The following is a 56,446-nucleotide window of genomic DNA, read 5'->3' on the forward strand; positions in this document are numbered from 1 at the left end:
CTTGACGCCGCCCGCGGCCGCCCCCTTGCCCGTGGTGGGCGAGCCGCCGGTGCCACCGCCCCCGGAGCCGCCCGAGCCGCCCGTCGTACCGGTGCCGGAGCCGGAGCCCGAGGTCCCGCCGTCGCCGCCGGCGGCGGCCGGGTCGCCCGCCGTACCGCCCCCGTCGCCGGCGACCGGGGCACCGGCCGCGCCCCCGCCGTCGCCGGAGCCACCCGGCCCGTCGTTGACGCGGGCCACCGTGCCCGGGTCGAGCTGGGAGCCGCAGGCGCTCAGCGCGAGCACCAGGACGGTCACACCGAAGTACCGGCGCGTGCGGAGACTCATGGGCATGCGGACCTCTCGCATCGGGAGCACAGCAAGGTCCCGGTCCCGGGGACCTCACCCCTCCAACGACGCCGGTGTGACCCGGGTCACGCACGAAATGCAACGTGTTTCAGTTTTCGTCGCGGCACGGCGCTGACGCGACGCCCGGGGGAACGTCTCGGCCGCGCCGCACGTCCCAGGCATCATGAGAGCCATGTCGCCGCGTCTCCGCCTGCTCGCCGCCCTCCCCCTCCTGCTGCTCCCCCTGAGCGCCTGCGGGAGCGACGACGGCGACCGGGCCGCCGACTCCGCCTCGGACACCCCGAGCGGCACCCCGAGCACGACCGGCACCCCGACGGGCAGCCCGGGCGCCACGGACACCCCGAGCAGCACCGGCAAGTACCCCGAGTTCGAGCCGGCCGACTACGTCTACCGGCTCCGGGTGCTCTGCTTCTGCCCGCAGGTCGGCACGGTCGAGGTGACCGTGGCCGACGGCGCGGTCACCGACGCGGTCATCGCGGGCGGCCCGCGGAAGGGACAGGCCGCCCCGGAGTTCACCCGGCTGACCATCAACGAGGTCATCGCGAAGGCCAACGACCCTGCCGCGGCCAAGGTCCAGGTGGAGTGGCCCGACGGCCAGGACCACCCCACGTCGGTGCAGATCGACCGGATCGCCAACGCCGTCGACGACGAGGTGACCTACGCGATCAAGGACGTCCGGGTCGCCCCGTGACGCCTCAGCGCGGGACGAGCACCCAGTAGTCGAGGTCGAGCAGCACGCCGGCGGCGTACTTGCCGTCGTCGCCGCGCAGCGTCATCGACTCGTCGCGGCCCTTGGTGGCGACCAGGCGCAGCCGCAGCGCGCCCACGCCCGGGGCGGACGTCTCGGCCTTGTCGAGCACCTCGGACCAGGCGTAGACCGTGTCGCCGGCGAAGGCCGGTGCGGTGTGCGCGCCCGCGTTGATCGCGGCGACGAGCTGGGCGTTGGCCAGGCCGTTGAACGACAGCGCGCGGGCCATCGAGATCACGTGGCCGCCGTAGATCAGCCGGTTGCCGTCGGGGCGGGCCTCGACGTTGAAGTGCACCTTGGCGGTGTTCTGCCACAGCCGGGTGGCCTGCTGGTGCTCGGACTCGGTCAGCGTCACGCCGTCGACGTGGTCGATCTTCTCGCCGACCTCGTAGTCGCCGAAGCGGTGCGGCTCGCCGGCCGCGGCGAAGTCGTAGTCCGAGAAGTCGAGGCCGGCCGGGATCACCAGGTCGGCGGCGGCCACCGTCGGCGCCAGCTCCGGGACGACGGTCTCGGGCGCGGGCGCCGCGGCATCGCGCTTGTGGACCATCACCCAGCGGGCCCAGTCGAGGGCGACCTCGCCGCGCTGGTTGGTCGCGGTGGAGCGGACGTAGACCACGCCGCTCTTGCCGTTGGAGTTCTGCTTGAGCCCGATCACCTCGGAGGTCGTGCTCAGCGTGTCACCGGGGACGACGGGCTGGTGGAACCGGCACTCGGCGTACCCCAGGTTGGCGACCGCGTTGAGCGAGACGTCCGGGACGGTCTTGCCGAACGCGATGTGGAAGGCGACCAGCTCCTCGACCGGGTGCGGGTCGAGACCGACCGACGCCGCGAAGACTGCGGACGACGGCACGGCGAAGCGAGTCGGGTAGAGCGACCCGTAGACGGCCCGGTCCCCCTCGGTCACCGTGCGCGGCGTCGCGTGCCGGATGACCTGGCCGACCGTGAAGTCCTCGAAGAAGTTGCCCGGGTTCGTCTTGCTCATGGGCCGTCATCCTGCCAGGTCGGCCAGGAGCCTCCGCCAGACCTCCGCGACGTGATCGATGTCGTATTGACGGGAGTCGCGCAGCGCCTGCTCCCCCAGCTCGTCGCGCAGCTCCTTGCTCTGCATGAGCTCGCGCAGGGCGGCGGTGAGCGCCGGGACGTCGCCGTCGGGCACCAGCCGGCCGTTCGCGTCGTTCACGAGCTCGCCGGGGCCGCGCGGGCAGTCGAAGGTCACCACCGGCGTGCCCTGGCTCAGCGCCTCGATGATGGTCATCGGCAGCCCCTCGAGGTGCGAGGACATCGCGAAGATCTCGGCCGCGCGCAGCTCGGCGGGCATGTCGTCGGAGTTGCCGGCCAGCTCGATCGTGCGCACCCCGGTGGCGTCGATGCGCGCCTGGAGCTCGTCCTGCTGGGGCCCGAGGCCGAGGATCCGGCACCGCCAGTCGGGGAACTCCGGGGCCAGCACCGCCCAGGCGTCGATGAGCCGGTCGAAGCCCTTGACCGGAGCAAGCCGGCCCGCGGCGACGACCGTCCGGCTGTCGCGCGCGACCCGCTCGGGCACCGTCGGCCACGGGATCGCGTTGCGGATCACCTCGATCCGGGCCTCCGGGAAGTCGCGCAGGTAGTCGCGCCGGTCGGCCTCGGTGAGGACGACGAACGCCGCGAGCGCCGCCATCGCCTGCCGGATCACGCCCATCCCCCCACCCCGCCGCTGCCGCCCGGGGTAGTTGAAGTGGTCCCACGCCACCCGGACGACCTCCGGCGCCGTCAGCGCGGTGGCGAGCCGGTGCAGCGAGGGCCGGGTCGAGATCAGCACGTCGCCGGCCCCGAGCCGGCCCAGCTCCCGGGCCAGCGCGGCGTCGGTGAGCCGGGAGAAGTAGGGGTCGCCGACGTACGCGCTCTTCGTGCGGGCCTCCTCGCGCTGGCCGCGCGGCAGCTCGTCGATGCGCCGGTGCGCCACCGGCACCAGGTGCCGCACCGGGATCCGCGGGTCGATGGCGAAGGCGTGCCGCCCGCCGTCGTACACGCTGACGATCTCGATGCGGTGCGTCGCGACCAGGGCCCCGGCGATGTTGACCACCGCTCGGGCCACGCCGCTGCGCCCGTGGACGGCGGCGACCAGGAAGACCACCCGGGCCCGCTCGTCCGTCTCGTGGCCGTGGCCCTGCAGGACAGACCGCAGGCGCCTCAGCGCGCGACGACTCATGCGCACAGTGAACCCGATAAGGTTCGGCCCGTGGCGGATGCGAGCAAGACTTTTCCTGCGTTGCTCTCCGTGGTCGTGCCTTGCTACAACGAGGAGGCCGTGGTCGACGCTCTCGTCGCGGTGCTCAAGGACGTTCTCCCCGAGGTCGCCGCGTCGTTCGAGGTGCTCCTCGTGGACGACGGGAGCAGCGACGGCACGCTCGACCGGCTGCGGGCGATCAACGCCGACGACCCCCGCTTCCGCTACCTCGCGCTGAGCCGCAACTTCGGCAAGGAGTCGGCGATGCTGGCCGGGCTCAGCCTGGCCAAGGGCGACGCCGTCGCCATCCTCGACGCCGACCTGCAGCACCCGCCCACGCTCCTCGCGCAGATGCTCCCGCTGCTGGCCGAGGGCAACGACCAGGTGGTCGCACGGCGTACCCGCACCGGGGACAAGCCGGTGCGCACCCTGTTCTCCAAGGCGTACTACCGGATCTTCAACCGGCTCATCGACGTCACCCTCGAGGACGGCGAGGGCGACTTCCGCGTGCTCACCCGCCGCGCGGTGCGGGCCTTGCTCGCGGTCGGCGAGTACAACCGGTTCTCCAAGGGCCTGTTCTCGTGGATCGGCTTCCAGACCGCCGTGGTCGACTACGAGAACGTCGCCCGGGCCGGCGGCGAGACCAAGTGGAGCATGCGCAGCCTGGTCAACTACGGCATCGACGGCGTCGTCTCCTTCAACTCCCGGCCACTGCGGCTGGCGATCTACTTCGGCGCGTTCATCTCGCTGGTCGCCTTCCTCTACGCCATCTGGGTGCTGGGCGACGCGATCATCAACGGCAACCAGGCGGCCGGCTACGTCACCACCATCTGCACGGTGGTCGGCTTCGGCGGCGTCCAGATGATCCTGCTGGGGGTGATCGGCGAGTACCTCGGCCGGATCTACCTCGAGACCAAGCAACGGCCCCACTTCCTGCTCAAGGAGAGCAGCGACGGACCGGAGCGCACACCGGTCGCCGTCCTGCTCGGCCAGGAGCACGAGCAGTTCATCAACCTCCCCCTGAACGAGGATCGCGCGTGATCAAGCGGCTGACCTGGCCCCTCGCAGTCGTCGTGGTGACGGGCCTCTACGGCCTGCTGCCGCTCCTCGGCAGCCGCGAGGTCTACCTGCGCGGCGACTCGGCGGCCCAGTTCGCCCCCACGTGGTGGTACCTCGGCCAGACGGTGCGCGAGCACGGCCTGCCGATCGGCCTCGACCCGAGCTCGTTCGCCGGCGGCAACTTCGCCGCCGAGGCGCTCTTCGGCATCTGGAACCCGATCAACCTGCTCATCTGGCTGTTCGTCTCCGGCTCCGGCGACCTGCTCTTCGCCGTCGCCGCGGTCAAGATCGCGATCCTCGCCGCCCTCGCCCTCGGCACCTACCTCGTCGCCCGCGAGTACGACGCCGAGCCGTGGGCCGCCGCGGCGGTCGCGATCGCGCTCCCCTTCTCCGGCTTCACCCTCTGGTGGGACGCCGGCTCGTGGCCGGCCGGCCTCGCCGCCTTCGCCTACGCCCCCTGGGTGTGGTGGGCCTTCCGCCGCACTCTGCGCGGTGCGATGAACCCCTTCTGGGCGTTCCTGGTCGGTGCGCTCGGCGTCACCCAGGGCAACCCCTACGGCACGCTCGCGGTGGTCGTCGTCGGCCTCGGGCTCGTGATCGAGGGGCTGGTCACCCGCAACCGGGTGGGCGCCGTACGGCTGCTGCTGACCGGAGGCTGCGTCGCCGCGCTGCTCCCCCTGATCTACCTCCCGCTGCTGCGCGCCTCCGAGCTGGCCGCGCGCTCCGACGGGCCGGTGTTCGGCAACAACGGCAAGCTGCGCCCCGAGCTCGGCGACCTGCTCGGCATGAGCAACCCGACGTTCGTCCCGTCGATCATCTCGATCACCGGCCCCACCCAGGTGCCCGTCGCCTACTTCTGCTGGTTCATCCTGCCGCTGCTGCCCTGGCTGCGGTTCGGCGTCCTGCGCGAGCGCTGGCGGGCGCTGACCGGCCTCGGCGTGATCGGCGTGCTCTACCTGGCGCTCACCCTCGGCCCCTCGAACCTGTGGCTGTTCCGCTGGCCGCTGCGCCTCATCGAGTACTTCTACCTCGCCCTCGGCGTCGCCCTCTCGATCGTCCTCAGCAAGGGCCTGGCCCGCGACCGCTGGCGGGCCCGCGTCGGCGGCTCGGCCGCGATCGTCGTCGTCCTCGCGTTCCAGGCGTGGGCCCAGCACCCCACCTGGCTCACCTCGACCCTCGCCGGCGCCCTCGTCCTCGCCGCCCTGACCGCCGCGGCCCTCCTCGTGCACCACTACCGCGCGGGCGCGACCAGCCTGCTCGCCGTCGTCCTGATCGGGGGGACGGCCGTGACCATCGGCCTCCAGGCGAAGGTCTACCAGGAGAACGACGGCGCCCGGATCTACCACATCCCCACCGACGTCTCCGCCCTCCAGGACCGCTTCGGCGACCTCGACGGCCGGGTCATGCAGTTCGCCGACTTCCGCAAGGCGCAGAAGAAGGCCCAGCAGACCGGCGACGACCGCAAGCTGCGCCGCGCCTGGAAGAACTTCCTGCCCGGCAGCATGTACCACGTCGCCGGCGTCGACGCCGTCAACAACTACACCGGCATGGGCTTCCGGCCGTTCGAGAAGCGCCTGTGCCTCCACTACGAGGGCTTCACCACCCCCTGCGGCTACAAGCGCGTCTGGAAGCCCCTCACCAAGGGCAAGGACCAGCCCCCGCTCGCCGACCTCCTCAAGCTCGAGACCGTCGTCGCCCAACCGGACCAGACCGTCGGCGTCACCCCGCCGTCCAACTGGAAGTACGCCGAGCACGGCGACCGCATCGTCCTGGTCCGCGCCGACACCCTCCCCTGGCCCGACAGCGAGCTCAGCTGGGCGTCGTCCGGCGTCGAAGTCACGAGCGCCCGCCGCTCCGGCCTGTCCGAGTCGGTCGAGCTCTCCGCCCCCCGCGGCGGCCAGCTCACCTTCGCCCTGCTCGAGTGGCCCGGCTACACCGCCACCCTCGACGGCAAGGAGCTGGAGGTCGACCACAACAAGGCCGGACTGCTCACCGTCGACCTCCCCCAGGGCGCCTCCGGAACCCTCGAGCTCACCTACGACCGCCCCGGCAAGGCGGTCGCCAACCTCGGCATCGCCGTGGGCCTCCTCGGCGCCCTCGCCCTCGGCGGGTACGACCTGCTCACCCGCCGCCGCCGGCGCGGGGAGCGCGAGGACGAGCCCGACGGCGCCACCCCGGGCAAGCACGCCGCCGACGCCTGACGGAAAGGCGCCGAATACGGCCCGCCGGACCGAACGACCCACCGTTCGCCCCGGAAGAGGCCCGCACGACCGCGATCCGGCCGAACGGTGGATAGTTCGGCGCGAGCGAAGCGAAGCGGTAGAGGTGGCGGCCGCATAGCGGCGGCGCGGACGAAGTCCGTGCCGGCACCCCGCGCCGCCAAGCCGGCCGTCCGGGCCCCGCAGTCAAGGCCGGGCGAAGCCCGCCGCGCAGCGGCCGAGCGCAGCGAGGGCCTTGACGGCGGGAGACGGCCGGCTAAGCGCGGCCGCCACCGCAACCCCGCTCACCAGCACCCGCGCCCCAGCCCCAGCCCCACCGCGAGGTAACACGCCGTCCACCGCACTTCCCGCCGCTTCTCGTCCCTTCCACGCCGTTGCAACGGCCGTACAGCGACGACAACCGCCGACCAGCACCGCGGACAGCGTGTTACCCCACCTAGGAAAACGGCGACCGGCGGCTCCCCGAAGGAAGCCGCCGGCCGGAGTGCAGGCTGAGGAGGACCGGGTCAGCCCTTGAGGGCGTAGTCCTTGAGCAGCGAGCGCCCGATGATCATCTTCTGGATGTCCGAGGTGCCCTCGCCGATCAGCATGAACTTGACCTCGCGCATGAGGCGCTCGATCTCGTACTCCTTGGAGTAGCCGTAGCCGCCGTGGATCCGGAAGGAGTCCTCGACGACCTCGTTGGCGTACTCGGAGGCGACCATCTTGGCCATGCCGGCCTCGACGTCCATCCGCTTGCCGGTGTCCTTGAGGCGGGCGGCGCGGACCATCATGTTGTGGGCGGTCTCGACCTTGGTGGCCATCTCGGCGATCCGGAAGAGGACGGCCTGGTGCTCGGCGATGAGCTTGCCGAAGGTCTTGCGCTGCTGGGCGTAGGCGACGCCGAGCTCGAAGCCGCGCCAGGCCAGGCCACAGGCGCGGGCGGCGACGTTGACGCGGCCGACCTCGACGCCGTCCATCATCTGGAAGAAGCCCTTGCCGGGCTCCCCGCCCAGGATCTGGTCGGCGGCGATCTGGTGGCCCTCGAGGATGAGCTCGGTCGTCTCGACGCCCTTGTAGCCCATCTTGTCGATCTTGCCGGGCACGGTGACGCCCTGGGCGGTCTCACCGAAGCCGGCCTCCTTCTCGACGAGGAAGGTGGTCATGTTCTTGTAGACGCTCTCGGCGCCCTCGTCGGTCTTGACGAGCAGCGCGACGAGGGTGGACGACGCACCGTTGGTCAGCCACATCTTCTGGCCGGTGATGGAGTACGAGCCGTCGTCCTGCTTGGTCGCCTTGGTCGAGACGGCGGAGACGTCGGAGCCGAGGCCCGGCTCGGACATCGAGAACGCGCCGCGGACCTCGCCGGTCGCCATGCGGGGCAGGTACTTCTGCTTCTGCTCGTCGGTGCCGTGCTGCATGAGCAGGTAGGCGACGATGAAGTGGGTGTTGATGACGCCGGAGACGCTCATCCAGCCGCGTGCGATCTCCTCCACCACGAGGGCGTACGTCAGCAGGGACTCGCCCAGGCCGCCGAACTCCTCGGGGATGGTCAGGCCGAACACGCCGAGCTCCTTGAGCCCGTCGACGATCTCCTGGGGGTAGGTGTCGGAGTGCTCGAGCTCCTGCGCCACCGGGATGATCTGCTCGTCCACGAAGGTCCGTACGGCCTTCAGGATCTCGGTCTGGTCCTCGGTGAGTCCTTCGGTCTGACAGAGCTTCGGCATCGGTTCCCTTTCGCTGGTGCTACCGCAGCGCACTGTACCGGCGAGTAGGGGGTCCTGGATCGCCTGAGCTCGTGACGTATCGCACGTCCCCGGCGTCCGTCCGCGGCCACCGCGCCGCGCCTAGCCTGGCCCCATGACCAGCGACAGCTCCCTCGACCCGACGGCCGCCGCGCGGCTCGACGCCACCCTCGACGCCCTCGGTGCCGTGGTCAGCGACCTGGCGGACGCCGTCCAGGAGTTCCGGACGGCGGTGGCCGGCTTCGACGGCACCGTGGAGCGTGCCGACGGCCTGCTCGCCCGCGCCGACAAGCTCCTCGCCCCGCTCGCCGCCACCCAGCAGGTGGGCGACCAGCTCAAGGTGGCCGGCGCGCTCGCCGGGCAGGTCGCCTCGGCGGCGGTGAAGAAGGGCGTGGCGGCGGCCAAGGGCGCGCGCCCCTAGCCACCGCCACAGCCGCGCTCACCTCTCAGAGCGGGCGACCCGCCGCCTTGAAGAACGGCACGAACAGGCTGTCGTAGCTGGTCTTGTCGATCGTCACCACGGCCCGCGTGGCGACCTTGTGAGCGTCCTTGACCAGCGGCCGGTTCGAGTCGATGCGCAGGGCGCGGGTGCCGCCGCTGGCGCTGACCAGCGAGCTGGCGGCCGGGAGGTGGTAGCGGGTCCAGTTGCGCTGGTGGGCGACCCACGACTTCTTGCGGACGTTGGTGCCGAGCAGCTTGATCAGGGTCCGCTCGCCGGCGCTGACCTTCTTGCCGGAGGTCAGCAGCTGGACGTGGACGCCGCGCTTGCGCGCCTGCTGGATCGCCTTGACGACGGCCGCCATCTTCAGGTCGCGCGTGGCGAGGTGGACGACGGCACCCTTGGGGGCGAGGTTGATCGAGCGCACCATCAGGGCGGTGACCGCGCGCGGTGAGGTGCGCGGGTCGGTGAGGACGGTGCCGGGTGAGAAGGCCGAGGCGCTGGAGCCGGTGAGGGCCAGGTCGGCGGTCAGCTGGCGGTGGTCGGAGTGGACGACGCGCACGGACTGGCCGCGGACGGTGTACTGGCCGGCCGAGGCGAGCAGGATGTAGTCGATCGTGGAGTTGCGGTACATGCCGGTCGGCAGCGCGGCGCCGGTGACGTCGTACACCGGGGTGAGGCCGAGGGCGGTCACCGTGGTGCGCGGGTACTCCGCGGCGGCGCGGTAGTTGACGTTGAGGTCGCCGCCGACGAGGACGGGGCCGTGGGCGCGGAGCTGGTCGACGAGGAGTGCGAGCCGCTTGAACGACGGCTCGATCTGGTCCTTGGTATAGCCCGATCGGGGCGCGAAGTGGGTCGAGATGACCGAGATGCGCTCGCCGATGTTGCTCTGCAGCGAGACCCAGTTGGCGTAGCGCTTGCCGAGCTCGAACTCCTTGCTCGGCTGCTTGCGCAGCTTGTTGCTGATCATCCAGGTGCCCTGGGCGACCATGTTCCAGCGCGCGGTGTTCCAGGCGACCGGCGTCTCGCCGGTGAACGCGCCGGGCGTGCGCCACAGCTGGTAGCCGGCGGGCGTCAGCCAGGAGTCGGGGCGGTAGGTCACCTCGTTGAAGGTGACGAAGTCCGGGCGCTGGGCGTAGACGGCCGCGATGTCGGCCTTGGTCTTCGCCGTCGACATGTTCGACTTGATGTTGGCCTGGACGATGCGCAGCGGCGCCGAGACCGGCTCGGTCCCCGGGGTGCCCGGGGTGTCCGCCGCGAGGCGCACGCCGCCGTCACCTCCCGGCAGCCAGAGCAGGCTGACCGCAAGGGCCGCGACGACCGCGGCGATCGCCATCCGTGGCGTCCGCGCGACGGATCGGAGGTAGGACATGAGAGCACTCCGTGGGGTCTCGAAACACTGGTGCACAGGGATCACACCAGTCACATCGGCACCACGGCAAGGGCCGCCGAGTAACTACAGATGTGTAGTTCTGACGGGGGTTTCCGGCTCCCGCTGAACTACAGAGGTGTAGTTCGTCAGCGGCGGGCGCGGGCCTCGAGAAGAGGCACCAGCGCCTCCTCCATCCGGCGGACGACGACGGCCAGCTCGGCGTCGAGAAGGGCGTTCTCGCGCACCGCGACCTCGACCTCCGCGACCCGCGCGCGCTGGCGCCGGACCCGCATCAGGCCGGTCACCTCGGCCGCGGCGACGGCCCGGGCGCGGAGCCGGTCCGCGGCGCTCACAGGGAGTCCGTGCGGTAGGTGCGCAGGGCGGCGGCGGTGACCTCGCCGTCGGCGAGGTCGGCCGGCAGCAGCAGCTCGGTGACGACGTCCTGCAACATGGCCACGCGCTGGTGCAGCGCCCGGCTCTTCGCGACCTCGGCCTCGAGCTCCTCGATCCGTGCTCGCAGCTGGGCGTCGGCCCGGTCGACCGCCGGCGCCGTCACCCGCTGGGCGATCCGGCGCAGCCGGCTCCCGGCGGGAGCCGCGCCCGGGGTGCTCCGCTCCCCCGCGCTCGTCGCGGCACCCTCGGTGTCGGCGCGCCACAGCAGCAGCAGGTCGCGCAGCGCGTCGAGCGCGGCCTCGAGCACCTCGGCATCGCTCACCTCGCCGGACAGCCGGCCGGTGGGGCGCGTGGCGCGCAGGTCGTCGAGGTCGCCGTGGACGACGTGCCCGGAGGCGGCCAGCGTGGCGATCGCCTGCTCGGCGCGCGCCTGCGCCTCGTCGTACTGCCGGTCGGTCATGGCCAGCGGCTCGTCCCGCCGCGGGGCGATCACGCGGTGCGCGAGGGTGTCGCGCAGCCAGCGCGCCTTCTCGCGGCTGTTGTCGAGGGGCGCACCGAGCCGCTCGTTGACCCGGCGCAGCAGCTCGGCGCCGACGGCGCCCAGCGACTCGTTGACCCGGGGCAGGTCGAGGTCGACCGGGACGTCGGCCAGGCCGCACGCGGCCGCGAACCGGCGCCACAGCTCGGTCGGGTCGGCCGGGCTCCGCGGCACCGTGACGACGTGAACGTGGTCGGCCGCGAGACCGGCCCCGGCCCCCCAGCGCTCGGCGACGCTCGTCGGGTCGGTGGTCCGCCAGCCCCACTCGCTGCGCGGTGCCTCGGCCTTGGGCGGCTTCCAGTCCTCGAGCGGCGTCGTGAGGCCGAACTTGAGTCGCTCCTGCCAGGCCGAGGGCACCGAGCGGGCCAGGTCGCGCGCGGTGATGACCACGTGGACGTCGAGCCCGGCGAGGTCGCCGATCGCGCGCGCGGCCTGCTCGGCCGAGGCGGCGGAGAACAGCTCGTAGCTCAGGATCGCGCTCGGCCCGTCCCAGGCGCGGATCTCGGCGACGAGACGGCCCCACTGGTCACGGCGGTCGGCGGGGAGCTTCTCCCAGCGCGGGTCCTCGCGGACCTGGAGCGCGGCCTGCACCCGGGTGCCCTGGTCGCGCCCGACGACGAGCACGCCCCGGTCGGCGAGGACCTTGCGGTTGCCGTCGAGCACGCGCTGGAGGTACGTCGTGCCCGACTTCGGCGAGCCGACGTGCAGGTAGACGGTGCGGGTCATGCGGAGCTCCCCCCTCGGGGCGGGACGTGGATGGTCATCCGCCAGGTCGCCGGCGGCACGGAGGTGGTGGCGGCGAGCGCCGCCTCGGCCGCGCGGACGCCGTCCTCGGCGCGCACCTCGGCGCCGATCGCCTCGGCGGCACGGCGGGTCTCGGCGGGTCCGGTCGGCCAGAACCGGCCGCCCAGGGCCTCGGTCCGCTCGGCGAGCGCCGGGCGCGACCAGGCCTGCGACTCGAGGTGGATCTCGCCACCCCCGCGCAGCGCGATCGCGACGAGCTGCCAGAACTGCTCACGGCCGTCGGGCGCGAGCGACTCGAGCAGGCCGCGGGCGTAGACCGCCTGCGGCCCGCGGTGCCGGGCGAGCAGCACCGCGCGGGTGAGGACGTCGCGGACGTCGTACAGGTTGACCTCGTTGCGGGTCAGGCCCTCGACGTCCGGCCAGAGCCGGCGCCGCGGGAGGGCGTAGTCGAGTGCGACCGCCGGGACGCCCTGGCGCGCGAAGTACGCCGCGTCGGCGCCCGTGCCGGCGCCCACGTCGAGGACCCGGACCCCCTCGGGCAGCCGGGGCAGCACGTCGCGCGCGAAGCCGGACTCGACCGGACCGGCCTTGGCCGCCGTGCGGTTGAAGGCGTTCCACTCACGGCGCTGGCGCCAGAGCTTGCCGAACCAGCCGTCGAAGCGCTGCTCGATCTCCGGGCCGGGCTGGTGCTGGAAGGACGGGTCGGGCACCTTCCAATTGGGCCCGTAGGAGATCTCCAGGATCTTCGCCGGGTCGGCCGGGCCGGGCAGCATCCGGCCCTCGAACTCGATCGGCTTGAGCGGCAGCAGCGCCTCGCGCGGCACGGGCGTGCGGACCGTCGCGGTCTCGTAGAGGTTCCCGTCGAAGAAGAACGTGGTGTAGACGTCGATGCCGGCGCCCGCGCCGTCGGGCGTGGGCACCTGCACGGTGAGGAAGCAGCCGGCCCGGATCTGCAGCTTCATGCCGGCCGCGCGCAGCGCCCGGGCGATGTCCCACAGCTCGCGCTGCATCTCGGCCGGCGTGGACTTCTCGGAGAGGTAGCACAGGTCGACGTCGGAGTCGTGGCCGATGGCCTTGCCGCTGCGGGCGGCGCCGAGCAGCGTGCCGAACGAGATCCACGAGCGGACGCCGCAGGTGTCCTCGAGGACGTCGATGATCCGCTGGGACTCGTCGGCGAGCAGCCCGAGCAGACCCTCGCCCCGGGTGTCGAACGGACGCTGCAGCAGGCCCCACTTGTCGACGATCACCGGCAGCCCGTGCCGGTCGCGCATGTCGACCGCGGCGTCGTCGTCGGTGAAGGCGACCCGGCCGGTGAAGAGCGTGCGCTCCTCGGCGACCACGCGCACGTCGGACCAGCCGACGAGGAAGGCGCGCAGCCGCTTGGGCCACGGCACCAGGGTCTTGCCCGGCTGGTCGACCGAGAACGACCAGCCGCGGTGCTCGCCGAAGTAGACGTCGCCGGAGCCCGTGAAGGAGACGGGGAGGTGGATGCCCTCGCCGTCGACGAGGACCCCGGCGCCTGCGGCCGTCAGAGGCCGTTCTCCTTCATGAACGAGTACGGGTCGACCGGCATGATCCGGCCCTCGACCACCGACGACTTGACGGGGGCGAGGTTGACCGAGCCCCACGAGCCGGGGCGGTGGTTGTAGAGGAAGTCGGTCCAGTCGATGTACGCCTTGGTCATCGCGACGTCGCGGAACTCGCCGACGACGTCGTCGCTGGCCAGCGGCACGGAGCTCCAGTTGGCGCTGCCGTTGTAGGTCACCCGGGCGTTGGTCACGCCCTGGTAGTTGCCGCTGATGGCGAGCGACTTGAGGTGCAGGTAGATGTCGTAGACACCGTTGCGGTCGCGGTCGTAGGCCAGCTGGAGCTTCTGCACCTTGTTGGCCGTCAGCAGCTGGTGGACGTTGTTGCCCATGAGCGCGTAGACGATGCGGATGTCGCAGCCGGCCTTCTTGAGCTGGACCAGCTTCTGGGCCAGGCGGATGCCGCGGTCGCCGTGGATGGCGGTCTGCATGATCCGGATCTTGGTGCGGCCGTTGTAGCCCGCGCCGCCGGTGGCGCCGGTGCACTTGATCTGGTTGAGCCGCGCCATGTCGGGGTCGCCGACCTTGGTCGGGACCGCACCCTTGTAGGGGTAGAAGAAGACGCTCTGGGTGGGGCTGAACTTCGCCGCGACGTAGCCCTTGCTGCCCTGGTTCTTGTCGAGCTTCATCTGGTTGAACACGTTGACGAACGTGTCGTAGATGGTCTTGTTGTTGACCCAGGTGTAGAGGTCGTTCCACTGGTCGTTGGCCGCGACGTCGGTGGCGTTGTTCGAGCCGAACATCGTGACGTACTTGCGGTCCTCGACCCGGCTGAACAGGTAGAACTTCGAGTGCGGGATGCCCCGCGCGCCGCGGCACGAGCCGGCGCACGTGCGCAGCCAGCTCTGGACCGGGCGGTTCTCCTTGCCCTTGAGCACCTTGGCCACGGCCGCGGCCTCGGGGTTGGGGTGCTCGCGGCTCCAGTTGACCTTGTCCATGATCACCTGGACGGCGACGCCGCGCTTGTGGGCGCGGATCAGCGCGTTCATCCAGGAGCGGCCGCGGATGTTCCACGCGGCCATCTGGATGACGTCGCCCTTGCGGGTGCTGTCGATGCTGCGCAGGATGTGGCGCCGGATGTTGGTCGCCTTCTTGCCACCACGGCTGTAGGGCTCGTTGAACCTCAGACCCGGGTTGGGGTTGTAGTGGTCGCGCTTGGCCTTCTTCTTGCGGTCGACCGCCGCCGGAGCGGACGCCTCGACGCTCGACGGGGCGACGACGGCGACGGTGGGCTCCGGGGCGGAGGCGTGGGCACCGGGCAGGGCCCCGAGCCCGAGCCCGACGGCGAGCGCCGTCACCCCGATCACGAAGCCGGTTCCGGCACGACGCATCACAGCACTCCTCAGTCTCGGGCCTCGTCACCCCCGGCCATGCCCGAGAAGGACGGCGGGGACAGACCCCGGCGCAAAATCAGCCGACATCGTATCCCACCGTGTCGCAGGTACCGGCAGGAACGTGAACACCGTCACCCGGTGCCCGGGATCAGCCCGAGCAGGCCACCAGCAGGGCGTTGTAGTCGGCGTCGTGCTCGCGGTCCGGGGTGGCCCGGACGACCTCGCGGCCGACGATCGCGTAGTACTGGTCGCCGTGCTGGGCGAGCTTGCGGTTGACGCACCCGCGGATGCTCTTGGAGACCTGCCCGAACTCGTCGACGCAGCCGCGGTAGGACGCGGGGAGGATCTTGCCCTCGACCCAGACCTTCTCGCACGACGGCAGCTGGACCGGCTTCTTGGTCGGCGTGGGCGTCGCCGCCGGCGTGTCGGTCGCGGGCGTCGAGGCGGGGGCGCTCGACCCGGGCGCCGACGAGCCGTCGCCGGCGGGCTTGTCGTCGTCACCGCATCCGGCGAGCGCCAGGGTGCAGGTGAGGGCCGCGACCAGGACCCCGAGACGGGTCGGCAGGAACGAACGCATGCGGACCATCGTAGGGGTCGCGCGCCGCGGAGCCGGGAGGTTCAGGATGCCTTGTCGGCGACCTTGGCGTCGGCGTAGATGAGGTGGTGGTCGCTGAGGCCGTTGGCGACGGTCGTGTTGTCCTGGACGTAGCCGGAGAACTCGATGGAGTCGGCCGAGCCGAGGATCCAGTCGATCCGCTGCGGTCCCCCGGGCGGACGGCAGCCGCCGCCACCGGACCCGCCGTTGGCCGCGGTCATCCCGGCCCGGTTCGCGAACTTGCAGAAGACCGTGGTCTTCTCGTTGAGGTCGCCCATCAGCAGGACCGGGTGCCCGGTCTCGCGCAGCTTGTTGACCAGGCCGATCTGGATCTCGGCCGAGGCGTTGCGCTCGGCCTGGCGGCCCTGCGGCGAGTTGTGCGTGACGATCACCCAGAACTGGGCGCCCGTCTTCTTGTCGCGGAGCAGGACGTACGGGATCGGGACGCTGCCGATGCCGTTGAAGGTGTGCGAGGAGCCGCCGTTGTCGACCATCTCGAAGCGGTCGGTGCGCCACATGATCTGCACCCGGTAGCCGTCGCGGCCGAGCGCGTCCTGCGGCCACATCTGCATCGCGCCGAGGTTGTTCTGGAAGACCGGTCGCTGGTCGCGCTGGACCTCCTGGAGCCCGACGATCGACACCCCGCGGTCGCGGAGCAGCGCGGCCTCGCGGGCGGCCCGGCTCAGGCCGTTGCCGGCGTGGTTGCTGCCGAGGATGTTGAGCGTGGCGATCCGGAAGCTGGTCGTGGAGGGCTGGCTCTTGCGGGCGATCGCCTCGACCTGCTCGACGAGCGGGTTGACCTTGCGCTCCTGGTTGCGCGACGGCGCCTCGGCCTCGGCGGAGCGGCCCTCGCCGATCTCGCCCGGCGTGGCCTCGGACGTCGCGGAGCTCGTCTCGGACGGCGCGTCGCTGCTCTCGTCGGAGCTGGACGCGGGCACCTGGGTGCCCGCCCCGGCGGCCGAGGGCGGCGTCGACGACGAGGGGCCCGCCGCGGCGACGTCGGCGCCCATCGGCGTCACGGACGTGTCGACGACGGTCCCGACCACGATCGCCGCGAGACCCGCGACGGCGGCCAGGACGACGACGACGAGCTCGGTGCGCGAGATGGCGCGCTTGACGCGCCGGCGCGTCCGGTCCTCGGTCACCCTCAACTACCTCCCGACGTCCCATCGGCAGGGGGACGGCTGATCGGAGTCACGGACTCTACCTTGCGTCCTGGGTCACACCAATCCGTCACGAGAGCGCGGCACCACGTCAGCCGGGCCGGGGACCGGTAGCGTTCGAGCGTGAGCACCACTCCGTCCCGCGTGTTCGCGGCCCGGTTGGTCGGGCTCCCGATCTTCGACCCCCAGGGCGACCAGGTCGGGAAGGTCCGCGACCTGGTCGTGACGATGCGCACGGAGGGGACCCAGCCCCGGGTGCTCGGGATGGTCGCCGAGGTGTTCGGGCGGCGCCGGATCTTCGTCCCGATGACCCGCGTCACCAACATCGACTCCGGGCACGTCTACACGACCGGCCTGCTCAACATGCGCCGCTTCGAGCAGCGCTCCACCGAGACCCTGGTCATCGGCCAGATGCTCGACCGCACCGTGACGATCACCGACAGCGGCATCACCGGCACCGTGTACGACGTCGCGATGGAGCCGGCGCGCACCCGCGACTGGGTGCTCAGCCGGGTCGCCGTCCGCGAGCCGTCCAAGGGCTTCCGCCGCCGCGGCCAGAGCCACGTCGTCGAGTGGCGCGACGTGACCGGGCTGACCCGCAGCGACGACCGCCAGGGCGCCACCCACCTGGTCGCCGCCCTCAACGAGATGCGGCCCGCCGACGCGGCGAGCATCCTGCACGACCTGCCGCCCGAGCGCCGCACCGCCGTCGCCCTGGCGCTCGACGACGAGCGGCTCGCCGACGTCCTCGAGGAGCTGCCCGACGACGACCAGGTCGAGATCCTCAAGGGCCTCGACTCCGAGCGCGCCGCCGACGTCCTCGAGGAGATGTCGCCCGACGACGCGGCGGACCTGGTCCGCGACCTCCCGCCCGAGACCGCCGAGATCCTGCTCGAGCTGATGGAGCCCGACGAGGCCGAGGACGTCCGGCGCCTGCTGTCGTACGTCGAGGACACCGCCGGCGCGATGATGACGCCCGAGCCGGTGATCCTGGGCCCGGACGCGACCATCGCCGACGCGCTCGCCCACGTCCGCAACCCCGAGCTGACCCCGGCGCTGGCCGCGCTCGTCTACGTGTGCCGCCCTCCGCTCGAGACCCCGACCGGCAAGCTGCTCGGCGTCGCGCACATCCAGCGGCTGCTGCGCGAGCCGCCCTCGACCCTGGTCGCCGGTGCGCTCGACGACTCGATGGAGTGGCTGCGGCCCGAGGCCAGCATCGACGAGGTCGCCGCGCACCTGGCGACGTACAACCTGGTGGCGGCGCCGGTGATCGACGAGAACGGCCGGCTGCTGGGCGCGGTCACCGTCGACGACCTGCTCGACCACATGCTCCCGGCCAACTGGCGCGACCGCGCCCGCGAGCGAGGGACGGGACCGCGATGAGCGACACCCGCCGCACGCGCGAGCGGCTCGACACCCCGCGCGACGAGCGCCGCCAGCTGGTCCGGCGGCCGTCGTACAACGCCGACACGTTCGGCGTCTTCGCCGAGCAGTTCGCCCGGTTCATGGGCACCGCGACGTTCCTGATCTACATGACGCTGTTCGTCGTCGGCTGGGTCGCGTGGAACCTGCTGGCCCCCGCGGACCTGCGCTTCGACAACTACCCGTTCATCTTCCTCACGCTCATGCTGAGCCTGCAGGCCTCCTACGCCGCGCCGCTGATCCTGCTCGCCCAGAACCGCCAGGAGGCCCGGGACCGGGTCGTGGCCGAGCAGGACCGGCAGGCCGACGCCCGCGCCCACGCCGACATGGAGTTCCTCGCCCGCGAGGTCGCCTCGCTGCGGATGGCGGTCGGCGAGGTCGCCACCCGCGACTTCCTGCGCTCCGAGCTGCGGGGACTGCTGGCGGACCTGGACGAGCGGGTCGACGAGCGAGGCGACGAGCGTGGGGCGTCTCACGAGGACGGCGCCGACGAGGACGTGCGGGGCGCTCCGTAGACTCAGGGGTTGTGAGCACCACGCAGCACGCCCCGTCCCTCGAGCAGGTCATGGCCGCACTGGCCAAGGTCAACGACCCCGAGATCAAGCGGCCGATCACCGAGCTCGGCATGGTCGACCAGGTCGACATCGCGGCCGGCGACGGCGGGTCGGTGGTCACGGTCAAGGCGCTGCTCACCGTGGCGGGCTGTCCGCTCAAGGACACGATCACCCGCGACGTCACCTCCGCGGTCACCGCGCTCCCCGGCGTCACCGGCGTCCAGGTCGAGCTCGGCGTGATGTCGGCCGAGCAGCGCTCGGGGCTGCACGAGACCCTGCGCGGCGGCCAGGCCCAGCGCGAGATCACGTTCGCCCAGCCCGGCTCGCTGACCAAGGTCTTCGCGATCGCCTCCGGCAAGGGCGGCGTCGGCAAGTCCTCGGTGACGGTCAACCTGGCGCTCGCGCTCGCCGCGGCCGGCCGCAAGGTCGGTGTGGTCGACGCCGACATCTACGGCCACTCGATCCCGGCGATGCTCGGCGTCGCCGACTCGCGGCCCACCCAGGTCGACGACCTGATCATGCCGGTGCCCACGCCGTCCGGTGTCTCGGTCATCTCGATCGGCATGCTCAAGCCGCGCCGCGACCAGGTCGTCGCCTGGCGCGGACCGATGCTCGACCGGGCGCTCGTGCAGATGCTCGCCGACGTCTACTGGGGCGACCTCGACGTCCTCCTGCTCGACCTGCCCCCGGGCACCGGCGACATCGCCATCTCGCTCGGTCAGCACCTGCCCGGCGCCGAGGTGGTCGTGGTGACCACCCCGCAGGAGGCGGCCGCCGAGGTCGCCGAGCGGGCCGGCACGATGGCGTCGATGATGCACCAGCGCGTCGTCGGCGTGGTCGAGAACATGAGCTACCTCCCCTGCCCCCACTGCACGGCCGAGGGCAAGGACCACCGCCTCGAGATCTTCGGCTCCGGCGGCGGCGAGCGGGTGGCTGCCACCCTGTCCGAGCGCTTCGGGTACGACGTGCCGCTGCTCGGCCAGGTCCCGCTCGACGTCTCGCTCCGCGAGGGCGGCGACGCCGGCAAGCCGATCGTCGACTCCGACCCCACGTCCGCGGCCGCCTCGGCGCTGCGCGCGGTGGCCGACCGCCTCGACGGGCGCGGCCGGGGACTCGCCGGCATGCAGCTCGGACTCACCCCGACCAGTAAGTTCTGACCAGCGCAGCACGCGGGTAGGGCGACAGGAGCTGGCGGGTGTTCGGTATCGGGTTCGGCGAGATCGTCGTCATCGCCTTCATCGCCGTGCTCGTCTTCGGGCCCGACCGGCTGCCCGAGGTCGCCCGCCAGGCCGGCAAGCTGGTCCGCCAGATGCGGCACTTCGCCAACAACGCCCGCGACGAGCTGCGCTCCGAGCTCGGCCCCGAGTACGCCGACCTCGAGCTGAGCGACCTCGACCCGCGCGCCATCGTCCGCAAGCACCTGGCCGAGGCGATGGCCGAGCTCGACGAGCTCGACGACGCCGTCCGCAACGCCGGCGAGGACGACGAGCCGTCCTCGCTCCCGCTCGCCCCGGGCGAGCGGCCGCCGTACGACTTCGACGCGACCTGAGCCCTGAGCCCTGAGCCGAGCCCGGCCTCAGGCGCGGGACTGGGCGGCGGCGAGCGCGGCGAAGGTGACCAGCACCGTGCGCCGTTCCTCCCCGGTGGTGAGCTCGCAGAAGTCCGCCCCGACCCGGCGCAGGTGACCCTCGTGCCGGCTGCCGTCGCGCAGGTGCAGCAGGCACGCCTCCCCCGCCTCGGAGATCCGGCGCAGCGCGGACGCCAGCCCCAGCCGGGTCAGCGGCGACCACGCCACCGCCGGCACCGCGCGCACGGAGGCGCCCTCGACCGTGGTGACGGCGTCCTGGTTGATCACCCAGTCGTGGTCGCCCGCCGCCACCAGCAGCCACCCGGCGGCCACCCGCTCGACGACCCCCGCGACCGGACCGACCCCCGCGACGCTCACCGTCGCGGTCGACCCGACGGTCGCCATCAGCCGTCCGGCCAGCGTGACCTGCTGGTACTCCGCCCGGCTGCGGTCGGCCACCTCGACGTCGCGCTCGGCGGCGTACAGGGCTGTCGCCTGGTCCTCCAAGTCGTCGAACAGCGCGAACAGCTCGTCCTCCCAGCCCATGGGCTCCAGCCTCGCACGGCCCGCGGCGAATCGACGCTTTGCGAGCACCGGCGCGCGATCCGTTGACCGCCCCCATGAGCGAGCACATCCTGAGGCAAACGCAAGCAAACGCAAAGGTTCTCTCGGGATGGAACTCGCTTCGTCGCCGGCGGCGCGCCGCCGGGCAGCGCTGCTCTGGCTGGGCGCCTCCGCAGCCGCGGTGCTCGCCGGGCTGACCCTGGGTCCCGGCGCGCTCCGACTGGTCCGGCTGGTCCGGGCACCGGGGACGACCTTCGCCGAGCTCCTCGTCCAGTGCTGCACGGCGATCGCCCTGGTCGCGGTCGCCGGGCTCTGGCTGGCGGCGACCGACGTCGCGCGCGCCGTCGTGCTGCGACGACCGGGGCGGGCAGGGCCGGTGCGGGTCGGGCCGGTGCGGGCGGTGCTGCTCGCGCTGTGCGGGATCACCGCGCTGGCCGGTACCGCCGCTCCCGCCGGTGCCGCGGACCCGCCACCTGCACCCGCGCCCGGCCTCGCCGGCCTCCCGCTCCCGGACCGCCCGACGGGCACCCGGTCCGAGCCGAGCCGGCAGGTCGTGGTCCGCCCCGGCGACACCCTGTGGGCGATCGCCGAGCGCGCCCTGGGCCCGGGGGCGACGGCCCGCGAGGTGGCGGCCCACTGGCCGCGGATCCACGCCCGCAACGCCGCCGTCATCGGCCCCGACCCGGACCGCATCCGGCCCGGCCAGCTCCTCCACCTGCCCCCGCCCCCGCCGCTCCCCTAGACCGATCACCACCGCTCCCGGAGGCACCATGTCCGCGTCCGCGTCCGCGTCCGCACCTCGAGCCGCCCGCCTCACCGTCCCGGTCAGCGCGACCCAGGGCACCCTGGCGCTCGCGCTGCTCCCCCGGCAGGCCCCACCCCCGCCCGGACCTCTGCCACGCCCGCCGAGCCCGCGGCCGGGGGGCGTCGTCGTCCCGATCGACCAGCGGCTGCGGCGCACGATCGAGGAGTGGACCCACCGGTTCGTCCAGGCGGCGGTCGAGATCGTGGGAGGCGACCGGCCGGTCTCGCAGCTGCTGCGCTGGACCGCCCCCGAGGTGTACGGCGACCTGCACCGCCGCGCGCTCCTGGTCGCCCGGGCGGGCGGCCACCAGCCCGGGCTGGCCCGGGTCCAGGCGGTCCGGCCGCGGGTGCAGAGCGTGCACGCGTGCTTCCTCAGCGACGCCGTGGTCGAGTGCGGGGTGCACGTGCGGCACGGCGCCCGCTCGCGGGCCGTGGCGGCGCGGTTCGAGCGGGTCGAGCAGCGCTGGATCTGCACCGCTCTCGACTTCTCCTGAAGCCGCCTCCGGCAGCGACCGCGCTCCCGCAGGGCTGGTCAGGTGTGACCTGGGTCACTACGTTGCCTCCATGATCCGTGCACTCGCGGCCACGCTCGCCGCTCTCGGTACCACGCTCGTCGTCCCCCTCACCGCCCCCGCCCCCGCCGCCCACGCCGACGGTCCCGGCGCCGGCGGCCCGTGGGTGGTCTCGGTCGGCGACTCCTACATCTCCGGCGAGGCCGGCCGCTGGGCCGGCTCGTCCAACAGCAGCAGCGCCCGGGCCGACGCGCTCGGGCCCACGGCGTACAACGACAACGCGGCGGGCACGGGCGAGGCGATCGCGCGGTGCCACCGCAGCCGCAGCGCCGAGATCCACGTCGGCGGCGGGGTGAGCAGCCTGAACCTCGCCTGCTCCGGCGCGACGACGGCGACCTCGACCGGCGACACCTTCAAGCCCGGTCTGGACTTCTACAGCGGCAGCCAGGGCGTCGGCCAGGCCCGCGCGCTCCAGGACTTCGCCGCCGGGCACAACGTGCGGATGGTCGTCGTCTCCATCGGCGGCAACGACTTCGACTTCGCCGGCATCGTGCAGCAGTGCGTGCAGGACTTCCTGCTCTCACCGTCGTGGTGGAAGGACTACTGCAAGGACGACAGCAGCGTCACCCGCAACTTCACCGCCGCGAACGTCGCCACCGTCCGGTCCCGGATCGCCGGCGCGCTGACCAACCTGCGGACGGCGATGCGGAACGCCGGCTACGCCGACAGCCAGTGGACGATGCTCGTCCAGACCTACCCCTCCCCGATCCCCGGCGGCTCCGGCTTCCGCTACGGCCAGAGCGGCTACGGCCGGCAGAGCACCGGCGGCTGCGGCTTCTGGAACGCCGACGCCGACTGGGCCAACGGCACCGCGCTGCCGACCATCAACAGCACCGTCACCGGCGCGATCAGCCAGGCCGGGATCGGCAACGCGAAGGTGCTCGACCTCGCCGGCACGTTCAACGGCCGGCGGCTCTGCGAGTCCGGGGTCGGGCTGTACGAGGAGGTCGGCCTCCCGAGCTGGCAGAGCGCCGGCGCCGTCGACCGCACCGAGTGGGTCAACCAGATCCGCACCGTCACCACGGCGGGCGACTCGCCGTACTACATCCAGGAGTCGCTGCACCCGAACTACTGGGGCCAGCTCGCCGTCCGCTCCTGCGTGCGCCAGGCGTACAACAACGGGACGCCGCGGGGCGGCGCCTGCGTCCGCAGTGGTACCGGGTTGGTCGGGGGTGAGCCGCGGATGAGTCTGCGGTAGGGGCCCGGCGCCAGTTTCGCCGGTCAACCGGCGAAACTGGCACTGGACCGCTAAAACTCACGCCTGACCGACGGAACTTCATCGGTCAGGCGTGAGTTTCGCCGGTCGACCGGCGATTTTGTCTCCGGGGCGCGAGCCTCAGCCGCGCAGCGCAACCCCCGTGGGACCACCGGGCGCGCCGTGGCAGCGCTTGTACTTCTTGCCCGACCCGCAGGGGCACAGCGAGTTGCGGCCGATGTCGCCGAACTCGTCGTCGGCGTTGGAGACGGTGCCGCTGCCGCGGACCTCCTCGTGACCGGTCTCGTCCGGCGCGGAGTAGGTGAGGTTCTGCGGCTGCTTCGGGGTGTCGAGGCCCTTGGCGGTCACCTTCGGCGCGGTCGCGCGGAGCTCGGCCGAGATCGACTCGAGGTCGATCTCGCCGCCCGAGCCGGCGCCGGCGCCGATGCCGACGGGGGGCTCGGAGAAGGCGCCCTCGTGCATCGGGCCCGCGTGGGCGCTGCCGTCGGCGTGGTAGTGGACCTCGTCCTCCTCCTCGACCTGGACCTCGAGGTTGAAGAGGAAGCCGACCGTCTCTTCCTTGATGCCGTCCATCATGGCGGCGAACATGTCGAAGCCCTCGCGCTGGTACTCGACCAGCGGGTCGCGCTGCGAGTAGGCCCGCAGGTAGATGCCCTCGCGCAGGTAGTCCATCTCGTAGAGGTGCTCGCGCCACTTGCGGTCGAGCACGGAGAGGAGCACGCGGCGCTCGAGCTCGCGGGCGACCTCCTCGCCGACCTCCTCCTCGCGGCGGTCGTACGCCGCGTGGGCGTCGGCCTTGAGGCGCTCGATGAGCTCGGACTTCTCGAGCGCGGCCTGGTTGCCGGCCTCCTCGGCCAGGTCCTTCCAGGAGATCGAGACGGGCCAGAACTGCTTGAGGTCGGTCCACAGCTGCTCGAGGTCCCACTGCTCGGAGAACTCGTCGAGCGCGCCGTTGACGAAGCCGGTGACGACGTCGTCGATGAAGGTGCGGATCTGGTCCTCGAGGTCGACGCCCTCGAGCACCTCGCGGCGCTCGCCGTAGATCACCTTGCGCTGGCGGTCCATGACGTCGTCGTACTTGAGGACGTTCTTGCGGGACTCGAAGTTCTGCGACTCGACCTGGCCCTGCGCGTTGGCGATGGCGTTGGTGACCCGCTTGTTCTCGATCGGGACGTCGTCCGGGATCTTGAGCATGACGAGCACGCGGTCGACCCAGTCGGACTTGAACAGCCGCATCAGCTCGTCCTGGAGGGACAGGTAGAAGCGGCTCTCGCCCGGGTCGCCCTGGCGGCCGGAGCGACCGCGGAGCTGGTTGTCGATGCGGCGCGACTCGTGGCGCTCGGTGCCGATGACGTAGAGGCCGCCGAGCTCGCGGACCTCGTCGTGCTCGGCCTCGACCTGCTTCTTGATCTTCTCGATCATCGCGGGCCAGGCGGCGTCGTACTCCTCGGCCGTCTCGCCGCCGGGCTCGAGGCCCTGCTTGCGCAGCTCGGCGTCGGCGAGGAACTCGACCGAGCCACCGAGCATGATGTCGGTACCACGGCCGGCCATGTTGGTGGCGACGGTGACCGCGCCCTTGTGGCCGGCGAGGGCGACGATCTTCGCCTCCTCGGCGTGGACCTTCGCGTTGAGGACCGAGTGGGCCACACCGCGCTTGGTCAGCTGCTGGTGGAGGTACTCGGACTTCTCGACCGAGACGGTGCCGACGAGGACCGGCTGGCCCTTCTCGTGCCGCTCGACGATGTCGTCGACGACCGCGTCGTACTTGGCCTCCTCGGTCCGGTAGACGAGGTCGGGCTGGTCCTTGCGCTGCATCGGCTTGTTGGTCGGGATCGGGACCACGCCGAGCTTGTAGATCTTGTCGAACTCGGAGGCCTCGGTGAGCGCCGTGCCGGTCATGCCGGAGAGCTTGTCGTAGAGGCGGAAGTAGTTCTGGAGGGTGACGGTGGCGAGGGTCTGGTACTCCTCGCGGACCTTGACGCCCTCCTTGGCCTCGATGGCCTGGTGCAGGCCGTCGTTGTAGCGGCGTCCGGCGAGCATGCGGCCGGTGTGCTCGTCGACGATGAGCACCTCGCCCTCCATGACGACGTACTCCTTGTCGTTGCGGAACAGCTCCTTGGCCTTGATGGAGTTGTGCAGGAACGAGATGAGCGGGGTGTTGGCCGACTCGTAGAGGTTGTCGATGCCGAGGTGGTCCTCGACCTTGGTGATGCCGTCCTCGAGGACCGAGATCGTGCGCTTCTTCTCGTCGACCTCGTAGTCGACGTCCTTGGTCAGCTGCTGGGCGATCTTGGCGAACTCGCCGTACCACTTGACCTCGTCCTGGGTCGGACCGCTGATGATCAGCGGGGTCCGCGCCTCGTCGATGAGGATCGAGTCGACCTCGTCGACGACGGCGAAGTTGTGGCCGCGCTGGACGCACTCCTCGAGCGAGGAGGCCATGTTGTCGCGCAGGTAGTCGAAACCGAGCTCGTTGTTGGTGCCGTAGGTGATGTCGCAGGCGTAGGCCTCGCGCCGCTCGTCGGGGCGCATGCTCGGCAGGATCACGCCGACGGTGAGGCCGAGGAAGTGGTGGACCCGGCCCATCATCTCGGACTGGAACTTGGCCAGGTAGTCGTTGACCGTGACGACGTGGACGCCCTTGCCCTCGAGGGCGTTGAGGTAGGCCGGCAGCGTCGAGACGAGGGTCTTGCCCTCACCGGTCTTCATCTCGGCGATGTTGCCCATGTGCAGCGCCGCGCCACCCATGACCTGGACGTCGAAGTGGCGCTGACCGAGCACCCGCCGCGCCGCCTCGCGGACGGTGGCGAACGCCTCGGGCATGAGGTCGTCGAGCGACTCCCCGTCGGCGATGCGCTTGCGGAACTCGTCGGTCATGGCCCGCAGCTCGTCGTCCGACATCGCCTTGAAGTCGTCCTCGATGGCGTTGACGGCCTTCGCGACGCCCTCGAGCTGACGAAGGATCTTGCCCTCTCCGATGCGGAGGAGCTTGTCGATGATCACTGGCACGCGGCCACTCTACCCAGCAGTCACCAAGGGCGAGAGCCGACGGCCCACGGTGGGCGGGGAGCCGCCGTCAGGAGGCTTGCTGACGGTCGTACTCGGCGAAGGCCGCGGCCCGCTCCCGCTCGATCTTGCGACCCAGCCCGTAGCCGGTCCCCCACAGCAGCGCGAAGACCGCGCCGAGGAAGTACATGAGCGGCGCGAGCAGGCCCAGCGCGATCGCGGCGACCTGGAGCACGTGGCCGATGACGTAGCCCGACTCGCGGCGCAGCATCCCGGCGACCAGCAGGCAGGCGAGCGCGAGGCCGAGGCCGACCGGCAGCGCGACGGCGGGGCGGACGTCGGAGATCCCGATCATCACGGGCGTCGAGAGGGCCACGGTGATCGCCTCGAGCGAGAGGACCGCGGCGCACATCGCCCGGCGCGGGGACTTCTGGCGCTCGTCGCTCACTTGCGGCCTCCGAGCAGCACCCGGGCCTCGCCGACGGTGACCACCGAGCCGGTGACCAGGACGGCGCCGGAGCTGAGCGCGTCGCGGCTGTCGTCCTCGGCCAGGGCCGCGGCGGCGTCGATCGCGTCGCCCAGGTGCGGGACGACGCTGACCCGGTCGTCGCCGAAGACCTCGCGGGCGACGACGCCGAGCTGCTCGGCGGGCAGCGCCCGCGCGGTGGAGTTCTGGGTGACGACCACGTGGGAGAGCAGCGGCTCGAAGGCGGCGAGCAGGCCCTCGGCGTCCTTGTCGCCCATCACGCCGATCACGCCGACGAGCGGGTCGAACTGGAAGGAGTCCTCGATCGCCGAGGCCGTGGCCTCGGCGCCGTGGGGGTTGTGGGCGGCGTCGAGCACGATCGTGGGGCTGCGCCGGACGACCTCGAGCCGGCCCGGCGAGGTGATCTCGGCGAAGGCCCCGCGGACGACGTCGTCGCCGAGCGGCTCGTCTCCCCCGACGAACGCCTCGACGGCGGCGAGCGCGGTGGCGGCGTTCTGCGCCTGGTGGGCGCCGTAGAGCGGGAGGAAGAGGTCGTCGTAGCGGCCGCGCAGGCCCTGCAGGGTGACGACCTGGCCGCCGACGGCCGCGGTCCGGGCGACGACGCCGAACTCGAGTCCCTCGCGGGCGACGGTGGCGCCGACCTCGGCCGCGCGCTCGAGGAGGACGACGGCGACGTCTGCGCTCTGCTGGGCCAGGACGGCGGTGGCGCCCGGCTTGATGATGCCGGCCTTCTCGCGGGCGATCTCGACGGCGGTGCCGCCCAGGTAGCTCGCGTGGTCGACGGCGATCGGGGTGATCACCGCGACGTCGGCATCGATCACGTTGGTCGCGTCCCACGAGCCGCCCATGCCGACCTCGACGACGGCGACGTCGACCGGGGCGTCGGCGAAGGCGGCGTAGGCCATGCCGACGACCGTCTCGAAGAAGCTGAGCGGGTGCTCCTCGGCCTGGTCGACCAGGTGCGTGTAGGGCGCGATGTCGTTGAACGCCCGGACGAACGCCTCGTCGTCGAGCGGCTCGCCGTCGACGCTGATCCGCTCGCTCATCTTCTCGACGTGCGGGCTGGTGAAGCGCCCGGTGCGCAGGTCGAGCGCGCGGAGCAGGGCATCGACCATGCGTGCGGTCGACGTCTTGCCGTTGGTGCCGGTCAGGTGGATCGACCGGTAGGCCCGCTGCGGGTCGCCGAGCAGCTCGGTGAACGCCTGGATCCGGTCGAGCGAGGGCTCGAGCCGGGTCTCGGGCCACCGGGACAGGAGGGCGTCCTCGGCCTCGGCGAAGGTCTGTGCAGGGCGCGCTACGGGCTCAGTCATGGCCCGCCGAGTCTACGGAGTCACGGCGCGCACGAGGAACTGCAGGCGCACCTCGTGGTCCGGCGCGACGCCGTGGGCACGGTCGAGCTCGAGGATGCCGGTGAGCGGGGTCACCGTGACGTCGGCGAAGCCGGCGGCGACGACGAGGTCGCGGGTCGCGTCGATCGAGGCGGCGTCGGCCAGCGGCAGCGCGGCGCGGACGCCGTCGTCGTAGAGGCGGACGAAGTCCTCGGAGGTGTCCCGGTCGAGCCCCTCGGGGAACCAGGTCGAGTCGACCAGCGTGAGCACGCCCCCGGGACGCAGCAGCCGGCGCCAGGCGGCGAGCGCCCGTGCGGGCTCGCGCAGCGTCCACATCAGGTAGCGGCTGGTGACCGCGTCGAACGAGGCGTCGGCGAAGTCGGGGGCGACGGCGTCGCCGCGGCGGAAGTCCGGGGCCCGATCGGCCCGCGCGGCGTGGGCGCGGGCCCGCGCGAGCATGCCCTCGGACATGTCGGTGGCGGTGACGTCGTACCCGAGGCCCGCGAGGAGCAGCGCGACGTACCCGCTGCCGGTGCCGAGGTCGAGGACGTCGGCGGGCGCGGGCGGCAGCGCGGCCGAGAAGACCTCGGCCCAGGCCGCCTGGTCGAGGGCGCGCCGCTCGGGTCGCTGCTGGTAGTCGTCGTAGGACGGCGCGCGGCCGGTCCAGTAGGCGTCGACGTTGTCCTGGACGTTCGTGCTCATGCGGGAAGCCTCTCGGGCGCGTGGTGCAGGGGGTGGAAGAGCAGCTGGGGGTGACCGCCGGCGTCGGCCCGGGTGGCGCCGATGCCGTAGACCTCGGCGATCAGGCCGGGGTCGAGCACCTCGTCGGGCGAGCCGGTGCGGACGACGCGCCCGGCGTCGAGGAGGACGAGGTCGTCGCAGTAGCGGGCGGCGAGGTTGAGGTCGTGGAGGACGACGACCGCGCTGGTCGCCACGGTCCGGACCAGGTGCAGGACCTCGTGCTGGTAGCGGATGTCGAGGTGGTTGGTGGGCTCGTCGAGCAGCAGGAACTCCGCCTCCTGGGCGAGCGCGCGGGCGACGAGCACCCGCTGCCGCTCCCCGCCGGACAGCTCGGCGAAGCGCCGCCGCGCCAGGTGCCCGGCACCGACGGCCGCGAGCGCCTCGGCGACGGCCCGGTGGTCGTCGGCGCCGGCGCGCTGGAAGGTCTTGAGCCGCGGGAGCCGGCCGAGCGCGACCATCTCGTGCACGGTGAGCATCGACTCGGCGTCGGACTCCTGGACGACGACAGCGACCTGCTGGGAGACCTCGCGCGGCGTCAGCGTCGCGAGCGGGCGCCCGTCGAGCGTGACCCGGCCGGCGGCCGGGCGCAGCGACCCGTAGAGCATCCGCAGCGCCGTGGTCTTGCCGCTGCCGTTGGGACCGAGCAGACCGAGCACGCGCCCCGGCCGGGCGGTGAGCGCGACCCCGCGCAGGACCGGCGCGGCGCCGTACCCGAACTGGAGACCCTCGGCGACGATCACGACTTCTCGCCGAACCTCTCCTGGATCTTCGCCAGCCCGTCGAGGGCCAGCGGCGTCGGCGGCTCGACGTAGTTGAAGAGGAGCGGCATCAGGTTGTCGTCGCGGACGGCGGCCATGCTCCGCGCACCCGGCAGCCGGGTGATCGCCTCGGCGACCTGCGCCGGGTCGCCCGCGCTGTGCAGCAGGATGAGCACGTCGGGGTCGCGGCCGATGAGCTCCTCGGGGGTGACCTCGAAGACCCGCTCGTCGGTGTCGGCGAAGACGTTGTCGAGGCCGGCCGCCTCGAGGATCGGGTGCGCCATGCTGCGGGTGCCGTAGGCGTAGGTGACGCCCCCGCCGACGGTCGGGTAGAGCACGGCCGCCGTCCGGCGCTCGCCGGTGCCGTCCGCGCTGAGCTCGGCGACCCGCTCCTTCAGCGCTGCGTTGGCCGCGGCGGCCTCGTCGGTGCGGTCGAAGACCTTGCCGTAGGTCTCCATCTGGGCGTAGACGTCGTCGAAGCCCGGGTCGTCGAGTCCCTCAGGGCACATCGCCGGCTCCTCGATGAGCGGGATGCCGACCTGGTCGAGCGTGGCCCGGCTGAGGTTGTCGATCTCGCCGAGGACGAGGTCGGGCTCCTTGCCGATGACGACCTCCTTCGAGACGAGGAGGTGGCCCGACGTGTCGGTCTTGCCGGTCAGCGCGGGGATCTTCTCGAGTGCGGCCCAGGTGGCGTCGTCGTAGTAGTCGCGGGGGTACTCCCCCGCGCGGGCGCTGACCCGGTCGAGCACGCCGAGCGCGGAGAGGTAGGGCACGGCCGCGCTCTTGAGGAGCACGACCTTCTCGGGGGCGGCGTCGAGGGTGACGTCGGCCCCGCAGTTCTCGACTGTCACCGGGTAGGGACCGGAGCCGCCCTCGGCGGAGCGGCCGCCGTCGGAGGAGAGCCCGCACGACGACAGGGCGAGGACGGAGGCCGAGGCGGTGAGGGCGATCAGGGCGCGGCGCATGGGGAGGTCTCCTGGGGGCAGGCGGGCGGGATCAGGCGGCGGTGGCCTGGAGGCGGCGGACGAGGACGAGCAGGAACGGTGCGCCGACGACCGCGGTGATGATCCCGATCGGGATCTCCTGCGGGGCGAGCAGCACCCGGGCGACGATGTCGGCCCAGATCAGGAGGATCGCGCCCATCAGGGCGGCGACCGGGACGGCGCGGACGTGCGCGGCGCCGACGGCCCGGCGGGCCAGGTGCGGGACGACGAGACCGACGAAGCCGACGCTGCCGGCCGCCGAGACGACGACGGCGATGCACAGCGAGACGAGCACGAGCAGCGCGGTGCGCAGCCGCTCCGGCGGGACGCCGAGCGCCAGCGCCGTCTCGTCGCCGACCGCGAGCGCGTCGAGCTGGCGGCCGAGCACGGTCAGCACCGCGACGGTCAGCAGTACCACGACGACCGCGACGGCGAGCGGCTGCCCCCAGCCGGCCAGGGCCAGCGAGCCGAGCAGCCAGAACATCACCGAGCGGGCGCCCTCGGCGGAGTCCGAGGCGAAGATGAGGAAGCTCGTCACCGCCTGCAGCGCGTAGCCGACCGCGACCCCCGCGAGCAGCAGCCTCGTCGAGGTGACCCGGCCGGCGGAGCGCGCGACGGCGTACACGAGGACGGAGGCGGCGAGCGCGCCGACGAAGGCGCTCCCCGACAGCACGTGCTCGCCGAGCCCGAGCGTGATCCCGAACAGGATGGCCGCCGCGGCTCCCGCGGACGCACCGGAGCTGACGCCGAGGAGATAGGGGTCGGCCAGGAGGTTGCGCACCATCGCCTGCAGCGCCATGCCGCTGACCGCGAGGCCGGCGCCGACGAGGGCCGCCAGCAGCACCCGCGGCAGCCGGACGTCCCAGATGATCGCGTCGCGCGGCGCGCTCCAGGTCTGCTCGCCCGGGGTGAGGAAGAGGTGGTGGCCGAGCACCTTCACGACGCTGTCGAAGGGGACGTAGACCGCGCCGAGCGCGATCCCGGCGACCACCGACAGGGCGAGCCCCACCAGCAGGGCGAGCATCCAGCGCCGGGCGCGGGCGGCCGTGCGGTCGGCGGGGAACGACGCGGGCTCGGCGGCGACGCCAGGGTCCAGGGCGACCACCGCGAGCTCCTCCCGTTGTTGCAACTTAAAGGCAACAACGAACCTATCGCGTCTGCCCCGGCGTCGTGGAACGGGGTCCGGGACGCCGGTCCGGCTCCTAGAGTGTGCGCACCACGGGAGGCGCGAGGGAGGCAGTGATGCGGGCACGGGTGCTGGCGAGCCTGCTCGCCGTCGCGCTCACCCTGACCGCGTGCACCGACGCCAGCACGCCACGGGCGGAGTCCGCGACGCCGTCGCCGAGCAGCGACGCGCCGCTGATCCCCGAGAGCACTCCCCTGCCCACCGCGCTGCCCAGCGACGTGCTGGCCGGCGAGATGCAGGACCTCGCCCAGCTCGCCGAGCGGCTCGCGCAGAAGCTGCCCGCCCAGCGGCGCCCCGCGCCGGTCGCGATCACCGGCGGCAGCGAGGAGTGGCGCCCGGGCGTGGCCTACCGCGGCTACTTCGCCGACCCCGACATCCTCCGGTACGACGGCCGCTGGTTCGCCTACGCGACCAACACCGCACACCTCCGGCTGCCCACGCTGACCTCGCGCGACCTGCGCACCTGGACCCCGCTCACCGACGCGGCGGGACGCCGTACCGATCCCCTGGCGGCGGGCGGCTGGGTGCGCTCGCGCGGCGGCGGGCAGGACCTGCGGGCGCCCGGCGTCGCCAAGGTCGGCGACGGCTGGACCGCCGCCTACGCCGCGCCGGCCGGCACCAGCGGCGGCGAGCGGCACAACTGCATCGGCCTGTCCCGCGGGCCCTCACCGGCCGGCCCGTTCCGTCCCGTCGGCGAGCCGCTCTGCTACGGCGACGCCCAGCTCGGCGTGATCGACCCCGACGTCTTCGTCGACGCCCAGCAGCGACCGTGGCTGTTGTGGAAGTTCTCCGGCGTGGTCGACCGGCGGCCGGCCGGCCTCTTCGTGCGCCGGCTCAACGCCGACGGCACCGGCTTCGCCGAGGGCTCGCAGACCCGCGAGCTGCTCACCCTGCAGGAGGCGTGGGAGGGCGACACGATCGAGAACCCCAGCATGGCGCAGTTCCGCGGGGTGACCTACCTCTTCTTCTCCGGCAACAACTACGAGACCGCCGACTACGCCACCGGCTACGCCATCTGCGCCGGTCCCGAGGGCCCCTGCGTGCGCCAGAACGGCGGCGCCCCGCTCCTCTCCACCGCCTCCACCGGACGGCTCGGGCCCGGGGGCGCGAGCGCCTTCGTCGACGGGCGCTCGCTCCGGCTCGTCTACCACGCGTGGGACCGGGTCGGGCGGATCCGGCTGCTGCACGTGGCCGGTCTCTGGCAGCGCCCCGACGGGACGCTCGAGGTCACCGACCCCGGGTGAGCCCCGGCGCCGGGCCGGTGGTCTCGCGGACCACGAGCTCGGTCGGGAAGCGGACGACCTCGCCCGGCTCCCCCTCCATCACCGCCAGCAGCAGCGCGACGCTGCGCTCACCGATCTCGCGCATCGGCGAGCGCACGGTGGTCAGCGGGACGGTGAGGTCGCCGGCGATCGGCATGTCGTTGAAGCCGACCACCGAGACGTCGCGTCCCGGGTGCAGCCCCTGGTCGCGCAGGCTGCCCAGCGCGCCGATGGCGGCGGCATCGCTCACCGCGAACAGCGCCGTGGGGCCGTCGCCGGCCCGGAGCAGCCGGTCGGCGCCCGTGCGGCCGCCCGCGGAGTCGAAGGTCGTCGGCACCACCCGGTCGGGTCGGACGGGGTGGCCCGCCTCCGCGAAGGTCTCGCAGAAGCCCCGGGTGCGCTCGATCGCGTTGCCGGCGTAGGGCAGGCCGGCCAGGACGCCGACCTCGCGGTGCCCCAGGGCCAGCAGGTGCTCGGCCGCCTGGCGCCCACCGCCGCGGTCGTCGGCGGTCACCGAGGGATAGGCACCGGCCCCGCGGTTGACCAGCACGAAGGGCAGGCCGGAGCGCTCGAGGACCTGGAGCGAGCTGCCGTCGGCGAGGGCGTCGCCGTGGATCAGCGCGTCGACGCCGTGGGCCATCAGCAGGTCGACGCAGCGGGCCCGGGTCTCGTCGTCGTCCCAGGAGTTCATCACCAGGGTCTGGTAGCCGTGCTCGGCCGCCGCCCGCTCGACACCCTCGTAGATCGTGGCCGCGACGGTGTCGGTCATCCGGGCCATGATCACGCCGACCATCCCGGTGCGCTGGCGGCGCAGCGCGGCCGCCTGGGCGTTGGGGACGTAGCCGACCTCGCGCGCGACCTGGCGGATCCGCTCGGCGGCCGCCGACGACGCCGACCGCGCGCCGGGCACGGTCGTCCCGTTGAGCACCCGGGACACGGTCGAGACGTGGTAGCCGGCCAGGTCCGCGACGGTCGCCAGCGTCGCTCGCCGCGCGCCGGCCCTGCCGCCCTTGCCCTGCCCCACGGCGGTCATCCTCGCACACCCCTCCTTGACAGTGACCCAGGTCACCGGCACAGTGTGCAAACGTTATAGCCAAAGGATTGCACAACCCGCTCGAGGAGGGTCCCACCCCGTGCCTGCCCATCGCGCCGCTCCTGTCGCCGTCGTCCGCGCGGACACCGTGCACCCGCTCGACGGCACCGCCCCCGAGGCGTTCGCCGTCCTCGGCGAGACCGTCGTCGCCACGGGCGGCTGGGACGACCTGCACGCCCGCTTCCCCGGCGCCGAGGCCGTCGACCTCGGGGCGGTCACCGTCGTACCGGGCCTCAACGACGCCCATGCGCACCCCAGCCTGCTGGCCGACGGCGGCCGGTACGTCGACCTCGGCCCCGCCGCCACGCCGACGAGCGACGACGTGCGGGCGGCGCTCGCGGCCCGCGCCGCCACCACCCCGCCCGGCGGCTGGGTGGTCGGCCACAACTACGACCCGGCGCTCACCACGGGCGCCCCGGTCGACCGCGACCTGCTCGACTCGGTCTCGACCGAGCACCCCGTGCTGGTGATCCACTACTCGTACCACACGGCCGCGGCCGGCTCGCTCGCGCTGAGCGCGGCCGGCTACCACGACGGCGACCCCGATCCCGCGGGCGGCGAGCTCGGCCGCGACGGGGCGGGCCGCCTCGACGGCGTCCTCCAGGAGCGCGCCTGGGCCGAGGGCTACCTGGGTCACGGTGGCCGGGCGCCACTGCTCCCGCTGCCCGGCCCCGGCGACCGGGTCGACTCACTGGCGCGCATGCTCACCCGGATGAACGCCGCCGGCCTCACCTCGGTGTGCGACGCGATGGTCCACCCCGCCGACTGGCGCCTCTACCAGGAGGCGCACGCGGCCGGCCGGCTCACCGCCCGGGTCGGGATGCTGCTCTGGTACGAGTTCTTCGAGCACGCCGCCGACCTCGGCCTGAGCACCGGGTTCGGCGACCCCTGGCTGCGCTTCTCCGGCGTGAAGATGATGACCGACGGCGCGTCCTCGGGCGGCACCTGCCTGTGCTCGACCGCCGGGGGCGACCGCGGCATCCAGGTCATGGCGGACGACGAGATCGCCGCGGCCGTCGAGACCGTGCACCGGGCCGGCAGCACCCTGGCGGTCCACGCCAACGGCGACCTCGCGATCGGCAAGGTGCTCGACGCGATCGAGGACGTCCGGCGCCGCCATCCCCGCACGCTGCGGCACCGGATCGAGCACTGCACGATGACCGATCCCGCGACCGCCGCCCGGCTGCGCGCGGCCGACGTGGTCCCGGTGCCGTTCGGGGCCTTCCCCCACCACCACGGCGCCCGGTTCGTCGAGCACTACGGCCCGGAGGTCGCCGCCGACATGTGTCCCCATCGCACCTTCCTCGACGCCGGCATCGTCGTGCCGGGGTCGTCCGACTACCCCTGCGGGCCGCTCGAGCCGCTGCTCGCGCTGCAGTCGATGACCACCCGGCGGGTCCAGGACGGCACCGTGCTCGGGGCGGACCAGCGGGTGACGGCGCTCGAGGCGCTCACGGCGTACACGGTCGGGTCCGCGTACGCGAGCGGCGAGGAGGCGGTCAAGGGCCGGCTCACGCCCGGCCAGCTCGCCGACTTCGTGGTGCTCGACGCCGACCCGCTCGCCACCGACCCCGAGGACCTCGCCGCGATCGCCGTCCGGTCGACCTGGGTGGGCGGGCGCCGGGTCTGGTCCGCGGAGGAGGAGCGGTGAGCGACGTGCCCCTGCCCGGCCTGCGCGAGATCGGCGCGCGCCTCGCCTCCGGGACGACGACCGCGGTCGCCCTCACCGAGGACGTCCTCGCCCGGATCGAGCGCCGCAACCCGGCGCTCGGCGCGTTCACCCACGTCGCGGCCGCGAGCGCGCTGGCGCAGGCGGCCGCGGCGGACGAGCGGCAGGCGCGCGGCGAGCGCCTCGGCCCGCTCGACGGCGTGCCGGTGGGGGTCAAGGACCTCGTGGACGTCGCGGGCCTGCCGACCGAGGCAGGCTCCCCCCTCCTGGCCGGGCACCGCGCCGAGCGGGACGCGCCGGTCGTGGCAGCGCTGCGGCGCTCCGGTGCCGTCCTGGTCGGCAAGACGGCCACCGACGAGTTCGCCCTCACGGCGGTCGGCGCCGCCACCCGCAACCCCCTCGACGACCAGCTCATCACGGGCGGCTCCAGCGGCGGCTCGGCTGCCGCCGTGGCGGCGGGCCTGTGCTTCGCCGCGATCGGCACCGACACCGGTGGCAGCGTCCGGATCCCCGCGGCCTGCTGCGGGATCGCCGGGCTCAAGCCCACCCAGGCGCTGCTCCCGACCGACGGCGTCTTCCCGCTGGCCCCCTCGCTCGACCACGTCGGCGTGCTCGCCCGCACGGTCGACGACCTCACCCTCTTCCTCGAGGCACTGCTGCCCGCGGCCCCTGCCGGGATCGAGACGGCCGCCGTCACCGCGCCCCTGCTCGCCGTCCCGGGCGACCTCGGCGACTGCTTGCCCGAGGTGCGCGAGAGCTTCGCGGCGGCCCTCGACGCGGCCGTGGCGCGCGGGGCCCGGATCACCGAGCGTGGCCTGCCCGACCTCGACCGGCTCCGCGAGGCTCACTGGACCCTGCTCGCCGCCGAGGTCGCCGCCGTCCACCGACAGCGTTTCGGGCCGGACGAGCGGCGCTACGGGCCCGCGCTGCGCGACGCCCTCGACGCCGGCGACCGGGTCACGTCCGACGCCTACCTGCACGCCCAGTCCGTGCGCGGCGAGGTACGTCGTGCGGTCGACGCCGCGATCGCCGGCGCCGACGCGCTCGTGCTCCCGACGCTCGCGCTCGACGTCCCGCCGGCCGGGACGACGACCGTGCGCCTCAACGGCGCCGACGGCGCCGAGGTCGACCTCACGGCGGCACTCGTCCGGCTCACCTCGCTGTTCAACCACTCCGGGCACCCGGCGCTCAGCGTGCCCGTGCCCGGGGCCGGTCTGGGCCGTCTCCCCTTCGGCCTCCAGCTCGTCGGCCGCCACTTCGCCGAGGAGGAGCTGCTCGCCGTCGCCCGCGGCTTCGAGCCGGCCCTCACCCCCTCCCGGAAGGACAACACATGAGGCACGAACACGTATGGGCCCTGCTGGGCGTCCTCTGCATCCTGAGCCTGTTCGCGATGATGCTCATCGGCATCCGTCAGGTCGCTGCCGAGCAGACCGAGGACGTCCGCGATGAGTGAGGGCGGCGTCGGCATCGCGCTGATCGTGCTGCTCGGCGGGCTCTGGATCTACATCGGCATCCGCAGCGCGCGCCGGGTCCAGGACACCGACGACTACCTGGTCGGCGGCCGCAACGTCGGCGTCGCCCTCGGCTCGGCGACGATCCTGGCCACCTGGGTCACCGGCAACACGATCCTCGCCGCACCCGAGAGCGGCTACACGTACGGCGTCCTGGGTGTCCTCGGCTATGCGGTGGGCGGGTCGATCGCGGTCGTGGCGTTCGCCCCGCTCGCGGCCCGGCTGCACGCGATCCTCCCGTCGGGCCGCACGGTGGGTGACTTCTTCCGGCTTCGCTACGACACCAAGAACTACGGGCTGTTCCTCGTCATGCTGATCCTCTGGGACCTCGGCTGGCTGCTGACCCAGGGCATGGCTGCCGGCATCATCCTCGAGTCCGTCTTCGACCTGCCGTTCCACGTCGGCGTCGTGCTGACGATCGCGATCGTGGTCGCCTACGTGACCATCGGCGGCATGATCTCGGTGCTCAGCACCGACTTCATGCAGACGATGCTGATCATGCTGGTCGTGTTCCTGTTCCCCGCGTGGATCTACCTGTCCGCCGGCCCCGGCGACGTGTACGACGGGATCGCGGCGCTCAGCCCGGAGAAGCTCCAGCTCGGCGACGCCGGCGGCCTGCTCTTCCTCTGCATCATCCCGTTGATCTACACGGGTGAGGCCTTCATGGACAACACCTTCTGGCAGCGGGCCTTCATGCTCCGGCGCGGGATCATCAAGAAGACCTTCCTGCTGGCCGGCCTCGGCTGGATCTTCGTCCCCGTGGCGACCGGCACGCTGGCCTGGGTCGCGATCGGCACCGACATGGACCTGCCCGGCGGCCCCAGCTCCGTGGCGCCCGAGGTCGTGGCCCACTACGCCGGCGGGCTCGGCTCGGTGCTCTTCCTGGCCCTGATCTGGGCGGCCCTGGCGTCGACGATGTCGGCCCTGCTCAACGCGGTGTCCGGCATCGTGATGAACGACGTCTACAACAACTTCGTGCGGCCGCAGGCGACCGACCGGCAGGTGCTGCGGGTCGGCCGGATCACGACCGTGGTGCTCGCTCTCGTGACCATCGCGGCGGCCTGGCCGAAGCCGATGACCCTGCTCACGCTGCTGATCCTGCTCGGCGTCATCAACGCCGCGTACCTGACGCCGGTGGTGCTCGGCGTCTGGTACCGCACGGTCAACCCGACCGGCGTCTTCTGGAGCGTGGTCGTCGGCTGCGTCGCCGGCCTGCTCGTCTTCGGAGGCGGCGCGCTGCCGATGCTGTGGTTCGAGATCCCGGTGCTGGACCTGCCGGTGTGGCTGTCCGGCGAGCTGCAGGGCGCGGTGGTCTCGTTCATCGTCGTCACCGTCGGCGTCGTGGTCTCGACCCGGCTCTGGCCGCGCCCCTTCGACTTCGACACCATGCGGACCTGGACCCGCGACCTGGAAGGAGAGCGATCGTGACGACGCCCTACTGGATCTGGCTCCTCATCATCGTCGCCGGCGTGGTCGGAAGTCTCGGCACGCTGGTCGCGATCCTGCTGACCTTCGTCAGGGAGCGGCGGGCGGGCGAGCTCTGGTGACCTGCAGCCGGATCCAACCTGCCACCTGCGCCATCATCGGCTCCGCCGCGTCGAACACGTCGGTGTGCCGCCAGAAGCCGTGGATCTGCCCGATGTAACGCGTGGCGACGACCTCGACGCCGGCCTCGGCCAGCAGGTTCGCGAGGTGCTCGCCCTCGTCGCGCAGCGGGTCGTGCTCGGCGGTGGTGACCAGCGTCGGCGGCAGCGTGGCCAGGTGCGGGGAGAGCAGCGGCGCGAGGTCCGGGTCGGTGAGGTCGGCCGGCGTGGCGGCGTACTGCTCCCAGTACCAGGCGGCCTCGGTGGGGTCGAAGCCGTCGGCGGCGGTGCGGTACGAGTCGAAGCCGGCGGTCGGGTCGAGGAACGGGTAGATGAGGACGACGCCCGCGAACCGCCCGGGGTGGCGCAGCGCGGTGACGAGCGCGAGGTTGCCGCCGGCGCTGTCGCCGTGGGCGAACACCGGCAGCCCGGCCAGCTCCGGCTGCTCCCCCAGCCAGCCGAGCGCGGCACCCATGTCGTCGGGCGCCGCCGGGAAGCGGTGCTCGGGCGGGCGCCGGTAGTCGACGCTCAGCACCGCCACGCCGGCCAGCCGCGCGAACCGCCGGACCGCGGCGTCGTGCACCTCGACGTCGTTGAGCACGAAGCCGCCGCCGTGGGCGTGGAGCACCACGGCGTCGTAGTGCTCGGGCAGGTAGAGCCGCGCCGGTACGCCGTCCGCGTCGACGTCGCGGACCTCGGCCAGCGGCAGCCGAGGCAGGTCGCGGACACCCGCGCGGGACTGCTCGCGCGCCGCCGCGATGTCGAAGGCCGGGTCGGTGACGGGGACCTCGCCGGCGGCGTTCTCGATCGCGCGGCGGGCCTGGGGGTGCAGTGCCATGCACCGCACCCTAGGCCCGGCCGGCGCCGTCAGCGCGCCCGGGAGCGGGCGGCCGAGCAGCGCACCGAGCTCGACGGCGACGACGCCTTCACGACGACGTAGACCTTGCCGCCCCCGCGCTTGCGCACCCCGAAGCCGAACTTGCCGGCGGCGTCGGCCCGTCCGGCCCCGATCTTGCGCGCCTTGCGGCCCTTCTTCTGGAAGGCGACGACCCGGCCCGGCCGGCAGGACGCGACCGACGAGGTGACCCGGCCCTTCACCCGCTTGCCGGCGCCGGTGAGCCTGACCGACCGGGCGACCGTGCGCGGCGGGAAGAGGCTGCTGCTGATCGTGATGGCGCCGACCCGGTTGGCGTTCCGGTCGACGAACCAGAGGCGGCCGTCGGGACCGAAGGCGAGGTCGCGCGGCTGCCACGGAGCGATCCGGACCCGGGAGACCACGCCGGCGGTGGTGATCCGGCCGATCGCGCCGTCCTCGGCCCACCACAGCGCGCCGTCGGGGCCGAGCGTCATCGAGCCCGGCACCGGGTCCACGTTGCGGGCCAGGTCGGGCAGCGACGTCGCCCGGAACCTCCCGCCGGAGAACCGGCCGACCATGCCGCCCTCGGGATAGGTGGCGACCGAGCCGGGGGTGAATCCGGTCCCCCACAGGCCGCCGTCGCGGGCGAACGCCAGCGAGAACGTGTCGACCGAGGAGTCCGGCCAGCGCGCCGGGTAGGTCACGGCGTTGCCCGCCTCGTCGATGCGTCGCAGGTAGCCGCCCGCGTCGGCGTGCCACAGGGCGCCGTCGGGCGCGACGGCCATCGGGGACGGCGAGAGGTAGGACCCGATGCTGCTCCAGCCCTCGAGCCCGCTGCCGTCCGGCTTCTTGCCCAGCAGCCGGTAGACCCGGTCGCCGCCTGCGCCGCCGGTCTCGGTGAGCCACACACCGCGGCCCCGGCCGGCGACGAGCTCGTCGAAGATCCGGCCGCTGTCGTTGGTCCCGATGCTCTCCACCGCGCCGGACGACGTCGCACGCTGGATCCTGGCGCCGCTGTCGGTGAGGAACCACAGGTAGCCGTCGGCCCCGGAGGCGAGCTCCGTGGGTCCGCTGCCGCCGCTGGTGACCGGGAGCGGGAACTCCGTGATCACGCCGCGGGACGTGACCCGGGCGAGCTTCCAGCCCTTCGACTCCGTCACCCAGAGGTTGCCGTCGGGGCCCCGCACGATCGAGTCCAGGCCGGCGCCGGACGTCGGCACGGGGTAGGTCGCGATGCGCGGTGCCTGCGCGGCCCGCTCGGCCGGCGTCCCCGCGTCCGTCTCGTCCGCGCCCGCCGGGTCCGCCCCGGAAAGCACACCCACCAGCAGCACCCCGGCCGCCACTGCTCCCACGCTCCTGCGCACTGCACCCTCCTCCGCTCCCGGACACGTCCCCACCGACGCTAGAGGGGGTGTCTCCACACACCGTGGGACGAGAACCGTGAAGCCGGGAGAGCCGCGGCACACGTGATGGGATGGGTCGCATGACGTCCCACCGGCCGCGGGCCCGCGTGGCCCCCGGCGCCGAGATGGCCGACGTGCTCGCCGCGGCCCTGCGCGACCAGGGCCGCTCGCTGACCTGGCTGCGCGAGCGGCTGCGTGCCCGCGGCATCGAGGTCAGCCTGTCCGCGCTGAGCTACTGGCGCTCCGGCGAGCGGCGGCCCGAGGGCGCGGCCTCGCACGAGGCGATCGCCGTGATCGAGGAGCTCCTCGAGCTGGCACCGGGAGCGCTCGGCGACCGGATCGGCCCCTCCCGCCGCTCCGGCGTCCGGGCGCGGACGGCGCACGTCGGCGAGATCGTGGACAGCAGCGGGACCGACGCCCTCGCCCGGGCCCTCGACGACCTCGGCCTCGCCGACGCGCCGTCGCGCGCCCTCGACGAGGCGGCGTCGTTCACGGTCGACCTCGACGAGCGCGGGTGCTTCGGGGCGATCCGCTCACGCCTGCGCATCCGGGCGCTCGCCGAGAGCGTGGACCGGATCCCGCTGTGGTTCCTGGTCGACCGGCAGGTGCCCGAGCCGCTCCGCCTCGCCGACCTGCGCGGCGCCGTCCCCGCCCGCCGCGTCGACGACCTCGACGCCGGCCTCGTGGTGCAGGAGGTGCTGCTCGAGCGCCCCCTCGCCAGCGGCGAGGCGACCGTCGTGGAGGCGACCTTCGAGGTGGCCCGGGGGGACGAGCGCGCGGACACCGAGTTCGTGCTGAGTCCTCCGCGCCGGATCAGCGAGATCGAGCTGTGGGTCCGCTTCGACCGCGCCCGGGTGCCGGCCGCGTGCACGCTGCGCAGTGCCGAGCTCGGGGGCACGGCGACCGAGGTGGGCATCGACCTGAGCGCGGTGACCGGCGTCCACCACGCGGTGCGCGGCTTCGGGCCGGGCACGGTGGGCGTCCACTGGACGTGGTGAGTCAGCCGAGGACCAGCTGCACCGTGTCGGCCACCGCGCGGTAGCCCAGCGCCTGGTAGAGCGCGTTGGACGTCGGGTTCGCCTGGTCGGTGAACAGCGTGACCCGCTCGCCGCGTGCGCGCAGCAGCCGGGACACCTCGGCGACCGCGGCGGCGGCCCAGCCGCGGCCGCGCTCGGCGGCGGGGGTGAACACGGGGCCGATCCGCCCGACGCCGTACGCGGGCGGGTTGGCGCCGGTCAGGTGCACCGGCCGGTCGTCGGGGTCGACCCAGAACCAGAGCACGCCCTCGTCGAGCTTGCGCTCGATGTCGTGCAGCCCGAACGCGCTCGCCTCGGCGGAGTGCCCGCCGGTGCGGCCCGCCTGCTCGTCGGCGTCGACGAAGAACTGGTGGACCCAGGTGAGCGCGAGGTCCGCCTCGCCGGCCCGGACCGGCCGCAGCCGGCCGGGCACCGGGCGCGGCTCGACCAGCGTGCCGAGCTCGAAGAGCCGGTGGTGCAGGTGCACCTCGACGGTGCCACCGGTGGCCTCGGCGACCGCCGCCAGGAAGACGTCGGCCGCGGGCCGGAGCCCGGTCGCGCCGCGCACCTCCTCGCCCCGCGCGAGCACCGCGGAGGCGAGCGCCCGGACGGCGTCGTCGGGCATCGCCAGCAGGTAGACCGGGTACGGCGCGAACGGTGCCGTCCGCATCGCCAGCCCCGCGATCGCGCCGGCGTCGTCGCGCACGACCGCGAACCAGGCGTGCGGGATCCCCTCCGGAGCGCCGTGCTCGGCGAACCGGGCGGCGATCGTGGCGACCACGGTGCCGGTCACCGGCTCCTCGGCGAGCACCTCACCGGCGACGGCCAGGAACTCGCGGGGATCGTCGGTGAACCAGACGTCGTACTCGGTGGGCATGGCTCATCGTGGCGTCCGCGCCGGGGGTCGCTCAACCCGGTTTCAGCCGACGGCCTGGACCTCGAGGCCGCTCAGCGTCGGCGTCCGGGCGACTCGGTCGAACCCGATCTGAGCATCCCCGGTGAACCGCAGGGTCCGCACGCCGCCGGGCGTGGCGTAGCGGATCGCACCCTCGATCGCGACGCCGTCGAGCGCCGCGTCGACGGTCAGCGTCGGCCGGCCCGCGAAGCCCTTCCACCAGCCGGGCGCGGTGGGATCGCCACCGGCGAGCGGGGTGGCGACGATGTCGTAGAACGGGCACCTCCCGAAGGCCTCCGCGGTACCGCACGTGTCGGCCTGGGCGGCCAGGTCCGCGGCGAGGACCTGGCGCGCGGCGTCGTTCGCGCGCAGCACGAGCTCCGGCTGGGGCGTCGGCTCCCCCGGCAGCACGACGACCGGAACGGGCGCCGCGGCGAAGTACGGCGCCACCCGCTTCTCGGCCGCGTAGCCGGCCGGGTAGAGCGGCTGCACGTCGTCGCCCTCGCCGATGAACCGCGGCCGGCGCTCGACCACGACGCCGCCGAGCCGGATCTCGCTGTCGGCGTTGCGCAGCGCCGGCTCGTCCCAGGCGATCGCACCGGTCATCGGCGCGGCCACCCGCCAGCCGTCGTCGTCGCGGCCGAGCCGCAGCGTCCAGGTGTGCTCCTCACCCGCGAGCCGGTAGCGCACGGCGACCTCGGCCCGGTCGGTCCCGGTGACCTCGGGTTCGCCGAGCCCGACCACCTCGATCCGCTCGTCGGCGGTCGCGAGGAGCGGGGCCGCGTCGGCCAGGGCCGGCGTCGGCTCGGACGTCAGCCGGGCCAGCTCGGCGAGCTGTTCGGCCTCGCCCGAGGCGACCAGGTCGACGTACTGCTGGGCGACCCGGGCCGCGCCGTCGCTCGCCGACGAGCGCGCCCGGACCACCAGGACCACCGCGACCGCGGCCACGACGAGCACCGTCGCCACAAGGACCGCGACGACGCCACGCCGGCTCACCGCGCCGGCTCCAGCTTGTAGTGCAGCCGCATCGCCGTCGCGCCCCACAGCCGCAGCACGTGGTCGGTGCGCAGCACCCCGCGGTCGTCGACGTAGAGGTGGAAGCTCTCGTGCACGGGCACCCGGGCGGCATGGGTGCGCCCGCCGTCGTCGGCGACCACGTAGGCGCCGTCGGCACCGAACCGGCCGGACGGCGAGACCAGCCGGAACGAGCCGTCGGGCAGCACCTCGGGGCGCAGGAAGACCTGGAGGTTGCCGGACTCGAGGGGGAAGGCCACGTGCACCGACGCCCGGGCGGCGCCGGGCAGCCGTCGTGCCGAGTAGCACCCGCTGAAGACGTAGTCCCCCGTCGCGCGCAGGGTGCGCAGCCAGCCGGCCGCCACCTGCCGGCCGGCGGCGTCGCGGATCACCGACACCCGGCTGTCCATCCCCTGGGCCACGTCGAGCGGGCGCATCGGGAGCGCGAGCTGCTCCACCCGCTTGCCGAAGAAGCGCGAGATCAGCTCGCCGCCCGGCCACGCCCACGGCGACCAGCCGCTCCACACCTCGACGCCCCAGGCGGAGGTGTGCTCGTAGAAGTCGCGTACCTGCGGCGCGACGTCGCGCGCCCGGAAGCCCGGCCCGTCGAGCAGGTCGAGGGAGGCCAGCAGGCCCGCGCCGGACGTCGTCTCGTCGACGGTGCCGCCGTGCACCGCGGCCTCGGCGGCGAGCCAGCCGTCGCGGACCACCGCCGACGTGCTCGTCGGCGCCCGCAGCCAGGCGTGCTCCCCCGCCGGGTCGATCGGCCGGCCCAGCGCGCGCCAGAGCTTGCGCGTGCTCAGGTCGACGAGGGGCGTGACGGCCACCGGACCGGTCAGCCGCCCAGGCGGGCGAGCTCGTCGTCGACCACCGACGGGTCGAGCTTGACGAAGACCGGGCTCGGCTTGGCGACCGCACGGCCAACCTCGATCGGCGCCCGGCGCCAGGCCGGGAAGCCGTCGTAGTCGCCGGTGATGATCGGGTAGCCGCGCTCGGCGTCGTCGAGGTCGGCGACCTCGTCGATGCGCGGCATCGGCGCGATCGTTCCGGCGCCGCCGAGGGCCTTGTCGACCTCGTTGGCCGAGAACGGCAGGAACGGGCTGAGCACCAGGTTGAGGTCGGCGACGCACTGGGCCATGACGTGCAGGATCGTGCCCAGCCGCTCGCGCTGCGCCTCGTCCTTGAGCTTCCACGGCTCGGAGTCGGAGACGTACTTGTTGACCTCGGCGACGGCGCGCATCGCCTCGCCGATCGCCTGCTTCTGGCGGTGCTTGCCGATCAGGTCGCCGACGACGCCGAAGGCCTCCTCGACGGCGGCCAGGACGGCCTCGTCCTCGGGCGCCAGCGGGCCCGCGGCCGGCAGCTCGCCGAAGTTCTTGGCGATCAGCGTCGCCGTGCGGTTGACCAGGTTGCCCCAGCCGGCCACGAGCTCGTCGTTGGTCCGCCGGACGAACTCGGCCCAGGTGAAGTCGGAGTCCTGGTTCTCGGGGCCCGCGGAGGCGACGAAGTAGCGGAAGGCGTCGGGCTGGTAGCGCGCGAGCAGGTCGTGCACGTAGATGACGATCTTCTTCGACGAGGAGAACTTCTTGCCCTCCATCGTGAGGAACTCCGAGGAGACGACCTCGGTCGGCAGGTTGAGCACGCCGTACTCGCGGGGTGCGCCGCCCTTGTCGCCCTTGCCGGCGTAGGCGAGCAGCTCGGCCGGCCAGATCTGGGAGTGGAAGGTGATGTTGTCCTTGCCCATGAAGTAGTAGGACAGCGCCTCGGGGTCGTTCCACCACGCGCGCCAGGCGTCCGGGTCGCCGCTGCGCCGGGCCCACTCGATGGACGCCGACAGGTACCCGATCACCGCGTCGAACCAGACGTAGAGCTTCTTCGTGGGGTTCTCGCGCCAGCCGTCGAGCGGGACGGCGATGCCCCAGTCGATGTCGCGGGTCATCGCGCGCGGCCGGATCTCCTTGAGGATGTTCTTGGAGAACCGGATGACGTTGGGCCGCCACAGGCCGGTCGCCTCGCGCCCGTCGAGCCACTCGGTGAGCGCCTCGGCCAGCGCCGGCAGGTCGAGGAAGAAGTGCTGGGTCTCGATGAACTCCGGCTTCTCGCCGTTGATCTTGGAGCGCGGGTCGATCAGGTCGTGCGGGTCGAGCTGGTTGCCGCAGTTGTCGCACTGGTCGCCGCGGGCGCCGTCGTAGCCGCAGATCGGGCAGGTGCCCTCGATGTAGCGGTCGGGCAGCGTGCGTCCGGTCGACGGCGAGATCGCGCCGTAGGTCGTCTGCTCGACGAAGTAGCCGTTCTCGTAGACGCCGAGGAAGAGCTCCTGCACGACCGCGTGGTGGTTGCGCGTGGTGGTGCGGGTGTAGAGGTCGTAGCTGACCCCCAGCGCGACAAGGTCCTCGACGATGAGCCGGTGGTTCTTGTCGGCGAGCTCCTGCGGGGTCATCCCCGCCTCGTCGGCGGCGATCAGGATCGGCGTGCCGTGCTCGTCGGAGCCGGACACCATCAGGACGTCGTTGCCCGCCATCCGCTGGTACCTGCTGAACACGTCGGACGGGACGCCGAAGCCGGCCACGTGGCCGATGTGGCGGGGACCGTTGGCGTAGGGCCAGGCGACAGCGGAGAGGACGTGCGTCATGCCCTGAATCCTAGGGTTCGCGCCTAGGTGTTGAAGCGGCGCATCCGGCGGGCGGTCCGGGCGCGGATCCGCGGCAGCTCGGCGTACAGGTAGCGACCGGGGCACGCGGTGTCGTTGGTGTCGCGGTGCCCGTCGATCACGGGGAGCACGACCTTGCGGCCCTTGCGGTACTTGTCGCTGCCGCGCGAGGTCACCCGGATGGTGCCCGCGGCGTTGCGGTGGTACTTGGCCAGCTTCCAGGCCGCGACCCGGGTGACGCCGGCGATGACGGCGTCGCTGGGCGCCGCCGCGTCGTGGTTGCCGAGGACGGCGATGCCCACCGAGACGTGGTTGAAGCCGAGGGTGTGCGCGCCCTGGGTCTGGCCCTTGGGACGGCGCCGCCCGGCCCAGATCCGGCCGAAGCGGTCGACGAAGAAGTTGTAGCCCACGTCGGACCAGCCGAGGGACTTCGTGTGGTAGCGGTAGATCCCGCGCAGGATGGCCGGCACGTCGGCGGCGGCGTAGTCGTTGGCGGTCGCGGTGTGGTGGACGTGCACCTGCTTGATCGTGCGCACCTGCACCGGCGTGCCGCTCGCCCAGCGCGGGTCGGCACCCCACTGGGCGCGGGTGTAGAAGGCGGGCTGGCGGTTCGGTGCCTTCTTCTTGGGCACCGCGCGCCCCGCGACGGCGGGCTCGTCGCGGACCGGGGCCACGGCCGGGGTGAGGGTGCTGTCGCCCGCGCGGCGGCCCGGGTCGATGAGGGTGAGCACCGGCTGCACCATCGCGCCGGCCACCTCGACCTGGACGCCGTCGCTCGGCCCGACCCAGAGCGGCTCGGTGGCCGAGGGCGTGGCCCGGGCCTCGGCGCTGGCCGCGTTGGGCCGGTCGTGCAGCTCGGAGAGCCGGCGCCAGGCACCCCAGCCGCCTCCGACGGCGCGGACCCGGACCCGGACCTGCGCGGCGCCCCGGCCGTCGTGCCAGGTGACGCCGAGCATCGCGAAGCGGTCGGTGTCGAGCGCGGCGGTGCGGACCGGTCCGGCGGCCCGGGCCAGACCGCCGGCGCCGACCGCGAGCGGGATGTCGACGGCGCTGACGACGTCGTCGGCGTCCTCGGCGCGCAGCCGCACCCGGGGGCCGGCGGTGACCGGAGCGGCGGCGCCGGCCGCGCTCGCGGGGCCGGCGCCGGTGGCGAGCGCGACCACCGGGACGGCCGCCACGGCGGCGGCCAGCCCGGCCAGGTCACGACGACGGAAGGACGAGTCCGAGAAGCTCATGACCATCGAGCATGCGTCATCGGAGCCCGCTGCGCGAGTCCTCGGTCCGCGTGTCGCCGATCGCCGGGGCTAAATCACACCCGTCACACCAGTCACAGAGGTATCAGCTGAAGTCGAGCTCGCCGTTGCGGGCCCGCTTGAGCTCGGAGAAGTAGGGGAAGGCGGCGACGGCCACGCAGCCGTCCCACAGCTTCCCGGCGTCCTCGCCGCGCGGGATCTTGGTGAGCACCGGGCCGAAGAAGGCCGTGCCGTTGACGTGGATCGTCGGCGTGCCGACGTCGTTGCCGACCGCGTCCATGCCCTCGTGGTGCGAGCGCGCCACCTTCTCGTCGTACGACGCGTCGCTCGCGGCCGCGATCAGGTCGGCGTCGAGCCCGGTCTCCTCGAGGACCTCGGCGATCAGCCCGAGGCCGCCGTCGGGCTCGTGGTCGAGGCGCCGGCCGTCGAGGTGGATGCGCTGGCCGAAGGCGTCGTACATCGGGCGGAGCACCTTGTCGCCGTAGCGCTCCTGCGCGGCGATGAGCACGCGCACCGGGCCCCAGGCCGGGGCGAGGAGCTGGCGGTACTCGTCGGGGATGTCCTTGTCCTGGTTGAGGTAGGCCAGGCTCATGACGTGCCAGGCGACCTCGACCGGCCGCACCTTCTCGACCTCGAGAATCCACCGCGAGGTGATCCAGGCGAAGGGGCACAGCGGGTCGAACCAGACGTCGGCGCGGTTGCGCTCGGAAGTGTCAGCCATGCCTCTCCAACCTTCACCTCCCGCCCCGGCATTCCCGGGCGGAGAGGAACGTTCTCAGCGGACCGTGACCGACCCGGTCGTCCGCGCCGCCGGCACCACCGTCGAGCCGAGGTAGCGCACGCGCACCGCCTTGGCGCCCTTCGGCAGCGCCACGACCACGCGGGCAACACCCTTCGCGTCGAGCTTGACCGTCTGCGACCAGCGCCCGACCTTGATCAGCACCTGACCCGGCACCGGGCTCACCCCGGCGGCCAGCACCCGCACCCGCACGATCGCGCGGCCGCGCTCGGAGCGGGTCTTGAGCCGGAAGGTCGCGGGCGAGGTCACCGGCGTCGAGGCCGGGAGCATCACGTGGAAGGGCAGGTACTGGGGGCGGGTCGCCGTCATCTCGGCGGTGACCCGGCGGCCGACGTCGGCCGCGGTCAGCCGGTACGTCGTCCCGGTCGCGCCGGGGATCGGCACCCCGTCGCGCACCCACTGGTAGCCGACGGTCGTGCCGGTCGGGGTGAGCGTCGCCGGGGTCACGGTCAGCACCTGGCCCAGGGCCGGGCGGCCGGTGACCGCCGCGGGCGTGGTCGGCTGGATGACGCCCGCGAGCACCTGGCCCACGTCGTAGCCCGGCGAGACCATGTTGGCGTAGCCCGCCTGCTTGGCGACGACCTTGACGCTGATCTTCTTGCCGACCAGGGCCGCGGTCAGCGGCAGCCGGGCGGTGGTGTTGTCGGGGATCCGCACGCCGTTGGCGAACCAGCGCCACACGGTCGTGGACGGGGACGGGGCCCAGGTCCCCGCCGTCGCGGTGACGACGTTGTCGAGCAGGAGCGTGCCGGTGACGACGGGCGCGGCGCGCTGGGCGAAGGCGCCCTCGGCGACGGCCGCGGTGGCGACCGAGTCCTGCACGCCGCTGGTCGCGCCCTTCTTGCTGGCGGTGACCCGGACGCTGATCTTCTTGCCGAGCACCGCCGCCGTCGGGGTGTACGACGTCGCGGTGGCCCCGCTGATCGCGGCGCCGTCGGCGAGCCACTGGTAGGCGTAGCCGGTCGGCGAGCCGGACCAGGTGCCGGCGGTGGTCTTCAGCGCGACGCCGACCTTCGGCGTGCCGGAGACGACGGGACGCGCGGTGGCGCCGACCTTCTTGTCGACGATGTGGATGAAGCCGGTCGGCCAGCGCCCGCTCGACTTGGTGATCGAGCGCCAGTGGAAGGTGCCGCCCCAGCTGTCCTCGGAGATGATGATCTCGGTCGCGGAGACGACCCGCTCGACGTAGGCCACGTGGCCGGCCGAGCCGCTGCCGTTGGAGTAGCGACCCCACCAGGCGACCGCGCCGACGTTGGGCACCTGGTCGGTCATCGACGACAGGAACTTGCCCCACTCGCTGGCGTTGCCCCCGCCGGACCACGGCCGGGTGGCCGGCCCGCCGGCCTTGATCATCCGGTAGGCCACGTAGTTGGTGCAGTTGTGGCCCGAGTACATGTTCCAGTACATCTTGCCGTTCACCGCGCCGTAGCCGCTGTCGGAGTAGCCGGCCTTGATGCACGGCGCGTAGCCGGCGCACAGGTAGGTCGTCCCGGCGCTCGGCGCCACCCGCGCGGTGTGCTCCGCGGGCGGTCCGGCGAGGACCACGAAGGTCGCCACGAGCGCGCTGGCCAGGACTCCGGTCCCCCAGCGCGCGACCGATCTGTGCCCAGGTCCCCGCAACCGCATGACGAACACCTTCGGGCACAAGCACCCCAGAACGCAACAAAAACCCCGGAAATCTCAGCAATCACAGGCGTGTCGCGTTGACAAAAGTGAATTACAGCGTTGTAGTTCGCCCTTTTGTCCCCGATTGTCTGACAACTCGGAGCGGGTGCAAGGATGAGTGCCATGCCCGGCACCAACCTCACCCGCGACGAGGCGGCTACCCGCGCTGCCCTCGTCGACGTGACCTCCTCCGTCATCGACCTCGACCTGTCCCGCGCGACCGAGGAGGGCGTGGAGACCTTCGGGTCCACCACCACGCTGACCTTCACCTGTCGCCAGCCGGGATCGGCCACCTTCGCCGACCTGGTGGGCGCGACGGTGCACGAGATCACCCTCAACGGCACCGCGCTCGACCCGGCCACGGCGTACGCCGACAGCCGCATCGAGCTGCCCGGTCTGCAGGCCGAGAACGTGCTCGTGGTCAAGGCCGACTGCACCTACTCCCACACCGGCGAGGGCCTGCACCACTTCGTCGACCCGGCCGACGGCAACGTCTACCTCTACTCGCAGTTCGAGGTCCCCGACGCCCGCCGCGTGTTCACCACGTTCGAGCAGCCCGACCTGAAGACCCGGTTCACCTTCAACGTGACCGCCCCGGCGCACTGGAAGGTCGTCTCCAACGCGGCCACCCCCGAGCCGGTCCCGACGGGCGCGACCAACGCGCGCGGCGAGGCCGTCGCGCGCTGGGCCTTCCCGGCGACCCAGCCGATGTCGACCTACATCACCGCGATCGTCGCCGGCGACTACTACGAGGTCCAGGACGTCTACGAGGGCGCGCACGGCACCATCCCGCTGGGCCACTACAGCCGCCAGTCGCTCAAGGAGTACCTGGAGCGCGACCGCGACGAGATCGTCACCCTGACCAAGCAGGGCTTCGCCTTCTTCGAGGAGGCGTTCGGCTACCCGTACCCGTTCGGCAAGTACGACCAGCTCTACGTGCCCGAGTACAACATGGGCGCGATGGAGAACGCCGGCGCGGTGACCCTGCGCGACGAGTACCTCCCCCGCTCGCGCCAGCCGCGCTCGTTCTACGAGTTCCGCGCCTCGGTGATCCTCCACGAGATGGCGCACATGTGGTTCGGCGACCTCGTCACCATGAAGTGGTGGGACGACCTCTGGCTCAACGAGTCGTTCGCCGAGTGGGCGTGCTACCACGCCGAGGCGCTCGCGACGTCCTACGACGACGCGTGGACCGGCTTCACCAACGCCCGCAAGCAGACCGGCTACCGCGCCGACTCGCTGCCCTCGACGCACCCGATCGCGGCCGACAACGTCGACCTCCATGCGGTCGAGGTCAACTTCGACATGATCACCTACGCCAAGGGCGCGGCGGTGCTCAAGCAGCTCGTCGCCTGGGTGGGCCTCGACCCGTTCCTGGCCGGGCTCAAGCAGTACTTCCACGACCACGCGTTCGGCAACACCGAGTTCACCGACCTGCTGACCGCGCTCGAGAAGGCGTCGGGCCGCGAGCTCACCGGCTGGGCCCAGGAGTGGCTCCAGACGGCGGGCACCAACACCCTCTCCCCCACGTTCGAGCTGGCCGCCGACGGCACCTTCGCCTCGTTCGCGGTCAACCAGACCGCGCCGCAGGAGCACCCGACGCTGCGCCGGCACCGGGTCGGCATCGGCTTCTACAACAGCTCCGACGAGGGCCGCCTGGTCCGCACCGACTACGTCGAGGTCGACGTCGAGGGTGCCCGCACCGAGCTCGCCGAGCTCGTCGGCAAGGCCCAGCCCGAGCTGCTGCTGCTCAACGACCAGGACCTCGCCTTCGCCAAGATCCGCCTCGACGAGCGCTCGCAGGCCACCGCCGTCGCCCGCCTGTCCGACCTCGACGACTCGCTGGCGCGGGCCCTGGTCTGGAGCGCCGCGTGGGACATGACCCGCGACGCCGAGCTCGCCGCGACCGACTTCGTCGAGCTGGTGCTCGGCAACATCGGCAGCGAGACCGACGCCTGGGGCGTCAGCCGGATCCCGGTCTACGCCGCGCAGGCCGTCGCGCTCTACAGCGATCCCGCGCACCGGGACGAGCTCGCGGCGCGGTGGGAGCAGGGCCTGCGGGCGCTGCTCGCCGACGCCGAGCCCGGCACCGACCACCAGCTGACGTTCGCCCGCACCTACGCCGCGGCGGCCACCAGCGACGCGGCGGTCGCCGACCTCGAGGCGATCCTCGACGGCTCGCTCGTCTTCGAGGGCCTCGCCGTCGACCAGGACCTGCGCTGGGCGCTGCTCACCCAGCTCGCCCGCGTCGGCCGCGCCGACGACGCCCGGATCGACGCCGAGCTGGCCGGCGACAACACCATCTCCGGCCAGGAGAAGTCCGCCGCCGCGCGGGCCGCGCAGCCCACCGCGGAGGCCAAGGAGCGCGCCTGGACCCAGGCCCTCCTCGACCCGTCGGTGCCCAACGAGACCCAGCGCAGCGTCGTCCTGGCGTTCTGGCAGTCCGGCCAGACCGACGTCCTGACGCCGTACGTCGAGCGCTACCTCGCCGAGGTCGCCGGCGCCTGGGAGCGGCTCGGCTCGCACAAGGCCTCGGTCGCGCTGGAGCACATCTTCCCGCGGCTGATCGCCACCCAGGCCACGCTCGACGCCGTCGACGCCTGGCTCGCCGCCACCGGCGACAGCGTCAACCCCGGCGCGCTGCGCTACGTCCGCGAGGGCCGGGCCGACGTCGCCCGGGCCCTGGCCGCGCAGGCCACCGACGCGGCCCGCTGACCGCAGGCCGCACGCAGAACGGCCCGGCACCCCTCGGGGTGCCGGGCCGTTGCCGTGCGTGGGTCGCTCGGGGCGTCAGTCCTTGGCCAGGTCGCCCAGCAGCTCGATGCCGCGGGTCAGGCCCCCGGACAGGTCGCCGGCCGCGAACCGCTCGGTCATCGCCGCGACGGCCTGGGCCGACTCGTCGTCGGTGAGCAGCTGACGGGTGTGCCCGCCGGTGACGATCTCGACCACGCGCCGGTCGGGGTCGACCATGATCAGGATGCTGCGGGCCGGCAGCACCAGCGTGTTGTGCAGGCTGGTCGCGAAGTCGCGCGGGTCGCCCGAGGCGGCTCCGACGAAGACCGAGATCTCGGCCCGGCAGCGCTGCTCGGCGGTGCGGATGGTGACATCGAGCGCAGCGCGCTCGGCGGCGCTGAGGGCCGTGGTGGGCATGGCGGCGGTCTACCAGGTGCCGCCGGCGCCGCCGGCCTTGGAGTCCTCGGAGTCCGGCTCGGCGAGCTCGCCGGCCGCCTTCCGGGGGCCGCCGAGCCACTGGCTCTCGGGCTCGAGCGCGTTGACGCCGAGGTTCTCGCCGCGGGCGAGCGCCGGGGCGACGTACAGCAGCGTGATGACGACGAAGACCAGCAGCGGGATGCCGCCCAGGACGAGGAACGCGTGGAGCACGTCGATGTCCGGCTTGGGCTCCCAGCTGCCGGGCTGCGGCACGGGGGTGTCGGCCGAGGCGGCACCCGCACCGCCGACGACGAGCAGGGCACTCACTCCGACGAGGGTGCAGGCGGCGAGGAGGCGACGTACGGCAGTGCTGGTCACAGGCGTGAGGATATCGGCTCCGCGCCCCGCGTGGAGGACTGGTGTCACCCCAGCACGCCGACCACGCATTTGGGACACTGACCGGATGCTCTTCTCCGCCCTGTCGATCGCCGCTCCGACCAGCCCCTGTGCCGAGGGCGAGGCCGTGTGCGACCTGACCTGGGACGTGACCGGGAACCGCCGCCTGGCCGAGTGGTCCGACGTCCTGATCGGCGTCCCGCTCGCCATCATCGGCCTGGTCCTGCTGGGCCTGGTGGCGCGCTGGCTGCTGCACCGCCTCGTCGACCGGGTCGCCCGGCGCGCCGAGCGCGGCGTCCTGCCCGAGCGGGTCGAGAACGCCGTCGCGGCCCGGCGCAAGCAGCGCGCGGCCACCATGGCCGGGCTGCTCAAGAGCATCATCACGTTCGTCATCGTCGCGATCGTCGGCACGATGGTGCTCAGCGAGCTCGGCGTCGACATCGCCCCGATCATCGCCAGCGCCGGCATCATCGGCATCGCGCTCGGCTTCGGCGCGCAGTCGCTGGTCAAGGACTTCCTGGCCGGCATCTTCATCTTCATCGAGGACCAGTACGGCGTCGGCGACGTCGTCGACGTCGGCGAGGCCAACGGGACCGTCGAGGTGGTCACCCTGCGGATGACCCGGCTGCGCGACATCAACGGCACCGTCTGGTACGTCCCCAACGGCGAGATCGTGCGGGTCGGCAACAAGAGCCAGAACTGGTCGCGCGCGGTCGTCGACGTGAGCGTCGGCTACGGCGAGGACCTGGCCCGCGTGCAGCGGGTGCTGCGCGAGGTCGCCACCGACCTGTGGCAGGACGACGAGTACAACCACGTGATCATCGAGGAGCCCGAGGTGACCGGCGTCGAGATGCTGGCGCCCGACTCGGTGACCATCCGGGTGATGGTCAAGACCGCGCCGCTCGAGCAGTGGGCCGTCGCCCGCGCGCTGCGCCAGCGGATCAAGGCCCGCTTCGACCACGAGGGCATCGAGATCCCGTTCGCCCAGCGCGTCGTGTGGCACCGCGAGGACCGGCGCCACAGCAGCGACCAGGGGCCCGCTCCGGCCGTCGCGACCGACGAGGGATGATGGAGCGGTGAGTGACGAGACGAGCTTCTACGACGAGATCGGCGGGTTCGAGACCTTCCGCCGGATCGTGGCGAGGTTCTACGAGGGCGTGGCGGCCGACGAGGTGCTCCGCCCGATGTACCCCGAGCAGGACCTCGGTCCGGCCGAGGAGCGCTTCCTGCACTTCCTGGTGCAGTACTGGGGCGGGCCGACGACGTACTCCGAGCACCGCGGGCACCCGCGGCTGCGGATGCGCCACGCCCCCTTCGCCGTCGACGCCGACGCCCGCGACCGCTGGCTGACCCACTTCCGGGCCGGACTCGACAGCGTCGCGCTGACGCCGGAGCAGGACGCCCGGTTCTGGGAGTACGTCACCCACGCCGCCACCTTCATGGTGAACACCCCCGGCTGAGCACCTTCCGGAAAAAGACTTCTGCGCCGATGTAACGCCCGGCGCCGCTCACGACAGGTAGTGGTTGAGGGGCCTCTCCCGGCCCCTCGTCCTGTGACCGGAGCGCTCCGGTCGCCGGGCCGAGCTGTTGAGAGCTGAAGATGACCCGACCGGACTGGATCGAGACCTTGCGCGCGGACGTGCGCCCGGCCGATCCGGAACCGGCACTGCTCGCGCAGTTGGTGGAGCTGAGCCGAGGCTCGGCCGTACCGGCTACGCGACCGAGTCGGTCGGCTGGTGCGCGATGGGCGATGGTGCTGGGGGGTGCGATCGCCGTCGGTGCGACCTCGTGGGCTGCGGGTGCCCTGCCCGGAACGGATTCTCCGTTCCGCCCCGAGGAGCACGTGACGCACCAGCCGGCCGACCCCTCTCCCGGACGCGTCGGAACCCCACAGCCCGACGATCCGGGGTCACCCGCCGAGGAAGCGCCCTCGGCCCCGGCCTCGGCGGGTGAGACGGAGCCGGCCGCGCCGGACCCGAGCCCCGGCGCCGGCACCGATCCCGCGCTGGTCCCGAGTGCGCCGTCCGGCACCGGATCCGGGCCGCCGCCGCTGATCGAGCTGCCCACGCCCCCGACGCTGCCCCCACCCCCTCTTCCCCCGGTCCCGACGGCCCCGCTGCCGCCGGGACTCGACCATGCTCCGGGTCCCCTCGACCAGCACCCGGGCAAGCCCGCCCCGCCCCTCCCGGTGCCGCTGCCGGTGCCCGGCGACGGCGACCAGGACCAGCCGGGTGACCTCGACCAGCAGGGCGACCTCACCGACAGCGACCGCGACCGCGACGTACGCCGCTCCCCCCAGCCGCAGGGAGCGCAGGTGGCCCGGACGCAGTGACCTCCGACGACGTCGTCGCCGCTGCCCAGCACGGCGACCCCGAGGCGTGGCGCGAGCTCTACCGAGCCCACGCCACGCGCCTGGTCGTCTGGTTGCGCGCCCGCGGCACCGGGGACGAGACGCCCGAGGACATCGCCGCGGCCTCCTGGCTCGTCGCCGCCGAGAAGATCGCCGGCTTCGAGGGCGACAGCGACGCCTTCGCGGCGTGGCTCTTCGGGATCGCCCGGCACCACCTGGCCAACGCCC

54 protein-coding genes (2 of these 54 cut by a window edge) are annotated in these 56,446 nt (G+C 72.9%); 23 read left to right on the forward strand and 31 right to left on the reverse strand.

The genetic code is table 11. From position 1 onward, the window contains the following. Positions 1-330, reverse strand: the 5' end (the start) of a protein-coding gene (locus BM223_RS11350) for an ABC transporter substrate-binding protein (protein WP_141267197.1). 1,149 nt of this gene lie to the left of the window's left edge; only the first 330 of its 1,479 coding nucleotides appear in the window; it begins with the start codon at positions 328-330; its stop codon lies off the left edge, out of view. Between the two features lie 187 nt (positions 331-517). On the opposite strand from BM223_RS11350, the gene BM223_RS11355 reads away from it, so the two are divergent. Continuing rightward, on the forward strand, positions 518-1,036 hold the full coding sequence (locus tag BM223_RS11355) for a DUF6174 domain-containing protein (RefSeq protein WP_052138384.1): 519 nt from the start codon (positions 518-520) through the stop codon (positions 1,034-1,036). A gap of 4 nt (positions 1,037-1,040) precedes the next feature. On the opposite strand, the gene BM223_RS11360 is transcribed toward BM223_RS11355, so the two are convergent. Both BM223_RS11360 and BM223_RS11365 read right to left on the reverse strand, forming a co-directional pair. Then, a complete protein-coding gene (locus BM223_RS11360) occupies positions 1,041-2,075 on the reverse strand; it encodes a MaoC family dehydratase (protein ID WP_038677794.1) in 1,035 nt (344 codons plus the stop codon). A 6-nt stretch (positions 2,076-2,081) separates the two neighbouring features. Then, the gene (locus BM223_RS11365; RefSeq protein WP_141267196.1) at positions 2,082-3,281 is read right to left on the reverse strand and encodes a glycosyltransferase; all 1,200 of its coding nucleotides are present in this window, start codon (positions 3,279-3,281) and stop codon (positions 2,082-2,084) included. Positions 3,282-3,311: 30 nt separating this feature from the next. On the opposite strand from BM223_RS11365, the gene BM223_RS11370 reads away from it, so the two are divergent. Both BM223_RS11370 and BM223_RS11375 read left to right on the forward strand, forming a co-directional pair. Beyond that, a complete protein-coding gene (locus BM223_RS11370; protein WP_200887094.1) occupies positions 3,312-4,340 on the forward strand; it encodes a glycosyltransferase family 2 protein in 1,029 nt (342 codons plus the stop codon). Then, positions 4,337-6,559: a hypothetical protein gene (locus tag BM223_RS11375; RefSeq protein WP_052138382.1), complete on the forward strand. Its 2,223-nt coding sequence runs from the start codon at positions 4,337-4,339 to the stop codon at positions 6,557-6,559. The genes BM223_RS11370 and BM223_RS11375 overlap by 4 nt, the downstream gene beginning before the upstream one ends. Positions 6,560-7,083: 524 nt before the next feature. On the opposite strand, the gene BM223_RS11380 is transcribed toward BM223_RS11375, so the two are convergent. After that, positions 7,084-8,283 (reverse strand): acyl-CoA dehydrogenase family protein, encoded by a 1,200-nt coding sequence (locus tag BM223_RS11380; RefSeq protein ID WP_038677792.1) that lies wholly within the window; start codon positions 8,281-8,283, stop codon positions 7,084-7,086. A 133-nt stretch (positions 8,284-8,416) separates the two neighbouring features. Between BM223_RS11380 and BM223_RS11385 the strand changes: the two genes are divergently transcribed. Next, complete coding sequence (locus BM223_RS11385) at positions 8,417-8,722, forward strand: hypothetical protein (RefSeq protein WP_038677791.1); 306 nt, start codon at positions 8,417-8,419, stop codon at positions 8,720-8,722. 25 nt (positions 8,723-8,747) lie between these two features. Here BM223_RS11385 and BM223_RS11390 read toward each other — a convergent pair whose 3' ends face one another. From BM223_RS11390 to BM223_RS11420, 7 genes are all read right to left on the reverse strand, one after another. Then, positions 8,748-10,112 (reverse strand): endonuclease/exonuclease/phosphatase family protein, encoded by a 1,365-nt coding sequence (locus tag BM223_RS11390; protein ID WP_082003597.1) that lies wholly within the window; start codon positions 10,110-10,112, stop codon positions 8,748-8,750. Between the two features lie 146 nt (positions 10,113-10,258). Further along, positions 10,259-10,465 (reverse strand): hypothetical protein, encoded by a 207-nt coding sequence (locus BM223_RS11395; RefSeq protein ID WP_038677789.1) that lies wholly within the window; start codon positions 10,463-10,465, stop codon positions 10,259-10,261. Beyond that, on the reverse strand, positions 10,462-11,769 hold the full coding sequence (locus BM223_RS11400) for a DUF6752 domain-containing protein (protein ID WP_038677788.1): 1,308 nt from the start codon (positions 11,767-11,769) through the stop codon (positions 10,462-10,464). Before BM223_RS11400 ends, BM223_RS11395 begins: the two co-directional genes overlap by 4 nt. Continuing rightward, the gene (locus tag BM223_RS11405; RefSeq protein WP_038677787.1) at positions 11,766-13,181 is read right to left on the reverse strand and encodes a class I SAM-dependent methyltransferase; all 1,416 of its coding nucleotides are present in this window, start codon (positions 13,179-13,181) and stop codon (positions 11,766-11,768) included. The genes BM223_RS11400 and BM223_RS11405 overlap by 4 nt, the downstream gene beginning before the upstream one ends. Before the next feature lie 134 nt (positions 13,182-13,315). Continuing rightward, entirely contained in the window at positions 13,316-14,704 is a 1,389-nt protein-coding gene (locus tag BM223_RS11410) for a phospholipase D-like domain-containing protein (protein WP_038677786.1), read from the reverse strand. Positions 14,705-14,855: 151 nt separating this feature from the next. Then, positions 14,856-15,284 (reverse strand): hypothetical protein, encoded by a 429-nt coding sequence (locus BM223_RS11415; RefSeq protein ID WP_038677785.1) that lies wholly within the window; start codon positions 15,282-15,284, stop codon positions 14,856-14,858. Between the two features lie 41 nt (positions 15,285-15,325). After that, positions 15,326-16,447, reverse strand: a complete 1,122-nt coding sequence (locus BM223_RS11420) for an endonuclease/exonuclease/phosphatase family protein (RefSeq protein ID WP_038677784.1) — start codon at positions 16,445-16,447, stop codon at positions 15,326-15,328. Between the two features lie 141 nt (positions 16,448-16,588). On the opposite strand from BM223_RS11420, the gene BM223_RS11425 reads away from it, so the two are divergent. Genes BM223_RS11425 through BM223_RS11440 form a run of 4 tightly spaced genes read left to right on the forward strand, consistent with a single transcriptional unit; the run spans position 16,589 to position 19,990 of the window. Next, complete coding sequence (locus BM223_RS11425) at positions 16,589-17,848, forward strand: magnesium transporter MgtE N-terminal domain-containing protein (protein WP_038677783.1); 1,260 nt, start codon at positions 16,589-16,591, stop codon at positions 17,846-17,848. Next, on the forward strand, positions 17,845-18,402 hold the full coding sequence (locus tag BM223_RS11430) for a DUF1003 domain-containing protein (protein WP_038677782.1): 558 nt from the start codon (positions 17,845-17,847) through the stop codon (positions 18,400-18,402). Before BM223_RS11425 ends, BM223_RS11430 begins: the two co-directional genes overlap by 4 nt. A gap of 50 nt (positions 18,403-18,452) precedes the next feature. Continuing rightward, positions 18,453-19,598 (forward strand): Mrp/NBP35 family ATP-binding protein, encoded by a 1,146-nt coding sequence (locus BM223_RS11435; RefSeq protein ID WP_038683883.1) that lies wholly within the window; start codon positions 18,453-18,455, stop codon positions 19,596-19,598. A 38-nt stretch (positions 19,599-19,636) separates the two neighbouring features. Continuing rightward, entirely contained in the window at positions 19,637-19,990 is a 354-nt protein-coding gene (locus tag BM223_RS11440; protein WP_038677781.1) for a sec-independent translocase, read from the forward strand. 27 nt (positions 19,991-20,017) lie between these two features. Here the strand turns inward: BM223_RS11440 and BM223_RS11445 are convergent, their stop codons facing one another. After that, entirely contained in the window at positions 20,018-20,554 is a 537-nt protein-coding gene (locus BM223_RS11445; protein ID WP_038677780.1) for a hypothetical protein, read from the reverse strand. A 127-nt stretch (positions 20,555-20,681) separates the two neighbouring features. Between BM223_RS11445 and BM223_RS28345 the strand changes: the two genes are divergently transcribed. The 3 genes from BM223_RS28345 to BM223_RS11460 all read left to right on the forward strand — a co-directional run bounded on the left by BM223_RS28345 (position 20,682) and on the right by BM223_RS11460 (position 23,146). Continuing rightward, positions 20,682-21,314, forward strand: coding sequence for a LysM peptidoglycan-binding domain-containing protein (locus tag BM223_RS28345; protein WP_075018562.1), 633 nt, complete (start codon positions 20,682-20,684; stop codon positions 21,312-21,314). A 28-nt stretch (positions 21,315-21,342) separates the two neighbouring features. Continuing rightward, entirely contained in the window at positions 21,343-21,870 is a 528-nt protein-coding gene (locus BM223_RS11455) for an Rv3235 family protein (RefSeq protein ID WP_052138381.1), read from the forward strand. A gap of 70 nt (positions 21,871-21,940) precedes the next feature. Continuing rightward, positions 21,941-23,146 carry an SGNH/GDSL hydrolase family protein gene (locus BM223_RS11460; RefSeq protein ID WP_052138380.1) on the forward strand — a complete coding sequence of 402 codons (1,206 nt, stop codon included), beginning with the start codon at positions 21,941-21,943 and terminating at the stop codon, positions 23,144-23,146. 138 nt (positions 23,147-23,284) lie between these two features. On the opposite strand, the gene secA is transcribed toward BM223_RS11460, so the two are convergent. The 7 genes from secA to BM223_RS11495 all read right to left on the reverse strand — a co-directional run bounded on the left by secA (position 23,285) and on the right by BM223_RS11495 (position 31,572). After that, entirely contained in the window at positions 23,285-26,173 is a 2,889-nt protein-coding gene (gene secA, locus BM223_RS11465) for a preprotein translocase subunit SecA (RefSeq protein WP_038677779.1), read from the reverse strand. Between the two features lie 67 nt (positions 26,174-26,240). Beyond that, positions 26,241-26,618 (reverse strand): DUF4233 domain-containing protein, encoded by a 378-nt coding sequence (locus BM223_RS11470; RefSeq protein ID WP_235319207.1) that lies wholly within the window; start codon positions 26,616-26,618, stop codon positions 26,241-26,243. Next, positions 26,615-27,967, reverse strand: a complete 1,353-nt coding sequence (folC, locus tag BM223_RS11475) for a bifunctional tetrahydrofolate synthase/dihydrofolate synthase (protein ID WP_038677778.1) — start codon at positions 27,965-27,967, stop codon at positions 26,615-26,617. Before folC ends, BM223_RS11470 begins: the two co-directional genes overlap by 4 nt. Before the next feature lie 12 nt (positions 27,968-27,979). Beyond that, positions 27,980-28,687 carry a class I SAM-dependent methyltransferase gene (locus BM223_RS11480; RefSeq protein ID WP_038677777.1) on the reverse strand — a complete coding sequence of 236 codons (708 nt, stop codon included), beginning with the start codon at positions 28,685-28,687 and terminating at the stop codon, positions 27,980-27,982. Then, a complete protein-coding gene (locus tag BM223_RS11485; RefSeq protein WP_038677776.1) occupies positions 28,684-29,466 on the reverse strand; it encodes an ABC transporter ATP-binding protein in 783 nt (260 codons plus the stop codon). The genes BM223_RS11480 and BM223_RS11485 overlap by 4 nt, the downstream gene beginning before the upstream one ends. Continuing rightward, entirely contained in the window at positions 29,463-30,449 is a 987-nt protein-coding gene (locus BM223_RS11490; RefSeq protein ID WP_038677774.1) for an ABC transporter substrate-binding protein, read from the reverse strand. The genes BM223_RS11485 and BM223_RS11490 overlap by 4 nt, the downstream gene beginning before the upstream one ends. A 31-nt stretch (positions 30,450-30,480) precedes the next feature. Further along, positions 30,481-31,572 carry a FecCD family ABC transporter permease gene (locus tag BM223_RS11495; RefSeq protein WP_235319206.1) on the reverse strand — a complete coding sequence of 364 codons (1,092 nt, stop codon included), beginning with the start codon at positions 31,570-31,572 and terminating at the stop codon, positions 30,481-30,483. 137 nt (positions 31,573-31,709) lie between these two features. On the opposite strand from BM223_RS11495, the gene BM223_RS11500 reads away from it, so the two are divergent. Beyond that, a complete protein-coding gene (locus tag BM223_RS11500) occupies positions 31,710-32,897 on the forward strand; it encodes a glycoside hydrolase family 43 protein (protein WP_052138379.1) in 1,188 nt (395 codons plus the stop codon). Here BM223_RS11500 and BM223_RS11505 read toward each other — a convergent pair. Continuing rightward, positions 32,881-33,948: a LacI family DNA-binding transcriptional regulator gene (locus BM223_RS11505; RefSeq protein WP_052138378.1), complete on the reverse strand. Its 1,068-nt coding sequence runs from the start codon at positions 33,946-33,948 to the stop codon at positions 32,881-32,883. The genes BM223_RS11500 and BM223_RS11505 overlap by 17 nt on opposite strands. A gap of 100 nt (positions 33,949-34,048) precedes the next feature. On the opposite strand from BM223_RS11505, the gene BM223_RS11510 reads away from it, so the two are divergent. From BM223_RS11510 to BM223_RS30055, 5 genes are read left to right on the forward strand one after another with little or no spacing between them, the layout of a single operon-like run. Continuing rightward, positions 34,049-35,659: an amidohydrolase gene (locus tag BM223_RS11510; RefSeq protein ID WP_038677773.1), complete on the forward strand. Its 1,611-nt coding sequence runs from the start codon at positions 34,049-34,051 to the stop codon at positions 35,657-35,659. Further along, on the forward strand, positions 35,656-37,011 hold the full coding sequence (locus tag BM223_RS11515) for an amidase (RefSeq protein ID WP_158510187.1): 1,356 nt from the start codon (positions 35,656-35,658) through the stop codon (positions 37,009-37,011). Before BM223_RS11510 ends, BM223_RS11515 begins: the two co-directional genes overlap by 4 nt. Beyond that, the gene (locus BM223_RS30050) at positions 37,008-37,130 is read left to right on the forward strand and encodes a hypothetical protein (protein WP_255319121.1); all 123 of its coding nucleotides are present in this window, start codon (positions 37,008-37,010) and stop codon (positions 37,128-37,130) included. The genes BM223_RS11515 and BM223_RS30050 overlap by 4 nt, the downstream gene beginning before the upstream one ends. Further along, a complete protein-coding gene (locus tag BM223_RS11520) occupies positions 37,123-38,616 on the forward strand; it encodes a sodium:solute symporter family transporter (RefSeq protein ID WP_038677771.1) in 1,494 nt (497 codons plus the stop codon). The genes BM223_RS30050 and BM223_RS11520 overlap by 8 nt, the downstream gene beginning before the upstream one ends. After that, a complete protein-coding gene (locus BM223_RS30055) occupies positions 38,613-38,735 on the forward strand; it encodes a hypothetical protein (RefSeq protein WP_255319120.1) in 123 nt (40 codons plus the stop codon). The genes BM223_RS11520 and BM223_RS30055 overlap by 4 nt, the downstream gene beginning before the upstream one ends. Here the strand turns inward: BM223_RS30055 and BM223_RS11525 are convergent. Together BM223_RS11525 and BM223_RS11530 are read right to left on the reverse strand one after the other, a co-directional pair. After that, positions 38,704-39,609, reverse strand: coding sequence for an alpha/beta hydrolase (locus BM223_RS11525; protein WP_052138377.1), 906 nt, complete (start codon positions 39,607-39,609; stop codon positions 38,704-38,706). The two genes, BM223_RS30055 and BM223_RS11525, sit on opposite strands and share 32 nt — an antisense overlap. 29 nt (positions 39,610-39,638) lie before the next feature. Then, positions 39,639-40,991, reverse strand: coding sequence for a Vgb family protein (locus tag BM223_RS11530; RefSeq protein ID WP_141267193.1), 1,353 nt, complete (start codon positions 40,989-40,991; stop codon positions 39,639-39,641). A gap of 119 nt (positions 40,992-41,110) precedes the next feature. Between BM223_RS11530 and BM223_RS11535 the strand changes: the two genes are divergently transcribed. Beyond that, positions 41,111-42,028 carry a serine/threonine-protein kinase gene (locus tag BM223_RS11535; protein WP_075018563.1) on the forward strand — a complete coding sequence of 306 codons (918 nt, stop codon included), beginning with the start codon at positions 41,111-41,113 and terminating at the stop codon, positions 42,026-42,028. A gap of 1 nt (position 42,029) precedes the next feature. Here the strand turns inward: BM223_RS11535 and BM223_RS11540 are convergent, their stop codons facing one another. From BM223_RS11540 to BM223_RS11570, 7 genes are all read right to left on the reverse strand, one after another. Next, positions 42,030-42,923 carry a GNAT family N-acetyltransferase gene (locus BM223_RS11540; protein WP_038677763.1) on the reverse strand — a complete coding sequence of 298 codons (894 nt, stop codon included), beginning with the start codon at positions 42,921-42,923 and terminating at the stop codon, positions 42,030-42,032. 42 nt (positions 42,924-42,965) lie between these two features. Further along, on the reverse strand, positions 42,966-43,937 hold the full coding sequence (locus BM223_RS11545; protein WP_038677761.1) for a hypothetical protein: 972 nt from the start codon (positions 43,935-43,937) through the stop codon (positions 42,966-42,968). Beyond that, complete coding sequence (locus BM223_RS11550) at positions 43,934-44,782, reverse strand: hypothetical protein (RefSeq protein ID WP_038677759.1); 849 nt, start codon at positions 44,780-44,782, stop codon at positions 43,934-43,936. Before BM223_RS11550 ends, BM223_RS11545 begins: the two co-directional genes overlap by 4 nt. A gap of 8 nt (positions 44,783-44,790) precedes the next feature. Continuing rightward, positions 44,791-46,587, reverse strand: a complete 1,797-nt coding sequence (metG, locus tag BM223_RS11555) for a methionine--tRNA ligase (protein WP_038677757.1) — start codon at positions 46,585-46,587, stop codon at positions 44,791-44,793. Positions 46,588-46,610: 23 nt separating this feature from the next. Beyond that, on the reverse strand, positions 46,611-47,840 hold the full coding sequence (locus BM223_RS11560) for an N-acetylmuramoyl-L-alanine amidase (RefSeq protein ID WP_141267192.1): 1,230 nt from the start codon (positions 47,838-47,840) through the stop codon (positions 46,611-46,613). Between the two features lie 103 nt (positions 47,841-47,943). Continuing rightward, on the reverse strand, positions 47,944-48,579 hold the full coding sequence (locus BM223_RS11565) for a mycothiol-dependent nitroreductase Rv2466c family protein (protein WP_038677755.1): 636 nt from the start codon (positions 48,577-48,579) through the stop codon (positions 47,944-47,946). A gap of 54 nt (positions 48,580-48,633) precedes the next feature. Continuing rightward, a complete protein-coding gene (locus BM223_RS11570) occupies positions 48,634-50,283 on the reverse strand; it encodes a CHAP domain-containing protein (RefSeq protein WP_082003593.1) in 1,650 nt (549 codons plus the stop codon). A 162-nt stretch (positions 50,284-50,445) separates the two neighbouring features. Between BM223_RS11570 and pepN the strand changes: the two genes are divergently transcribed. Continuing rightward, positions 50,446-53,037, forward strand: a complete 2,592-nt coding sequence (gene pepN / locus BM223_RS11575; protein WP_038677751.1) for an aminopeptidase N — start codon at positions 50,446-50,448, stop codon at positions 53,035-53,037. Positions 53,038-53,112: 75 nt separating this feature from the next. On the opposite strand, the gene BM223_RS11580 is transcribed toward pepN, so the two are convergent. Together BM223_RS11580 and BM223_RS11585 are read right to left on the reverse strand one after the other, a co-directional pair. Further along, the gene (locus BM223_RS11580) at positions 53,113-53,472 is read right to left on the reverse strand and encodes a TPM domain-containing protein (protein ID WP_038677748.1); all 360 of its coding nucleotides are present in this window, start codon (positions 53,470-53,472) and stop codon (positions 53,113-53,115) included. A 9-nt stretch (positions 53,473-53,481) separates the two neighbouring features. After that, entirely contained in the window at positions 53,482-53,850 is a 369-nt protein-coding gene (locus BM223_RS11585; RefSeq protein ID WP_038677746.1) for a hypothetical protein, read from the reverse strand. Positions 53,851-53,935: 85 nt separating this feature from the next. Between BM223_RS11585 and BM223_RS11590 the strand changes: the two genes are divergently transcribed. The 4 genes from BM223_RS11590 to BM223_RS11600 form a co-directional block, all read left to right on the forward strand. Next, on the forward strand, positions 53,936-54,937 hold the full coding sequence (locus tag BM223_RS11590; RefSeq protein WP_075018564.1) for a mechanosensitive ion channel family protein: 1,002 nt from the start codon (positions 53,936-53,938) through the stop codon (positions 54,935-54,937). 7 nt (positions 54,938-54,944) lie between these two features. Next, on the forward strand, positions 54,945-55,328 hold the full coding sequence (locus BM223_RS11595; protein WP_038677745.1) for a globin: 384 nt from the start codon (positions 54,945-54,947) through the stop codon (positions 55,326-55,328). Positions 55,329-55,711: 383 nt separating this feature from the next. After that, positions 55,712-56,200 carry a hypothetical protein gene (locus BM223_RS28350; protein WP_038677743.1) on the forward strand — a complete coding sequence of 163 codons (489 nt, stop codon included), beginning with the start codon at positions 55,712-55,714 and terminating at the stop codon, positions 56,198-56,200. Further along, positions 56,197-56,446: the beginning of an RNA polymerase sigma factor gene (locus BM223_RS11600; protein ID WP_052138374.1), read on the forward strand. Its footprint extends 329 nt past the window's final position; the window shows 250 of its 579 coding nt (coding positions 1-250); the start codon lies at positions 56,197-56,199; the stop codon falls past the right edge of the window. The genes BM223_RS28350 and BM223_RS11600 overlap by 4 nt, the downstream gene beginning before the upstream one ends.

This window comes from Pimelobacter simplex, assembly GCF_900114845.1.
GTDB lineage: Bacteria > Actinomycetota > Actinomycetes > Propionibacteriales > Nocardioidaceae > Nocardioides > Nocardioides simplex.

What these genes read in the sequence shown, in the direction of transcription:
- BM223_RS11355 (WP_052138384.1), top strand. Translation starts at nt 518, where the DNA reads ATGTCGCCGCGTCTCCGCCTGCTCGCCGCCCTCCCCCTCCTGCTGCTC.
- BM223_RS11360 (WP_038677794.1), bottom strand. Translation starts at nt 2,075, where the DNA reads ATGAGCAAGACGAACCCGGGCAACTTCTTCGAGGACTTCACGGTCGGC.
- BM223_RS11365 (WP_141267196.1), bottom strand. Translation starts at nt 3,281, where the DNA reads ATGAGTCGTCGCGCGCTGAGGCGCCTGCGGTCTGTCCTGCAGGGCCAC.
- BM223_RS11380 (WP_038677792.1), bottom strand. Translation starts at nt 8,283, where the DNA reads ATGCCGAAGCTCTGTCAGACCGAAGGACTCACCGAGGACCAGACCGAG.
- BM223_RS11385 (WP_038677791.1), top strand. Translation starts at nt 8,417, where the DNA reads ATGACCAGCGACAGCTCCCTCGACCCGACGGCCGCCGCGCGGCTCGAC.
- BM223_RS11390 (WP_082003597.1), bottom strand. Translation starts at nt 10,112, where the DNA reads ATGTCCTACCTCCGATCCGTCGCGCGGACGCCACGGATGGCGATCGCC.
- BM223_RS11400 (WP_038677788.1), bottom strand. Translation starts at nt 11,769, where the DNA reads ATGACCCGCACCGTCTACCTGCACGTCGGCTCGCCGAAGTCGGGCACG.
- BM223_RS11410 (WP_038677786.1), bottom strand. Translation starts at nt 14,704, where the DNA reads ATGCGTCGTGCCGGAACCGGCTTCGTGATCGGGGTGACGGCGCTCGCC.
- BM223_RS11415 (WP_038677785.1), bottom strand. Translation starts at nt 15,284, where the DNA reads ATGCGTTCGTTCCTGCCGACCCGTCTCGGGGTCCTGGTCGCGGCCCTC.
- BM223_RS11430 (WP_038677782.1), top strand. Translation starts at nt 17,845, where the DNA reads ATGAGCGACACCCGCCGCACGCGCGAGCGGCTCGACACCCCGCGCGAC.
- BM223_RS11435 (WP_038683883.1), top strand. Translation starts at nt 18,453, where the DNA reads ATGGCCGCACTGGCCAAGGTCAACGACCCCGAGATCAAGCGGCCGATC.
- BM223_RS11445 (WP_038677780.1), bottom strand. Translation starts at nt 20,554, where the DNA reads ATGGGCTGGGAGGACGAGCTGTTCGCGCTGTTCGACGACTTGGAGGAC.
- BM223_RS28345 (WP_075018562.1), top strand. Translation starts at nt 20,682, where the DNA reads ATGGAACTCGCTTCGTCGCCGGCGGCGCGCCGCCGGGCAGCGCTGCTC.
- BM223_RS11455 (WP_052138381.1), top strand. Translation starts at nt 21,343, where the DNA reads ATGTCCGCGTCCGCGTCCGCGTCCGCACCTCGAGCCGCCCGCCTCACC.
- BM223_RS11460 (WP_052138380.1), top strand. Translation starts at nt 21,941, where the DNA reads ATGATCCGTGCACTCGCGGCCACGCTCGCCGCTCTCGGTACCACGCTC.
- folC (WP_038677778.1), bottom strand. Translation starts at nt 27,967, where the DNA reads ATGACTGAGCCCGTAGCGCGCCCTGCACAGACCTTCGCCGAGGCCGAG.
- BM223_RS11480 (WP_038677777.1), bottom strand. Translation starts at nt 28,687, where the DNA reads ATGAGCACGAACGTCCAGGACAACGTCGACGCCTACTGGACCGGCCGC.
- BM223_RS11490 (WP_038677774.1), bottom strand. Translation starts at nt 30,449, where the DNA reads ATGCGCCGCGCCCTGATCGCCCTCACCGCCTCGGCCTCCGTCCTCGCC.
- BM223_RS11500 (WP_052138379.1), top strand. Translation starts at nt 31,710, where the DNA reads ATGCGGGCACGGGTGCTGGCGAGCCTGCTCGCCGTCGCGCTCACCCTG.
- BM223_RS11505 (WP_052138378.1), bottom strand. Translation starts at nt 33,948, where the DNA reads ATGACCGCCGTGGGGCAGGGCAAGGGCGGCAGGGCCGGCGCGCGGCGA.
- BM223_RS30050 (WP_255319121.1), top strand. Translation starts at nt 37,008, where the DNA reads ATGAGGCACGAACACGTATGGGCCCTGCTGGGCGTCCTCTGCATCCTG.
- BM223_RS11520 (WP_038677771.1), top strand. Translation starts at nt 37,123, where the DNA reads ATGAGTGAGGGCGGCGTCGGCATCGCGCTGATCGTGCTGCTCGGCGGG.
- BM223_RS11525 (WP_052138377.1), bottom strand. Translation starts at nt 39,609, where the DNA reads ATGGCACTGCACCCCCAGGCCCGCCGCGCGATCGAGAACGCCGCCGGC.
- BM223_RS11535 (WP_075018563.1), top strand. Translation starts at nt 41,111, where the DNA reads ATGACGTCCCACCGGCCGCGGGCCCGCGTGGCCCCCGGCGCCGAGATG.
- BM223_RS11540 (WP_038677763.1), bottom strand. Translation starts at nt 42,923, where the DNA reads ATGCCCACCGAGTACGACGTCTGGTTCACCGACGATCCCCGCGAGTTC.
- metG (WP_038677757.1), bottom strand. Translation starts at nt 46,587, where the DNA reads ATGACGCACGTCCTCTCCGCTGTCGCCTGGCCCTACGCCAACGGTCCC.
- BM223_RS11560 (WP_141267192.1), bottom strand. Translation starts at nt 47,840, where the DNA reads ATGAGCTTCTCGGACTCGTCCTTCCGTCGTCGTGACCTGGCCGGGCTG.
- BM223_RS11565 (WP_038677755.1), bottom strand. Translation starts at nt 48,579, where the DNA reads ATGGCTGACACTTCCGAGCGCAACCGCGCCGACGTCTGGTTCGACCCG.
- BM223_RS11570 (WP_082003593.1), bottom strand. Translation starts at nt 50,283, where the DNA reads ATGCGGTTGCGGGGACCTGGGCACAGATCGGTCGCGCGCTGGGGGACC.
- pepN (WP_038677751.1), top strand. Translation starts at nt 50,446, where the DNA reads ATGCCCGGCACCAACCTCACCCGCGACGAGGCGGCTACCCGCGCTGCC.
- BM223_RS11580 (WP_038677748.1), bottom strand. Translation starts at nt 53,472, where the DNA reads ATGCCCACCACGGCCCTCAGCGCCGCCGAGCGCGCTGCGCTCGATGTC.
- BM223_RS11590 (WP_075018564.1), top strand. Translation starts at nt 53,936, where the DNA reads ATGCTCTTCTCCGCCCTGTCGATCGCCGCTCCGACCAGCCCCTGTGCC.